We start from the raw sequence: 57,357 nt of genomic DNA on the forward strand, positions 1-57,357 counted from the left end.
CGCTCGGTGAAAGGCGAGCGACCAGGACATCTCTGCGGCGCCGGCCGGGCACGGCGGCAATTCGGGAACCCGGTGTTGTCGCACCCCTCTTCCGATGGTTTTCCGGCGGGCGCGTACGATCCATGACCAAGGGATACCACCAGGCTCCTACCGTTTCCGACAGCGATGCAACCCGTCGGGGCCGGAGGGTTTCGTTGACTCGGCAAAAACTCGGACCAAAGACAATTCGCCGCCGCTGAAGACGAGTTGCCGGTCGAGATACGGTGCTGTGTACTGGGAGTGGACCCGCGCAGTACGGGAGCGACGTCATCACCAAGGGCGTCCGGCACGACGCGCACCGTGCGCATGCCGGCCTGGAAACACATCACCGACTCCGCGGCCGCCACCCGGTCCTCTTTGTCGTGCTCCTGATCCGGCACGACCGGATCGAGCGATTCCGGCACGGAGCCCGGCCAGGGAAGCGGAGCCCTGGAACGGCCGGTGTCGCGGAGGCGCCGCGCGCCGCGGCAGTCCTCTCACTCGCGCGCGGCGAGGGCCCGGGAGCCCGGGGCTCCGGTGGACAGCGAACGGTCCCGCACCGGATTCCGGCGTCCCGCCGTGGTCCGGGACACACGACGTCACGAGCAGGAGGCTCACCATGGCGCACGAACCGAGCAGCGGCCGGGAGTACGCGGCACAGGACGCCGCTGTGGCTCAGGTCGGCCCGGCGCAGTCGCTCTCCGATCAGCGGGCGGCACCCCGGTCCGATGTCGATCCCGAGCGGCGGCAGCGGATGCTGGACGAACGTGAGGAGCGGTTCACCCGGGCGCGCAAGCCGATGGGTCCCACCTCCGACCAGGTCCCCGAAACCGTCCCGGAGGACGTCACGCCGCCCTCCGACGGCCAGTCGAGCACCACACCCGAACCCAACGAGCCGTGAGCGGCGGCAGGACGTAAGTCCCGGAAGGACGGCAGTCATGGCTACAGTCCGCCTCGTCCAGAACATCGGCCTGGACGACCATGCGACCAGTACCCAGACGAGCACCATCAACGAGACCACCGCTGCGGCGTCGAACACCAATGCCTTCGTCACGGGTAACTGGTTCGCCAGCCGCACCACCACGGCCGGCAAGGAATGGCAGCTGGTGGATCCCTTCACCGCGCTGCCCTCCGCGGCCGGCGGATTCTGCTGTGACCAGATCGCCCTGTACGAGCCGAGCCGCGACATCTGGATCTGGATACTGCAGTACATCACGCACGAGGACCCCCATCAGCCGGGTGTCCGCAACAACGTCTTCCGGGTGGCGGTCTCCCCCGGGACGGATCCCACCGCCTGGCACTGGTGGGATTTCGCCCCGACCGGTCTGAACGCCGACTGGCGGGACATGTGGTTCGACTATCCGGACGCCGCGACCAGCGCGAACCACCTCTATGTCACGTTCAACGCCTTCAACTCCGCCGACCGCTGGCAACGTGCCGTCGTCTTCAAGTTCCCCCTGGACACCCTGAGCGCGGGCACCTCACTGGGCTACCAGTGGTGGTCGACCACGGACAACGGCTCGCTGCGCCTCACGCAGGGCGCCGCGGAGAGCATGTTCTTCGCCAGCCACAACGGTGGCACGAGCCTGCGCGTGCACGGCTGGCCGGACAACTCCAACACCGTGGGGTGGTTCGACGTCCGCGTCAGCCCGTGGAGCGCCGGCCCCTACCAGTCCCAGGGACCCGACGGCGTGGACTGGCTCGCCCAGCGCATCGACTCCCGCATCACCGGCGCCTGGGTGAGCGGGACCCGTGCCGGCTTCCTGTGGACCGCCGCGGCCCGCGCCGGCCGCCCCGTGCCGTATGTCAAGGGCGCGGTCGTCGATGTCACCACGCAGGGCCTCGTGGAGGAGCCCGACATCTGGAACCAGCAGTCGGCCTTCGCCTACCCCGCGGCCTGCCCGAACAGCCAGGGCGTCATCGGCGTGAGTCTCTTCATGGGTGGCGGCTCCGTGCATCCGGGCCATGTCGTCGGCTTCCGTGACGGCCCGGAGTGGCGGCTGGCCTTCACCCGCCAGAGCACTCAGGGCCCGGACACCGGCACCTGGGGCGACTACCTCACCTGCCAGCGGTACCACCCGGAGACGTCCGAGTGGGTGGCGTCCGGGTACACGCTGCAAGGCGGCGGCGACCGGCGTTTCGTGGAACCGCAGTTCGTCCGCTTCGGCATCGGCTGACCCGCTCCGCGCACACCGCGCGACGGACCGCCGCCGCGCGGTGTGCGGACGCCCCCGGGAGAGGAGTCCCTCATGGCGACCGCGTTCTTCACCGAGGTCGTGGACGCCTCCCGTACGGCCCACGGCCAGGTGTCGCTGGCCGTCGACGCGGCGAACACCCCGTGGATCGCGTTCACGACGCCGTCCGGTGAGGTCGTGCTGGCCAGACGGTCCGAGACGGAGTGGGTGTGCGAACAACTGCCGGCGGAGCCGGCCGCGCACGACGACTACCGCATCGGCCTCGGCATCGACGCGTCGTTCCAGCCGCATGTCGCCTACCAGAGCCGGGCCACCGATCACCTGATCTACGGGGTCAGGGAGACCCAGTGGAGTTTCGAGGAGGTCCCCACGGCCGCGGGCCTGTTCCCCGAGCGGGTGCGCTTCCCGTCCATGACGGTCAATCAAGGCATCTTCAGCGAACCGCCGTTCAGGAACAGGCCCCACTTCGCCTATCAGGCCGGCCTCCGACTGTGGCATGCCACCAAGGCGCCCCCGAAGACGGACCCGGGGAAGCCCCCGACATGGAGGAAGAACGTCCATGTCGTCGATGACTCGAACCTCGCGGAGAAGGGCTGGTTCACGACTCTGGCCTTCGATTCCGACGAGACACTGCGGATCGCCTCCTTCGACGATCTCTCCCCCTCCGGACAGTCCGTCCGCAGGCTGCGCGTCGCGACCATGATCCCGGGAACCGACTTCGTGGGGCAGCCCGACAGCTGGCAGGTGCAGGTCCTGAACGGGGACCAGGTGCTGGGGGAACACCCCTCGATGGCGCACTCCATCACCGGGGAGAGCGTGATCTCGTACATCGAGCGGCGAGGGCTCACGCTCAACGTCTGCATGTTCGGCGACTTCCCGGAGTCGCCGGCGGTCGAGGTGGTGACCGACGACGTGGACAACGACCACGTGTACCCGGCCTCCGGCGTGAGCCATGCGTCACGGTTCTGCGTCGCCTACGGCTCCGGCGGCCGGCTGAGGTTCGCGACGCGCACCGGCATCGGGGCGTTCCTCATCGAGGACGTCGAGGCCGGTGGCGCCTGGAGCGACATGCGGTTCGACGGGGAGGGAAGCGCTCATGTCGCGCACATCGCGGCCGGAACGCTCCGGTACGGCGTGACGGCGTGAGGCCGGTGATGGTTCGTGGCTGAACACACCTTCCTGCTCGTGCGGAGCGACGACCTCGTGGTCCTCGCCGTACGGTGGTCCGGGTTCGAGATCCGCGACCAGGGGCCCTCCGCGCTCCCCCTCCTGGAGGCCACGGACGAGCGGGCGACCGTGACCCTTGCCTTCCCGCCGCAGGCGATCCTGGAGCAGACCACGGCCTCCGCCTTCCACACGGCCGGTCTGGTGCACAGCGACTCACGCCTGGCCGGCTCCGGTGAGCTGCCCTTCCGGGTCGCCGCCGGAACGGTCATCGAGTCGAGCGCACAGGGCATCCTCGGGGCGCTGGCCGACGGACGCGCGCGTCTGGAGCCGGCCTCGGGCATCGAGATGCCGTGGGGGCTCGACGTGGACCCGCTGGCCCGGACGCCGGGCGCCTCGGTGGTGTCCGAGCACACCGACCGGCCCGTGGTGGCGGCGGGTTCGGGCGCGGTGGGGCTGTGGTCCATGCGGCTCAGGGCGAGCGACGGGTCGCCGCAGGACGCGGGTCTGTTCATCCGGCCCACCTTCGTCGCGGACAGCGGCATCCCCGCCCAGGGCCTGTTCCAGCGCCCGCCGTTGGAGGGCGTACGAAGCATCATCGTCACGTCCAGCCACGACATCTCGCTGCCGCGGGCGACCCGACTGGAGCTGACCGCGCTCGGCGGTTCCCTTTCCGCCGCGGCGAAGTGGCCCTCCGACTCGTGGACCCACGACATGGTGCTCGGGCGCGACCAGAAGGTGGACTTCACCGCGCAGGGCACGCTCTGGCCGTTCGGGTTCCGGGCGGTCTACCAGGACTTCACCACGCGGGAGTTCCTTCCCGTGCACAACCCCCAGTCGCTCGGCTGTGTCGCGGGGCTCCTGAGGAAGCGGACTCTGGTGATCACGCTGCCGCTCCTCTCCGGGACACGCACCCCGACGTTCCCGTTCGACGAGGTGGAGATCCTGGGACGGCAATTCGCCCTCGACGGCTCGGCCGAGCCCCCGAATCCGCACCTGTTCATCCCGGGCGGCGCCCTCACCCCCGTCCGGTTCCCGCTCCGTTGTCGCGCCGGGACCACGGACGTCGAGTGCGCCCTCCCGCTGATCTTCGTCAGCGACACGCTCCTGGGCCCTTCACCGGACTTGCTGGCCCAATGGCGGCCCCATGCCACCGCCCGTATCCCCGGCACCCGGATCGACATGGTGGGCGCCGGGGGCCTGCCCGGAGACGTCCTGGAGGTGCACGCGCTGACGTTCTCCGGCGCGGAGGACGGCACGGGCCACCGTCCGGACGTGGAGACGTTCGACGCCGTGGTGCCGGCCCTGCGCTCCCTGCTCCCCGGATCGCCGCACGAACAGGCGCACACCCTGCGCTACGCACCGCAGCTGCGCTCCCTCGCCGGCCGTGCCCCGCACAGCGGGCGAGGCGCCGTCCCCGACGTCCCGCTCCTCTTCGAGGCACCGTCCGGCCTCCCGGTCAGCTTCACCCGCAACGCCGACCGTTCGGGCGGCCTGGTGGCACCGAGGTTCAGCGCCGACGGGATCTCACGCGAACTCGGCCCGGTGGCGACCAGCACACTGCCGGGCGCCCCCGACCTGGAGGCCGCGCTGCTCGGCGCGTTCGACGGGGCCACCCTGTTCGGCTTCCCCCTCGCCTCCCTCATCGACACCGCGGTCGATCCGAGGCCGGGCCCGCCCGCGATCGTGCAGAGGCGGGTGGACGACGCGTTCGTGACGGAGATGCGGTGGGAGAGGCTGAGGCTGAAGGCCCACAGCGCCTTCCAGCCGCGAGCGACGGCGGCGCCTCCCCGGCTCGACCTGTTCGTCGGAGGCACGACGGCACCGTCCGGGGCGGTGGAACCCACCACCACCTGCGCCCTGAAGGACTTCACCCTCGTGCTGCCCCCGCCGCCGGCGGCTCCTCTGCTGAAGCTGTCGTTCGACTCGGTGACGTTCACGCAGGGCCCCTGCCGGGCACCGGCCGTCTCCCTCGACGGGATGGGAATCGAGTTCGCGGGTCCGCTCCAACTGCTGCGGGAGCTGCAGTCGCAGCTGGAGTCGCTGATCGGCGCACGGGGGCCGACCACCAGTGTGTCGACCTCGGGCGTCACCGTCGGCTACGAGGTCGGCATACCGAAGGCCGCGGCCGGCATGTTCCTGCTGCAGAACGTGACCGGGCGGGTGAGGGTGACCGTTCCCTTCGTCGAGGAACCGGTGTCCGTGGCGCTGGGGCTCGCGGGCCGCGAGCATCCGTTCGCCCTCACCGTCAGCGCGTTCGGCGGCGGCGGATACGCCGACGTCGAGATCGCCGGCACGAGGGAACCCAAGGTGGAGATGTCCCTGGAGTTCGGCGCGATGCTGGCCGTCGACTTCGTGATCGCCAGGGCCGAGGTGCATGCCCTGGGAGGCGCCCGCTTCCTGCGGCACCCGGACGGCCGGGTGGAACTGGAGGCGTTCCTGCGGATCGGCGGCAGCGTGGAACTGCTCGGACTGGTCTCCGTCTCCATCGAGTTGCGGGTGTCCCTCACCTACCTGGACGGCCCGCCGCGGCTGTTCGGCCGCGCGACCCTGGTGATCGAACTGGACCTGACGCTGTACTCGGAGACGGTGACCGTCGACAGCGGAACGATCGAACTGATCGGTGGCGGCGCCCCCACCCGGCACCTCGAAGAAGCGTCCACGCCGGCCGAACGCTCGGCATCGGGTTTCGAGGCGTGGCAACGGTACCGAAGGGCGTTCGCACCATGAGCGACCTGCTGTGGATCCCGGTGCCCGGAGGCATCGACGGCGGCAGCCCGTTGCTGCGCGTACTCGTCGTGCCGAGACTCGACGGCGGGACCCCGGCCGGGCACGGGATGGCCGAGTGGCCGCCGCCCGCCCTGACCGGGGGCACCGTCCGGGCCGAGCTGTTCGTCCCGGGCTCGGGCCCGCCGCGACCGCCGGACCGTCAGGTCGACATCGTGCCCGGCCTGCACGTCCAGCCCGGTGTGTGGCAGCGGGTGGTCGCGGGGCTGTCCGTGGAGAGCGCCCCGGGCGGGCAGGGCGGGCCGGCCCGGGACCCGCTCACCGTGCACGCCACCTCCGTGGAAGCGGAAGAGGTGGCCCGCACCTTCCAGGAGGCGTCCAGGGCCGAGGTCACCGCACAACTCGGCTCACGCTCCCCCGACTTCGCCGACAAGGTGCGTGGAGCGCTCGGCAGCGACCACTGGCTCCACCCGGGTCCGCCGGCCCCCGGTGCCGCCGCCCCGCAGCCGCCCCCGGGCCCGCCGGGCTTCAACCGGGCCCTGTCGCTGCTGCGCGAACACCCCGCCGTGCTGCGGGCACTGGGGCTGATCTTCGAGCTCCGGCTCGCTGCGGACACGGCCGTTCCGGCCGGCGGAACGGTGCGGGTGGTGTGGCCGGACCGCCCCGCCTCACTGCCCGGGATCGTGTCTCCCCGGACGGCGTTCGGGGCCGGTTTCCGGCCGGCGTCCACGCAGGGGGTGGACGCCGGGATGGTCACCCTGGACCGGAGGGACCAGGACGGGAAGCCGCGCTGGCAGGTCGCCACCGTCGACGTCGACGTGGCCGCTCAGCGGATGCGCGAAGCCGCCCGTGCCCTCGCCGCGCGCCCGGGTGAGCCGCCGACGCTGCCCGCCCTGCGCTCGGACGGCCTGCAACTGGTTCTCCGGGGCCGGGGGGAGGAGATGGCGGAACGGCGCGACCGAGGGGTGCGGCTGCACGGGGCCGAGCCGGACGTGCTCACGGCCGACGACCTGGTGCTCGGTTACCGCATCGACGTCCTGCCCGAACTCGGGGGCGACGACTGGTTCTCGCTGCACCGGCGCAGGGCCACCTACCGGGTCCACGAGCGGCGCCCCGACGGCGGCCTGGAGGACGAGGCCACCGTCGTCGGCCAGGAAGAGGCGCCGGAGGAGAACCACCTCAAGACCAACGCCGCGGTCCACGACGGGACCGGGCTGCACGCCGACGAGATCGTGGCCGGCTGGCGCGGCTGGAGCCTCGCCGTGCCCCGGCCCGCGCTCGACGGCGCACCGCGGCCGGCCCCGCCGCCGGTTCCCGGCATGAACCTCGGCATGTCCTTCGAGGCGTCGGAGGGATCGCTGCCCCGGCTGCGCTTCGGACGGCACTACTCCCTCCGTGCGCGGGTGGCGGACATCGCCGGTGGCGGACTCGCGCCCGACGACCCGGCGGCGGACCGGCACACGACACCGCCGGAGTTCTACGGGCGTTACGAGCCGTTGTGCTCCCCGGACGTCGCGTTCCCGGAGGGGACGGACCCCACCCAGGTGGGTCCCGGAGAGTCCGAGGAGCACGTGGTCGTGCGGAGCGACCCGTTGTTGGGGCTGGGCATCGAGGAGTTCGCCGAGCGTGCCGCTCACCGCCCGGCCGGTGAGCGGGTGCTGCGTCCCCCCGGCAGCACCCTGGCCGTCGTCGAGCAGCACGGCATGCTCGACCTCGACGGGGACGCGGGCGACGCGGACCGCGTGACCTGGGAATGGGTCGGTCGCGTCCTCGCCGCCGCCGACCCCCGGGCGCCCGAAGGGGCCCGGCTGCTGCCCGATCCGGCCGCGGGCGGCATCGTGGCCGCCCGCGCCGATCCCGACGCCCCCAGGCCGACGCGCGCGTGGGAGGAACGGTGGCCCGATCTCGCGGCCAAGACGCTCCGGCTGACGGCCCCGGCGCCCGGACGCCCCGCGGTGGGCTGGGAGGGCGAGCAGCTCGTGGTCCGCCTCGCACCGGCGGAACAGCTCACCGTGGATCTCTCGACCTTCCCCCGCGAGGGGATCGTCGACGACTTCGCCCTGCACGCGGCCGATCCTCCGGAGAACTCGGTGAAGGCCCTCCGGCAGGGCCGCCACCCCCTGGTCACACCCGCCCGCCGCGTCACCCTCGTGCACGCGGTGCAGCACCCGCTGCGGGCTCCCGACACCACCCTGACCGTCTCCCGTGACCCGGACACCACGTACGCCCTGTTCCAGCCGGAGTCCGACGTGCTCGACCCGAGGAGCACGGCCCAACTGGACATCACCGCCCGCTGGCGGGACCAGGTGGACGACGTGCCGCACGAGGTCACCGACGTGCCCGTCGACGTCGTCACCCTCGCCCCGGACGGACCGTCCCGCCCGGCGACGCTGTTCCGCCAGGAGTTCGGCGACACCCGGCACCGCACGGTGACCCACACGCTGCGGGCCACCGGCCGGTTCCGCCCGTACTTCCACGACTCCGGCCGGCCGGACGACTTCACCGTGACCCGGGAACTGCCGCCGGTGGTCGTGCCCAGCACGGCCCGCCCGGCACCCCCGGTGGTGGTCTCCGCCCACCCCGCCTTCCGGTGGCAGGAGACCGGCGACCTTCGGGCACCGTCCCACACGCTCGTGCGGGAACGTCTCGGCAACCGCGTGCGGGTCGCCCTCCAGCGACCGTGGAACAGCACGGGCGCCGGTGAACTGCTGGCCGTGGTGGTGCGCCCCGACGACGAAGCCACGTCGGACCGGCTCTCCCCGTTCGTCTCGCAGGCCGGTCATGATCCGCTCTATCCCTCCAAGGGCATCCCCATGGGCGCGCCGTTCGCCCGCCACCTCTCCGGCGCCGCCGGGCCGCCGACTCGGCTGCGGCTCGACGAAGCCGACGCGGACGTGGTCGTCGTACCGCACCAGCCGGAGTTCCACGCGGGCAGGCAGTGCTGGCTGGGCGACGTGACCTTCGCCGGAGCGGACAACACCTCCTTCAACTGCGGCCTGGTGCGGCTCGCGGTCGCCCGCTACCAGCCGAACAGCCTCGACGGTCTCCGGCTGTCCCCGGTGGTGCGCACCGACCTGGTGCCCCTCCTCCCCGACCGGTCGCTCCGCGTGACGCGCCTGGCCGACAGGTACGAGGTCGCCCTGACCGGGTCGGTGTCCCCCGCTGCCGCCGTCAACCGGGTGGACGTGATCCTCGAACGGTGCACCCGGCCGGGCGGCCTGCCGGCCGACGAGGTGGATCTGATCGGGTTCGATCCGGACACCGGCGTGCCGGCCTGGCGGAGCACCGCCGTGCACAGTCCGGCGCCCAAGCGGGCCGGTCTCTCCCCCGTCCTCAAGGAGTGGACGACGGAGTTCTTCCTGCCACCGGATCCCGGCCCGTTCCGGCTGCGGGTCCGCGAAGTGGAGCTCATCCCGAACAAGGAGCCCCGTCCCGGCGCGTCCCTGCGGACGGCCACGCCGGGCGAGGTCACCGAGCGCACGGTGTTCACGGACACGGTGCCGCTGCCGGAGTCGTGATCACGTCCCCGTCCCCGCGCGCGGGGACGGACATCGTCGCGCACGCGGACATGCCGACGTCCAGGGCTTCCGAGACGTTCGATGCGTCCGGGGCAGACTGCCGGACATGAACGAGATCGTGCCGCCCGCCGGCAGCTCCCAGGACGGCCGGCGCTGGCTCACCCCGGGTGTCCGGGGCATCGGCTGCGCCAGCCTGTTCGCCGATGTCGGCCACGAGATCCCCACCGCCCTGCTCCCCGCCCTGCTGACCTCCCTCGGTGCCCCGGCGGCGGCCCTGGGGACGATCGAGGGGGTCTCCGACGCCCTGGCCGGCGCGGCCCGGTTCGGCGGGGGTGCCCTGGCGGACGATCCGTCACGGCGCCGCAAGGTCGCCGTGGGCGGCTACACGGCCACCGCCGTGCTCGGCGCCGCGACCGCCGGGGCGAGCGCGGTCTGGCAGGTCGGTGTGCTGCGGGCCGCCGCCTGGACGGCCCGGGGTCTGCGTGTCCCCGCTCGCAACGCCCTCCTGGCCGACATCGTGCCCGCCGGAACGTACGGACGCGCCTACGGCTTCGAACGGATGATGGACAATCTGGGCGCGATCTTCGGCCCCCTGCTGGCCCTCGGACTCGTCGGCTGGCTCGGCGTCTCCTGGGCCATCGGCCTCTCCGTCGTCCCCGGTCTGCTGGCAGCGGCCGCGATCGTCTACGCGATCCGGCACACGCCGCGCCCCACCGGCCGCCCGAGGGTGCGCCTGCGGATCCGGGTCAGGCCGGTGCTCAAGGGCGACCTCGGCCGGCTGACGGCCGCGGTGGCGGCCTTCGAGGTGGGCAACGCCGCCGTGACCCTGCTGATCCTGCGGGCGTCCGAGCTGCTCGAGCCGCGGCACGGCGCGAAGGCCGCGACGACGATCGCGCTCGGCCTCTACACGGCGTACAACCTGGCCGCCACCCTCACCGCCGTACCCGCTGGCAGGCTCGCCGATCGGCTCGGCCGTCGTGGCCCGGTCCTGGTCCTGGCCTGCGGGGTGGCCGCCTTCGCCCTCGCGTACGGCCTGTTGGCCTTCGACGTCGCCGCGGTCGCGTTCCTCGCCGTGCCGTTCGTCCTCGCGGGGACCGGTATCGGCGCCGTAGAGACGGGTCAGCACGCGGCGGTCGCCACCCTCGCCCCGGAGGACCTGCGCGGTTCCGCCTTCGGGATGCTCGCCACCGTCCAGTCCTTCGGCAACCTGGCCGCTTCCACCCTCGCCGGTGTCCTCTGGACGGCCTTCTCGCCGTCCGTCGCGTTCGCCTATCTGACGGTCTGGGTGAGCCTGGCCCTGGTGTGCCTGGCCGTCGTCCTCCGCGGGATGCGGTACGGCGGTGCGCCCGGCCGGGGGGCGGTCAGTGGAGGGCGGGGCGGTAGATGAGCTCCTGGATGTGGCCGTCGAGCGTCCGGTTCTCCACCAGCTCCAGGTCGAAGTCGGCCGCTCCCCGGAAGACCGGATCCAGTCCAGACCGACCGGTGATGACGGGGAAGAGCGTCACCTGCAGGCGGTCGACCAGGCCGGCGGCCATCAGCGCCCGGTTCAGCGACAGGCTGCCGTGCGAGCGCAGCGGCACCTCGGACTCCTCCTTGAGCCGGGCGACGACGTCGACGGCGTCGCCGCTCACGAGCGTCGCGTCCGGCCAGTCGAGGGGGCCTTCGAGGGTCGTCGACACCACCGTGGTCGGCAGGTTCCTCATCCGGGTGACCCAGGGGTCACGCACGTCGGAGCCCTCGGTGCTCTCGGCCAGCATCCGCGCGAACGCCCGATAGGTGTGGGCCCCGAAGACCATCCGCTGCTCGGTGTCGTACAGGGCGAGGCGGTGGGCGAGCAGTTCGGGGCCCTGCTTGCCCCAGTAGCCGGTCCAGTCGGCGCCGGCGGCGCCGTAGCCGTCGAGGCTGGAGAAGACGTCGAAGGTGTAGGTGGCGGTCATGTCGTTCACCTCGCGTGCGGTCGATCGGTGTGTGTACGGAGAGCCCGTCTGCCAAGAGGGTGCCTGGGTGGGCCTCGGGGCGGGCGTTGGGGGCGTTGGGGGCGTTGGGGCTTCGGGGGCCGTCGCACATGGAGACCTGGGACGCTTCCGGAAGTCATCGGTGTACGGGGCCACGGATCGCGCCCACGGGCCTCGGGACAGGTCCGGAAGTAGTGGCCGACGACGTCGTCAGGGCGGTGGAGGCCGCAGGGCGAGGAGAGCGAGGTCGTCGTGCCCGTCGCTCGGGTGCCCGTCGGCCAGCACGCGGCACAGCTCGTCGAGCGGCAAGCCGTTGTGGGCGGAGGCGAGGGCGGCGAGTTCGTCCAGGCAGGCGCCCAGAGGACGCCGAGGGTGTTCGACCAGGCCGTCCGTGAACATCAGCACCGTGTCCCCCGTCATCAGCGGGTGGGTGTGATCGGGTCTCGGCAGCGTGTCGTCGACACCGAGGGGCAGGCCCGGCTCGGCGTGCAGATAGCGGGTGTTCCCGTCGGCGGCGACGACCAGGGGCGGCAGGTGACCGGCGGAGGACCAGTGCAGGCGCCAGCCGTCGCCCTCGGCTTCGATGCGGGCGAGGCAGGCGGTGGTGACCGGCGCCTCGGTGACGGCGAGCAGGGTGTGGTCCAGGCGGTGCAGGATCAGGCTGGGCGGCGTACGGCGGTCGTAGAGGAGGGCGCGCAGCATGTTGCGGATCTGCGCCATGGCCGCGGCGGCCCTCAGGTCGTGGCCGAGCACGTCCCCGATGATGGCCGCGCAGCTGCCGTCCGGCAGCGGCAGGGCGTCGTACCAGTCGCCGCCCAGGTGGTGGCCGGGGGCGGTGGCGGGCCGGTAGACAGCGGCCGCCGAGAAGCGTTCGAGGTCGGGCAGTGCGGGCAGCAGCAGCCGTTGGAAGTACTCGGCGGAAGCGCGCGTCTGCTCGAACAGGCGGGCGTTCTCGATGGCGATGCCCGCCGCACCGGCCAGCGCGGTCACCACGGCCTCGTCCTCGTCGTCGAACGGCCTGCGGTCGCGCCGGTCGCACAGGTACAGGTTTCCGTAGATCCGTCCGCGGACGCTGATCGCCACCCCGAGCAGGGTCCGCATCGGAGGGTGGCCCGCGGGGAAGCCGACGGAGTCCGGGTGGCGCGGCAGGTCCCGTACGCGCAGCGGCTCGGGATGGTGGATGAGGTGCCCGAGCAGGCCCCGGCCGTGCGGGAACTCGGAGCCGGCCAGGTCGTCGTACTCCTCGGCGCTCAGGCCGAGGGGGATGAACTCCTCCAGGGCCGTACCGTCGTGGTTCAGGACGCCCAGGGCGCCGTAGCGGGCGTCGACGAGTTCCATCGCGGTGCTGACGATCCGCCGCAGGACGACAGGCAGTTCGAGTTCCCGGCTGACGGAGAGGACCGCGCTCAGCAGGCCCCGCATGCGCCACTGGGCCCGGGCCGGGCGGTCGGCGTCAGCGGTGGCCTGTTCCGGGTGCTCTCCGCCGAGGGGCGGGAACTCCGGGAGTCGCCAGCCGTCGTCCCGGGCCACGGCCATCCACCTCTCTTCGCCCACGGGGCGCGGTGCCTGTGCCACGCTCCCTTGAACAGGGTGACCCGCCGTCGCGCCATCCGCATGCCGCTTCCGCCGCTCCCGCCGCTGCCCGCGCAGGGGCCGGCGCTCTGGCGAACGCCATGGCCTGGCACGTGAGGAAACTTCTAGGACTCGATGGGTGCGGCCGACCTGGCGGCCCGCTCGATCTTCGCCCGATGGGCCGCACGGGCTTCCTCGTCGATCCGCTGCTCGTATTCGGCGCGCAGCCCGGTCCGGCCGTCGAGACCCTCGCGCAGGATGTCGGCGTGCCCGGCATGCCGGATGGACTCGCCGAGGACATGGACCAGGACGGCGAACAGGTTGGTGCCGGCATGCGGCTCCGGCCACCACGGCACATGGCCGGGGGCGTCGAGCGGAAGCTCGTTGATCGTCGCGTCCGAGTGTTGCCATGTGCGCCGGTAGAACCCGATGATCTGCTCGCGGGTCTCGTCCTCGGTCGCCCACTGATCGCTGCCGTCGGAGTCCTGCCACCGGGGCAGCGGTTCCGGGGAAGGGCGGTCGAAGACCTCGCCGAAGTACCTGGCCTCGACGGTGGCCACGTGTTTGACCAGGCCGAGGAGGTTGGTCCCGGTCGCTGTCAGAGGTCGGCGGGCGTCGTAGTCGGACAAGCCGTCGAGTTTCCAGAGCAGCGCCTCGCGGTCCCGCCGCAGTCTCCCGTGCAGGGTGTCCTTCGCGAAGTCATCGATCATGCGGCATGAGCCTGCCACGCGCTGCTCGTGCTCTCAAGATCGCGCACACGGTCCGTGAGGGCCGGGACCTGCTCGGAGGCTGCCGCTCGCTCGTGGGGCACGCCCTCGCAGGCCCGCCGTCGGGAGGGACGGGGGGCCTGCGGGGTGGAGCGCCGGCCACGACTTGAACGTGGTCCTGACCCCAGGAAGGGGTCCGTGCGACGGTTACACCTCCGGCGCCTGCCCGCCGTACCGCTGCGCGGAAGAGCGGGACATACAGTGACGCTACCTCACCCTCTGCGATGCCGCGCGTTGTGACGGCGGGCCGTGTCCGGCTCATACGCGCCCTGGGCAGCCGCCGCGCGCCGACGAGGACCGACTCGGCGCACGGGCCTCCCGTGAAGTGGTGGGCGTTCAGCGCGGTGGTGCTCCGTCCGCGTTCGTCTCAGCCGGCACGTTGATCGAGGGCGGGTGCGCCGTCGCCGTGCGGGGCTGTGTCACTGGTCCGTCGTCGGGGGTCGTGGTCGGGCAGTGTGAGGGCCGTGTGGGCCGGGCGCCCGGTCTTCGGCGGCAGGGTGGTGAGGCCGCGGAGTCTGTTGTTGCGCTTCTCGAGGGCTTCGGCGGTGGTGGGGAAGAGCGCCGCGTCGCCCGCACCGACCTGGGACTGGTTCAGTTCGACGAATCCGCGGATGTCGCGTTCGTAGGCGGCGAAGGCCGCGGTGTGGTCGCGGTGGGTGGCCAGCGAGCCGGCGAGCATGTACGCACCGACGAGGGCGAGGCTGGAGCCTTGCCCGGTCAGGAACGACGGGGCGTAGGCGGCATCGCCGACGAGCGCGACCCGGCCGTGGGACCAGCGGGGCATGTGGACTTGGCTCACCGTGTCGAAGAAGGGGTCGCCGGCGTGGTGCATGGCGGTGACCATGGCCGGTATCTCCCATCCGTCGTGGGCGAAGGTGCTCGCGACGAGGTCACATTGGGCTTCGGGGTCGCGGAGGACCTCGTAGGGCGGTTCGGGGTGGGCGAAGTTGAGGAAGGCGTGCAGTTCGGCGCCGTCTCCGACCGCGTAGAGCGCCGCGGCCCTTCCGGGCGTGTTCCAGATGAGCGCCTCGTGGGAGAGACCGAAGGTGTTGGGCATGGTGAAGAGGGTGAAGCAGTACCCCAGATAGCGGTGGAACAGCCGCTCGGGGCCGAAGACGAGTCGCCGGGTGTGCGAGTGAAGGCCGTCCGCGCCCAGGACCAGGTCGAAGCCGCGCTGGACGCCGCTGCGGAAGGTGACGTCGACACCGTGCTCGTGTTCCGTGAGCGTACGGATGGAGTCGTCGAACACGAACTCCACGTCGTCACGGACGGCGTCGTACAGGGCTTCCGTCAGCTCACCGCGGGGCACCTCGATGTCCCGTCCCTCGATCCCGCCGGTCACCGCCTGCGGATGCACCACCGCCACCTCACCGCCATCGGCGTCGAGGAAGGTCATCCGGCGTGACTCGACGTGTGCTTCCCCGAGTCGCGGCAGGATGCCCATCCGGCGGACCACCTCCACGGCGGTGCCCCGCACGTCGACCGGGTATCCCCCGCCCCGTAGCGCGCCCGCCTTCTCCACCACAGTCACCGCGAATCCGTGCCGGTGCAGCCAGAACGCCACGGCGGGACCGGCGATGCTCGCGCCGGAGATCAGGACCGTACCTCGGGCTGCGGTTCTTGTGTTCATTTCTCGACTCCTGTGTGCAACTGGGTGGGAGGGGGACGCCGTCGCGGATGCAGCGCGCGGCGAAGGGGCTGAAGGGGCTGACGGCCTTGCCGACCTCCGTGGAGGTCCGTCACACCGCCTGCCGCTCGGGGGCGGGCGGTGACGCGCTGCGGCTGGGGCGTGTGGTGCGCGCGAGGTGGACGGCCGGCAGCGCGGCGAGCGCGAAGGCGCCGGCAGCGACGGCGATGTAACTGAACACGCCCGTGGCCGAGTTCGTGCTGTCGCCGTCGACGACCACGGAGGTCGACTTGAGTACGGCCGCGCCCACGAAGTCCAGGACCACCGAACCGATCGAGACCATGACCATGACCAGGCTGGACGCGATGCCCTGCCGTTCGGCGGGCGCCAAGTCACCCGCCATGTTGAAGCCGGCCGTCCCGAGCGCTCCCACGGTGACGCCCAGGAGGAATCCGCAGCAGAGCGCGACGGGGAGGAGGGAAACTCCGAGGAACATACCCAGGGTCACGACCGTGCCGAGCACGACCGCCCCGGCCAGGGTCGAGGCCGGTCCGATGCGGGCGGCAAGCCAACCGGCCGCCGGACCCCCGAGCGTGACGCCCAGCCCGGGTGCCGCGAGCAGCAGTGCCACCGACCCCTGGTCGGCCAGTCCGTAACCGAGGTGCTGGTCCGCGGAGACGTCACCGATGAGCGGGATCAGCTGGAGCATGCTCTGGTACGAACCGGCGGCGAGGAAGACGACGAGGAGCGTGAGCATCAAGGGCCGGCCGAGGTCCCGTATGTCGATGAGGGGTTCGGGCTTCCGGCTCGACACCAGGAACCACCTGGCCAGAGCCGCGACGCCGCCGGCGAGGAGAGCCAGCGGGCCGACGGCGGCCCAGCCGAGCTCCGGGCCCAGACTGACGTAACCGAGCACACCGGCGAGACCTCCACCGAGCAGCAGGGCACCGCCGATGTCGATCCTGCCCTGGGTCCTGACCAGGGATTCGGGGAGGACACCGCGCACGCAGACCGCCATCACGGCCGCGACGAAGGCCGACACGAGGAACAGGACCTGGAAGCCGAACGCCACGGCCAGCTTCTCGATGAGGAAACGCGCCCCGATGTTGAGCACGGCGGAGCCGGAGGTCACGATGCCCACGATGATCATCGCGATGCGGGGTGCGCAGACGTCCCGGACGATGGCGACGGAGAGGAACACGGCGGCCAGGGACGCTCCTTGCAGCACGCGCCCCGCGACGAAGAGCCAGATGCCGGGGGCCACGGCGCATAAGAGGGCGCCCGCGCAGCTGAGGAGCAACGTCAGTACGAGCACCCTGCGCTTGCCGTGGATGTCGGCGCTCCTCCCGAGCAGGGGCGCCCACATCACTCCCGCCAGCATCGCGGTGGCGTTGAGCCACGCCGGCTGGTCGGTACCGAAGTGGTCGAGCATCTCCGGGAGGACGAGCAGCGGCGCGGTGATGGCCGAGTCGACCACGAAGTTCACCATGGCCAGGAGAGCCACCAGGCCGATGAGCCGCCCGGTCCATCGCGTGTGCGGTCCGGTGTCCGGGGTGTCGGTCCTGCTCTGATGCATCAGGGACTCCTCACGACGGGCTCGCGGCGGCGTACACCGCCCGCCCCATTTAAGATACGTTTTAGTTTCTTATCTGGAGAGTAGAGTACGCCCATAAGAAACGTCAAAGTATCTAAGGAGTGTTGTGGGACGACGGCGCGGCGAAGCGCTCGAGGCGGCGATCCTCGAAGCGGCGTGGGACGAGCTGAGCGAGCGGGGATACGCGAACCTGACCTTCGACTCCGTCGCCTGCCGGGCCGGCACCAGCAAGCCGGTGCTCTACCGGCGTTGGGCGGACAAGCAGAAGCTGGTCGAGGCGGCCGTGGTGCGCCGCAACGTCGTTCAGTCGACCGCCCCGGCCGACACCGGCTCCCTGCGCGGTGACCTGATCGCCACCCTCACCGAACTGAGCGAGAAGCAGGGGCCGTTCCTCACCCAGCTCAGCCTGCTGCTCGCCGACTACTTCACCGAGGCCGGCTCCAGCTTCGCCGAGCTGCGCGAGACGATCGTCGCCGGACGCCGCTCCGGGCGCGACGAGATCATGGAGCGCGCCGTCGCGCGCGGCGAGCTCGATCCGGCCAGGCTCACGCCCCGGATCGCCTCGCTCCCCTTCGATCTGCTCCGAGCGGAGACCATGATGACACTGCGTCCGGTCGCGCCCGAGGTCATCGAGGAGATCGTCGACACGATCTTCCTGCCGCTGGTCCGCCGGAAGGACACCGCGCCGCACTGAACCGTTCAGCGTCCCCGTCTCCCGCCCGCCCCGGCCGGGCCCGCGCGTCTCCCTCTCCTGATGGGGCGTCATGAGCGTGCGAGGGAAGGCGGATTGTCACTCCAGCGCGCCTCGCCGGGGCGCCGCGCGCCGATGCGGGGACGGACGTCGTCCGTCGGGTCCACGGCGGCACACCGAGGCCCCCGGCATGAACGAGGTGCGGGGCCGCTCATCCAGGCGCACCATCTGAGGTAGGGGGCGACGGGCCGCAGGGGTGAGCCGCGGCCACGGCACTGTGCGGAACACTCGCCGTTGAACACGCAAGGAGTCGTCATGCCCATGCTGCTCATCAAGGGCTTCTACGACATCAAGGGCTCCCAGCCCGACGGGGACACGGTCCACTTCACGGCCGACGACCCCTCGGAGTGGGGGCTGGTCGGCGGCGGGCTGGGCCGCGCCGTCGAGCACAGCGCGGTGGGCCGCGCGAAACTGCGACTGGACGCGATCGACGCGCTGGAGACGCACTACGGCGCGCACCGCGTCCACCAGCCGCTCCGGTTCGCTCACGCCGCACGCGACGAACTGCTGCGCCGACTCGGCTTCACCGATGTCCAGCACCGCCCGGACGAGACGGTGACCGACACCACCCCGGACACCGTTCCCGGGTTCGTCCTCACCCGCGGCGCCGATGTGCACGGGCGCTGCATCGCCCTGGCGGGGCACGGGGAGCCGCCGGGGACCAGCGGCCGCGAGATCGACGTCGACGTCCCGGTGCTGAGGACGACGGTCAACCACCACCTGCTGACGACCGGCTTGGCGTACCCGACGTTCTACCGCAGCCTGTTCACCAGTCTGCGCGCGGAGATGGCCACCGCCGCCCGGGAGGCGCGCGACGCGGGACGGGGCCTGTGGCCCAGCGATGTCACCACGACCGGGGCGAAGATCACCGGACTGGCCTCGCTGACCGACGACGTCGTGATCCTCCCGAAGCTGTTCCGCCGGCTGGTCGACTACCTGAATCTCGGCATGCCGCTCACCTGCTTCCCGGCCTTCCTGGCCGGCGTCGGGGACCGCTTCTCCATCCTGTCCACGGGCGAGCGCTGCGTGGGCCTGCACCGTGTCATGGAGGCCGTGGACGGTCAGACCGTGAGGATGACGCACGACCCCGAGGACCTGCTCTTCGAGGACGCCTGACACCGGCCGTCCTCGCCGCCGTCCGCCGTGGCGGCAGAGGCCGCCCGCGGGTGTGTGCCGAGCGATGATCCGGCCGATATGCCATCACGACACGTCGGGCGTAGTGTCCGCGTATGGGCGATTTTCGGTACGGCTGGTGTGCTGCGGCCCTGCCGGAGTCGGCCGGGTACGGCGGCTGTCACCGCCGCCCGGCGCACCGGCGGGCGACGTGGCGGGCACAGCACGGCCGCCCGGCCGCCGGAGGTGCGCGGCCCGCGTCGCCCCCTGGCGCATGCCACCGTGCGGCGGTGGCCGACGGCCGGCAGCCGGCCTCCCCGGGCGGGACGAGCCGGACGTGGCCCGGCCCCGGTGGTGAGGCGGCCGGAGCCCGCTCGCGGTGGCCGAGGAGCCTTCGAGGGCTGCCGCTCGATACGACCGGACGGGACCGGACGGGACCGGTCCGTCCACCGCTGCGGTGTCACGTGGACGGCTGATGGACACCGCGATGGCCGCCGTGGTGCGGGAGACCGGTGCGTTCGGCGGACTGCTGTACGTGCTGCCGCCGGGCGACGACGCGTTGTGGCTGATCCTCGTGGCGGGGGTGCCGCGCGAGTTCGTCGTCCCGTGGCGCAGGGTCGCCCTGACCGACCCGATGCCGGTGGCCGACGCCGTACGCGAGCGGCGCCTGGTGTGGGTTCCCGGGCAGGAGTCGATGGCGCGCCACTACCCGCGGCCGGCGCTCGTGCTGCCGTACGACTTCGCGCTGTCGGCCGCTCCGGTCACGTCGAGCGCCGAGGTGCGGGGCGGGCTGGTGCTGTTGTGGTCCGGGGCCCGTTCACCCGAGCCGAGCCCCGGTGTACGGGACGCCATCGAGAGGGGCTGCCATCGTCTGGGCACCCTGCTGCAGCAGGCCGTGGACCGCGGCGACCCGCTGCCGCCGCCCGGCCGGCCGCGGACCCTGTCCCCGGCGGCCCGGCGCGCCGTCTCCCCCGGCGAGGCGGAGGTGGTCGCGTCCTTCGTCGACCGCCTGCCCGGAGGGTCCTGCGCGCTGGACACCAACGGACGCATCACGTTCGCCACACCGACCGCCGCCGACCTCCTGGGCGCCGACCCGGCCGACCTGGTGGGCGCCCTGCCCTGGGAGGCGCTGCCGTGGATGGACGTCCCCCAGGTCGAGGACCGCTACCGGGCCGCGATGGTCAGCCGCAAGCCCCAGTCCTTCGTCGTCCTGCGCCCACCGGACGTCTGGCTGTCGTTCGAGCTGTACCCGGACGCCTCCGGCATCAGCGTCCGCATCACCGGCACCGATCCGTCCGAGAGGGCTCCCGCGCCGTCGTCCGAACCGGCCGCGGGGCCCAGCCGCGCCACCCTGCTGTACCACCTGATGCAGCTGGCCGCCACGCTCACCGAGGCCGTCGGTGTGCAGGACGTGGTCGACCAGACCGCCGACCAGCTCATGCCCGCCCTCGGCGCGCAGGGCATGGTGCTGATGACCTCCGAGGACGGCCGTCTGAAGATCCTCGGCTACCGCGGTTACCGCGCCGACGTCATGAGCCGCTTCGACGGCGTCCCCCTGAGCCTGGACATTCCCGGCACCAAGGTGCTGACCTCCGGTGTGCCGAGCTTCTTCGCGTCCTTCGACGACCTCAACCGCGCCTACCCGTCCACCGTGCACGAGGACGGGATGGCCGCCTGGGCGTTCATGCCGCTGATCGCCTCCGGCCGCCCCATCGGCTCCCTGCTGTTGTCGTACCGCCGGCCCCATGCCTTCCCGCCCGGGGAACGCGCCGTGCTCACCTCGCTGGCCGGTCTGGTCGGCCAGGCCCTGGACCGCGCCCGCCTCTACGACAGCAAGAACAATCTCGCCCATCGTCTGCAGTCCGCCCTGCTGCCCCACAGCCTGCCCCACCTCCCCGGGCTGAGGGTCACCGCCCGCTACCTGCCCGCCGCCCGCGGCCTGGGCATCGGCGGTGACTTCTACGACCTGATCCGTCTCGACCGGCACACCGTGGCCGCGACGATCGGTGACGTGCAGGGCCACAACGTGGACGCGGCCGTCCTCATGGGGCAGGTGCGCACCGCCGTCCACGCCCACGCCACCGTCGGCGCGCCCCCCGACCACGTCCTGGCCGGCACCAACCGCCTCCTCACCGATCTCGACCCCGGCCTGTTCACGAGCTGTCTCTACGTCCATCTCGACCTCGCCCGCCGGCGCGCCTGCCTGGCCACCGCCGGGCATCCGCCGCCCCTGCTGCGCCATGCGGACGGACGCACCGAGCTACTGCGGGTCACCCCCGGTCTCCTCCTCGGCATCGACCCGGACGTGCGGTACCCGACGCTGGAGTTCGCCCTGCCCCGCGGCTGTGTGCTCGTGCTCTACACCGACGGACTCGTCGAGGCCCCCGGGGTGGACCTCGACGACGCCACCGCCGCCCTGGCCGGCCTGGTGGAGCACGCCGATCCGACCGACCTCGACGCCATGGCCGACACCCTCATCCGGCACGCCCCCACCCCGGGCGACGACATCGCCCTGCTGCTCATCGGTCCCGGTGCGTGACGCCCGGGGCCGCGCGCTCGGCCGGGTCGGCGGGCTCACGGGTGCGCGGGGCGGGCCGGCCCCCGCCCCGTCCCCCGGTCAGGGCGCCGGCCGCGGTCCGCTCCCGGGTGCCGGGGGCACGGCGGGGGCCGTGAGGGCGGCGAGCAGGCGGTCGGCCGGAAGGGCCGGCACCGTCCGGCCGTCGAAGCCAGTGGTGGTCGTCGCGGCGAGCAGGGAGTTGAGCACCGCCTCCTCGACCCCGTCGAGGACCGCCTCGAACAGCGGCCCGAGTGCGGCGTCGGCCACCGGTGCGCCGGCGTCCGGCCGGGTGCCGAAGGCCACGGCGTAGTCGCCGCTGCCGTGGCTGTAGGCCGCGCCCGAGCGGGCCAGGGCGAACACCGCACGCCGCGCCACGCGGGTGAGCTGCCGGGCGTCGAGCGGGGCGTCCGTGGCCACCACGATCATGCAGGAGCCGGTCTCCGCTCGCGGTGCCGGGTCGCGGGCTCGCAGGCCCAGGGCGCCGGGAGTGACGGTGCGGCCGAGGACCCGCAGGGTGCCGCCGAAGTTCGCCTGCACCAGGACGCCCACGGTGCACCGGCGCCCCTCCAGCTCCGGCGTGCGCGACGCGGTCCCGATCCCGGCCTTGAATCCCAGGGCGACCGTGCCCGTTCCGGCTCCGACGCAGCCCTCGGCGACCGGTCCGCCGGACGCTGTGTCGAGGGCGGCCCGCACGTGCTCCTCGTGGACGGGCCGGGCCCTGATGTCGGACAGGAAGCCGTCGTTGCACTCCCCCACGACGGGATTGAGGCTCAGCACCTGCTCGCAGCCGGGCCGTTCGAGCATCCAGCCGACGAGGGCGTCGGCGACGCGGAAGGCCGACAGCGTGGAGGTGAGCAGGACCGGCGTCTCCAGCGTGCCGAGTTCGGCGAGCTGGGTCGTGCCGATGAGCTTGCCGTAGCCGTTGCCGGTGAAGACGCCCGCGGGCAGGGGGGTGTGAGGGGCCACGGCGGCGGGCACGACGGCGGTGACCCCGCTGTGCACGCCGGTGGGCCGGCGGACGGTGGTGTGGCCGACGCGGACGCCGGGCACGTCGGTGATCGCGTCGAGGGGCCCGGGGGCGGTGGTTCCGATGACGATGCCGAGGTCACGGGCCCGGGGCCGGGTGCCCGGTGCGGTCTGTGGATGAGCCGGTCGTTCCATGGGGCAGGAGGTTACGCGGCCCCGTCCGGGGGCCGGCGGGGTGCTGCGGCCGGACGCGGCAACTCGTCCGGCCGCGGCGCGCATAGGGGCTTGAGGGGCGGGCCGGACCGCTGTGCGTCCGGCGTCAGGCCTCCTCGCCGGCGCGGCCCTCTCCGGCCATGTACCGCCAGACGAGGGCGTGGGCCAGGATGATCAGGACGATCAGCAGGAGTGCCTCGGTCTGGATGGGGCGCAGATCGACGTGGCGGGCGAGGTCGGGGAAGGCCCCGACGACGGCGATCAGGGCGTAGAGCAGTGCGGCGGCGGCCTGTTGCCAGATGAGGAAGTGGTGGCCGCGGGCGCGGGCCAGCAGCCGCAGGGTGGACGCGCAGCCGATCACGGAGAGGGCGATGAAGGCCCCGCGCCAGATGCTCGGCTGTTCGGTGCCGCCGACCTGGGCGAACAGACCCATGACGGCGGGCAGCAGAAAGGACAGGTAGATCCCGCCGACGACGCGGCGCAGCCGGCGGTCGCGCATCCAGTCGGCGTGGCTCTGGACGACGTTCCACCACAGGCCGACCAGGGTGAAGCAGGTGGTGGAGAAGAGCGCGTAGAAGGTGCTGACATCCATGAACGACGAGAGTGGCAGCGCCCCCGCCGCCGCGAGGGCTCACACGCCCGGCAGCCGTCGAGCGCCGCCGGTACGGGCTAGGGTCGGTCGCTTGGACCAGGTCGGCTGAGGGAGACCGCGCCTCTCGGCCCACCCGAGCGGGATGCGCGTGCCACGCCCCGCGACGCCGACATCCCAAGGACAGGCCCCGAGGGCCGGCCCTCTCCGGCGGAACCCGAGCCGGCCGCTCACGGGGGTCCCGCCGGACGTCCGGCGCGTCGCGGGCCGGGCGGGGTCGTCACGGCTACCAGGTGGGTGACACGTCGGTTCCGAAGCCGCCGCCCGCCGGGCGCTTCTCGAAGTGGAGATGGGGGCCGGTGGCGTTGCCGGTGGAGCCGACCTCTCCGATCTTCTGTCCGGCCTTGACCGACCCCCGTTTCACGGTCTGTTCGGAGAGGTGGCAGTACCAGTAGTCGAACCCTCCGGCGCGCAGCACGAGGAAGTCACCGAAACTGCGGTCGAACCCGCTGCGGACGAGGGAACCGGCGAGCACCGCGACACAGGGTGTGCCGTTCGGAGCGGCGTAGTCGGCGCCGGTGTGGTAGCCCAGGCTCCAGTGCGGCCCCTTCACCCGGTAGGCGGTCGTGACACGGTGTCCGGGTACGGGAGAGGCGACACGGCCACCGGCAGCGGGCGGCGGTGCCGGGACGCGGAGCCGGTCCCAGGAGGTCTTGCCCGGGATGCCGTTGGCGTCGGCCCCCTCGAATCCGATCTTGCGCTGCCAGGCGGCGTACGACTGCTGGTCGGCTTCCGTCCACTCGGGTCCGGGGCCCGTACGGTACTTCCCGCACCCTTCCGCCACCAGACGCTTGCCCATCGAGGCGATCATGGGACTGCGTTGTCCCTCGTGGAAAAATCTCGCTCCTGGGAACTGCGCCAACGCGGGCATGGCCCTGCTCCTTTCACCGAAGGGCCGGATGACTTCTCGCCGAGGGGCCGGACCGCGCTGCGGACGGACTGCGGGGAGGCACGACGCGAGGGTGCCTCGGCCGGGCCGTGCGTCCGCCGGCCGGTCACCGTCGTCCTACCTCCACCATGCGCCCGGGGCGCAGCACGCGCAATCCCGGAAACCCGCTGGCCACCGGGTCTCTGACGGTACGTCCGTCCACGCCGCGGGCCGCGTGGGAACTCCCCGCCGGGGTCACGCACGGGGGACCTCCAGCCTGTCCCAGCTGACCTGTCCGGGCACGCCGTCGGCGGCGTCCCCCTCGAAGCCCAGCTTCTGCTGCCAGGCGGCGTACGACCTCACGTCGCCCGCTCCCCACACGTCGGCGGGGGCGCCGGCGGTGTAGCGGTCGCAGTCCTCGGCGACGAGCCGGCCGTGCAGGGCCGCGATGACGGGCGACCTGCGTCCCGCCTGGAAGAACGACGCACCGGGGAACGGCTCGAACCGGGGGCGGGCGGACACGAAGGCGGGCCAGGAACCCGGGTCGACGTGGTCGTTCTCCGGGACGTGCGCATGGGCGTACCAGCCGCCCCGCGACCTCCATGTGGCCGCCGGAGCGGTGTTGCGGGTCAGGGAGGTCGGGCGGCCCATGGGCCAGACGTCCGGTACGCCCCAGGACCCGGCCCATGCCTGGAGGTCGGCCCAGCCCTCGCAGGGAGTGTCGACCAGCCTGGCGAACACCTTGCCGCCGAGGCGGCAGTGCGGGAAGAACAGGGCCTCGATCTGGATGACGACCTGGCCGGCCCGGTTGGTCCGGGTGCCGCCCGCCGCGTCGAACAGGGCCTTGCTGCGGGAAGTGGCGGGGAAGAACTGGGCGAACGCTCCGGTGAAGGGATCCCAGAGGATGTGCGGGGCCCGGCCTTGTCCGCTGCCGGTGAAGAAGCCCTTGAGGCGGGCGAAGGGGACCAGATCGGCAGGAGCCGTGGCGGTGGCGGACCGGTCCGCGGTGATGTGCGCGATCGCCTTCGCCGGGAAGCCGGTGTCACAGGGCGCGTGGTCCCCGAGGTCCGCCTTGATGGCTTGGGGCATCCATGGGTGGGGCATGGTGAGTCCTTCCCTCTGCGCCCCGCACATGGTCTCGGGGTGCGGCGCGAGAGAAACGGGAAGCGGGCGCCGGACGGACCACGGGCCGTGCGGGAGACCCTCCCGCACTTCCTACGATGCGACCGGCCGGGGGCTGCGGCAACCATTGAAACCCGGACCAAGTGGTGTGCCGGTACGCCCTTTGCCGCCGCGGTCGTTGGGCGGTGACGGGCGGCACGGGCCGCTGTTCACCGGGCGCACCGCGGAAGCGTCACGCGTTCCGCGGGACGGTCCGCGGGACGGGACCGACGACGACGTCCGGCGAGCGCGCGACGAAGGCGTGCGTGCGGGTGCGCGCGGTGCCGGGCCCCGGAACAACGGCTGGACAGCGGCCCGGTGGTCCCGTTGCGGGATGCGGCGGACAGGAGAAGAGTGGAGGCATACGGGCTCTGCATCCTTCGAGCTCCACGTCTTCCGGAGCCGCCGTCAGCGGGAAGGATCCGCGGCGGACGAAGCAGCACAGCGCCGACCGTATCCGGAACCATCATGACCAGAATCTCCCGGCGACACCTCCTCCACGCGTCCAGCGCATCCCTTCTGGCCGCAGCGCTCGCGTTGCCGGCAGGTCTGTCGATGGCCGCCGCACAGCCTCAGAGCGCGAACGGGAGCCTTGCCGGACTGCCGGCCCAGACCACCGAACCTCCGTCGTCCCCCGTTGCTCCGCCGCCCTCTCCGCCGCCTTCCCCACCGCCCTCCCCGCCGGGCGATCCGACGGAGCCGACGGAGCCGACGGAGCCCACGGAGCCCACGACGGCCCCCACCTCCCCACCGGACTCCGAACCGACGTCCGGGACGGCGGAGCCGACGCCCTCCACGACCGATCCCTCCACCACGCCGAGCGACCCCTCCGACACCTCGCCGCCGCCGGGCACGGGTGACACGGACGCGGAGACGTCCGAACCGCCGCCGGAGCAGACGGCGAAGATCGAGGAGACGGTGGCGACCCTGAGCGAGGAGAAGGAACGCGTCCCCGAAACGCTCACGGCGACCGTGGACAAACTGATCGACATCGTCGACACGGTCGAGGACCCGGCGGAGATGCCGCAGGACCGGGAGGGAGTCACCGAGAGCGCGGAGAACCTGACCACCGCGCTGGCCGCCATCAACGACCCGGAAACCCCTCCCCAGCTGCAGAAGGAACTGACCACGATCGTGAAGCAGGTCACGACGACGCTCGAGGTGGTCAACGTGGCCGAGGTGCCGCCCGAAGACCGGTCGCTGCTCCTGCTGGTGGTCAAACGGACCACCGCCACGCTGGACGTCATCTGTGATCCCAAGACACCGCCGGAGACACGGGACCGGATGATCGCCATCATGAAGGACTCGGTCTACGTCGCGAAGATGACTCCGAACGGGGCGGGGGCCGATTCGCCGGACCGGAGCCAGAGCCCTCCCGGGACCAGGATTCCCCGGGAGTCCACGGTGAACACGCTGCTGCTGGTGAGCTCCTCCGAGGACATCATGGGCGACCGGCGGACGCCCGCGAGGGAACGGGACCGGCTGGCGGACATCACCCATCAGGTCAGCGCGCTGCTGAGGAAGGCCAGTGACCCCGGGACGTCGCAGAAGGAACGCTCCGAGGTGGCGGAGGAACTGGAGAAGAAGACCGCGCGCATGAAGGACCAGCAGGAGCAGTCCGCGTCCGCCCGCAAGGGCGCGGAGGTGTCGCTGGGCAAGGCCGCGGCGTTCTGCACCAGCGCCATCTTCGAGTCCACCCGTGAGTCCGCTCTCGTGCAGGGGCTGAGGAAGCTGATTCCCCCGAAGTGGGAGGCAGAAGGGGTCAAGGACTTCTGGAAGGCGAAGGAGATGAACGACGAGACGCTCGACGTCCTCGCCCAGCTGCGGAACAACGAGCACACCCACGGCCCGTTCGAGGTCGTGGAGATCGTCACCGAACTCGCCGAGATCGTCCCGTACGACAGGCTGTTCGGGAGTCTGGGAGGCTCCGCCCTGTCCTGCAAGCAGACCGCCTCCTACCTGGACGAGAGGTTCGGGATCACGGTCGGCACCTGGCTCACCAGGAGCGGGTGACCGGGTCACACCCCGGCGGATTTCAGCAGTTCGGCCGCGGAGATCTCCGAATCGGCGCGGGCCCGCGCGGTTCCGTATCGCTCCAGCTCCCGCCGTTCCTCCCGGTAGTCGGCCGACCCGACGAAATTGAAGGGGAAGGACGATATCGAGGATATGATGCCACCCCCCGGGGACCAGACGGACGTCACATAACGCGGTTTGCGCGTGACGTTGATCAGGTTGTTGTTGTGCCGAACCCTTCCGCGGAATATGAGCTGCCCACCGCACACCACCGGGTCGCAGTAGTAGCGCCTGTCGCGTTCGTTCCACGAGAGGTGGGGGAACCTGAACTGTTCCACATCAAGTTTCCCCCGGTCTTTTCTCATGTACGAGATCTGCAGTTCGGCACTCAGCGTGTCGTATCCGATGTCCTCGGGAATCTGGAACACCCTTCGCATGGCGTACTCCTGCCCGACGTCGAGCGAGTTGCCCAGGTCGTAGAAGCGTCCGCTGCTAATCGTGGTGTAGCGGAGCTGGTCGACGAAGACCTCGCCCTCACCCTCGCCCACCCCCCGCCTTTCCACGCTCTCCCGCCACTCCGTCAGCAGGTCCCCCTCGCTCTTGGAATAAAGGGCGACCCTGCCGCGGACCGTGTAGATGTTGTTGATGATGTACACCGGAATTCCTCCGGTGTTCTTCATGTGAATCGTCAGCGGAACGTGGACGAAGGGGAGGTTGACGTCTTTCCACGCCTTGCCGAATTCCACCTTCAGGGAGAAGTGCATGGGGGCGGCCGCGGGCTGGTACATGGTGGAATAGGCGAGGCTCACCGCCGTCAGCAGCGCCGTGGCGACCACTCCGGCGGCGAATCTCTTGGGCTGCGGCACCCCCTTCCACGATTTGTGGCGCACCAGCAGGAGGAGCGCCCACAGGGACCAGCACAGGGCGGGGACGTACACCAGCAGATGGCGTGTGTACTCCTTCTCCTCGAACCAGAGGAGAAGGAGGAGGCTGTCGGTGGCCAGCACCATCATGACCCCCAGCAGAGCGACGGCTCCGGAGGCCCTGAACTGGTGTCTGCCCCAGTAGTCCAGTGCCGCGACGGCGGCGATCCCCAGCACCGCCCCCGAGAGGACGAACAGCACGCCGGTCATGCGCTGCGCGAAGGTCAGGGCCCCCGAGGCGTCCGGCCACCCGATGACCGTGTTGTACACCATGGAGACGAGCAGCCCCACCGCCATCAGGAACATGATCGCGCGTCTTCGCCAGGGGTGGTCGGGCCAGGTCCCGCTGTCACCGCCGCGCCAGAATATGGATGCCGGATCGTCCAGGTCCATGGTCGCCGGATAGCCGCGGCGGCCGAGTATCCTGCGCAGCTCCGCCGGCGACCAGGCGCTGCCGGCCTGCTGGCCGCCGATGACGACGCGGCGCAGACCACGGCTGTCCGGCGGCTCCACGACGACCCATGGGCGGATGCTCATGACCACAGGCTCGGACCCGCGCCGGCATCGTGCACGCGGGGCTACCCCGTTTGCCGTCGTCCGCCCGCCCGTGACGCGGGCGTCCGGCGCGGCCCGTTGCGTACTCTTGCGGCATGCGCATGCGCCCCACCCTGAGCTGGACGCCCGAGGGAGACCTGCCGCCGGGCACCACGGATCCGGCTCCGGTCGCCGACGCCCTGAGTGCCGGCGGTGTGCTGGTGCTCAGCGGGGCGGGCATCTCCACGGAGTCGGGCATCCCGGACTACCGGGGTGAGGGCGGCAGCCTGAGCCGGCACACCCCGATGACATACCAGGACTTCACGGCCGCCGCCGAGGCCCGGCGCCGGTACTGGGCGCGCAGCCATCTCGGCTGGCGCACCTTCGGCCGGGCCCTGCCCAACGCCGGGCACCGGGCGGTGGCCGCGTTCGGACGGCACGGACTGCTCTCCGGTGTGATCACGCAGAACGTCGACGGTCTGCACCAGGCCGCCGGCAGCGAGGGCGTCGTGGAGCTCCACGGGAGCCTGGACCGGGTGGTGTGCCTGTCCTGCGGCGCCCGCAGCGCGCGCCGGGAACTCGCCCGGCGGCTGGAGGAGGCCAACCCGGACTTCCGGCCGGTGGCCGCGGGCATCAACCCGGACGGTGACGCCGACCTCACCGACGACCAGGTGGGGGACTTCCGTGTGGTGCCCTGCGCGGTCTGCGGCGGCGTCCTCAAGCCGGACGTGGTGTTCTTCGGCGAGGCCGTCCCGCCGGCGCGGGTCGAGCACTGCCGTGAGCTGGTCCGCGCGGCGACCGCGCTGCTGGTCCTGGGCTCCTCGCTGACGGTGATGTCCGGGCTGCGGTTCGTACGGCAGGCGGCCCAGGCCGGCAAGCCGGTGCTGATCGTCAACCGGGACGTGACACGGGGCGACCGGCACGCGCTCACCCGGGTCGCGCTGCCCCTGGGCGCGACCCTCACCGCCGTCGCCGGGCGGCTGGGCATCCCCGTCGACGACCAGGCACCGGCCTGACCACCGCGGCACGCCCACCGACGACCGGACGGCACGGCGTCCCCTCCTCCTGACGGGCCCTGATCGTTCCGGCCCCGCGTCCGTCCCTCAGGTCGGTGCGGGGAGGCCGTCGTGCTCCACTCTTGACAGGGTCACGTCGATCGCTTGTATGGTCCAGTCCAACAGAACTCGCCGCTCCACTTCGGGAGTTGATCCCTCGCGGGCCCCGACCACATCCCCGCGGGGACGGTGAGTGCGCGCTGCCTTCGCGCCTCTTGGCCCCACCCACGAGCGGTCGTCCTGACACGTGCGGTCCCCCCACTCACGGCCACGCGGGTCCCGCGGACGATCCGAAGTGAAGGAGTTCCTCATGCGTACCAGCAAGAAGACGGCCGTGCTGATCGGCGCGGCTCTCGCCCCCGTCGTCGCCGTCTGTCTCCCCGCCTCCTCGGCGAGCGCCCACGGCTACATCTCCGATCCGCCCAGCCGCCAGGCCCAGTGCGCCGCGGGCACCGTCTCCTGCGGGGACATCACCTACGAACCGCAGAGCGTCGAAGGGCCCAAGGGGCTGACCAGTTGCAGCGGCGGCAACAGCCGCTTCGCCGAACTGGACGACGACGGCAAGGGCTGGGCCGTCACACCGGTCCCGAAGAACGCCACGTTCTCGTGGAAGCTCACCGCACGGCACGCGACCACCACCTGGGAGTACTACGCCGGCGGTCAGCGGATCGCGCTGTTCGACGACGGAGGGGCCCAGCCCGGCGAAGTGGTGAACCACCAGGTCGACTTCGGCGGTCTCACCGGGCAGCAGAAGGTGCTCGCCGTGTGGAACGTGGCCGACACCGACAACGCCTTCTACGCCTGCATCGACGTCAACGTCGGCGGCTGACCTCCGGCCGGAGCCACTGCGCGCCTCGGTTTTGGTGCCGGCTGCACCTACCGGCGCCTCGCACAGCCCCTGGGCGTGGAGCCCGGCGGCAACCCCAGCCGCCGGGAACCGCCCGGCCGCCCGGTCCGCCGGGCAGCCGGGCAGCCGGGCGTCCCCGGTCAGGAGGCCTGGGCCCGGTCGTACAGGGAATTGGCCACGTCACCGAAGTACGGGCCGAACATCCGGTCCGGCAGGAACGTGTAGCCGAAACTGTTCACGGAGACCTGGAGGCCGGTGCCGGTCGCCTCGTCGAAGCCGCTGAACCAGGGACCGCCACTGGAGCCGCCCGTCATGTCGCAGGCGAGGCTGTGGTCCTGCGAGAACAGGAAGTCCTTCGAGCTGTTGCCGCCGCAGTGGATGAGCCTGCTGCCGTCGTACGGCGAGGCGGCCGGGTATCCGAAGGCGTACATGATCTGGTTGTAGCCACCGTTGAAGCGGAGGCCCTGCGCGCCGACGACCGAGGTGAGCTTCCGCCCGTCCAGCGGGGCGACGACCGCGGCGCCGATGTCATGGTTGATGTCCTCGCTCGCCTCCCACTGCGGGGTGGTGAGCGTCTTGGTGGCGGTCCACTGGCCGTACGGGGCGCTGCCGTTGTCGTACGCCGGCACGAAGACCCAGTTCGTGTGCCAGCTGCCCTGGTACTTCACGCAGTGCCCGGCCGTGATGACGGTGCTGGCGTTGGCGCTGGTGACGGCGTTGCCGGAGCACGAGGCGGTGCGCCCCTCGAAGGTGAAGAACACCCGGCCGGCCGTGGACACCACCGCTCCCCCGCCGGTCCATGGGCCGCCGGGCCGCAGGAAGGCGGCCGGTACGGCGCCCGGTACGACGGTCGCCGCCCGCCCGACGGGCCCGGAGGCCCGCAGAGAGGAACGGTGCGGACAGACGTGCGTGAGGCAGCGTGCCACGGACATCCCGTCTTGTCAGGGTCGCATCAAATTATTCCTGGTCCGCCCGTCGCCGCCGGTGCGGGACGTTCACCAGAGGCCGTCCCGCCCGAGTGGTCACCGGACTGGGAACACGCCACCTCTTGCTATACAGTGCGTCAGCAAGCCAGGATGGTTACCCGTGGTAATAGCGCCCGGACTCGACTCGAGGAGCCCTCAGCATGGCCATCAGCACCTCAAAGCCGCAGGCCAGGAACCAGTCCTCGGACGACGGTGTGGCCCGACGGCTACTGGACTCGTCCGCGCAGCTCTCCTACGACCCGCTCACCGAGGTCGACTGGGAGACGCCGCTCGACACGAACTACCACGGCGCCAGCCCGGAGTGGAGCACGCTCTACGGGACGGCGTACTGGGACGAGATGACCGACGCGCAGCGCAAGGCGCTGACGCGCCAGGAGGCCGCGTCCGTCGCCAGCACCGGCATCTGGTTCGAGATGATCCTGCAGCAGATGGTGCTGCGGGACATCTACGCCAAGGACCCGACGGACGACACCGTCCAGTGGGCGCTCACCGAGATCGCCGACGAGTGCCGGCACTCGATCATGTTCGCCCGCGGCGCGAAGAAGCTCGGGGCCCCGGCCTACCGCCCGCACCGGATCGCCGTCGAACTGGGCCGTTTCTTCAAGACCGTCGCCTTCGGCGAGGCCGCGTACGCGGCGATCCTGGTCGCCGAGGAGGTCCTCGACGTCATGCAGCGCGACTGGATGCGCGACGAGCGGGTCGTGCCCTTCGTCCGCACCATCAACAACATCCACGTCGTGGAGGAGTCGCGGCACATGAAGTTCGCCCGCGACGAGACGCGCAAGCACCTCGCACGCGCGGGCCGGCTGCGCCGCCGCGTCCACGCCCTGCTGATCGCCGTCGCGGCCTACGTCATCGTGACGAGCATGGTGAACCGCGAGGTCTACGCGAACGCCGGTCTGGACGAACGACGCGCACTGCGCGAGGCGAAGGCCAACGAGCACCACAAGTCCATGATGCGGGCCAGCTGTTCGGGCCTGATGGAGTTCCTGGCCTCGGTGGGGCTGCTCACCCGGCCCGCCCTCTTCTTCTACCAGCGCGCCCACCTCATCTGACGACCTTCAGCTGCACCCCATCACGGACCCCGGCGGAGCGGACGACCATGGCCTTCGCGATCACCCAGACCTGCTGCAGCGACGCCACGTGCGTGTCCGTCTGCCCGGTCAACTGCATTCACCCCACGCCCGAGGAACGGGCCTTCGGCAGCACGGAGATGCTGCACATCGACCCCAAGGCCTGCATCGACTGCGGCGCCTGCGCCGACGCCTGCCCGGTGGACGCCGTCTTCCCCGTGGACCGGCTCCCCGACGAACTGCGGGAGTACGAGCGGATCAACGCCGCCTACTTCGAGGAGGCCGGGACGGCCGCCCCCGGCGACGCGGAGGCGCCGGCGGGGCGGGCGGAGGGTACGGGCCCCACGTTCCACGACTGGAGCGAACCGTCCTTCGACCGGGTGCTGCCCGCGGACTTCGGGCCGCTGCGGGTCGCCGTCGTCGGCACCGGGCCGGCCGGCATGTACGCCGCCAGGGATCTGCTGCTGCACACGCCCGCCGAGGTGACGCTGATCGACCGGCTTCCGGTCGCCGGTGGCCTCGTCCGCTACGGCGTCGCTCCGGACCACCCGGCCACCCGGAAGGTGGGCGAGTCCTTCGCCCGCTTCCACACGCATCCGCGGGTGCGGACGTACCTGGGCCTCGACGTGGGCACCCACATCACGGCGGAGGAACTCGCCGCCCATCACGACGCGGTGGTCTACGCGGTCGGCGCCAGCGCGGACCGCCGGCTCGGCGTCCCGGGCGAGGACCGGCCGGGCAGCATCTCCGCGACCACCTTCGTCGCCTGGTACAACGCGCACCCCGAGGTCGCACCGGACGCCGTCGACCTGTCGGCCGAACGGGTCGTCGTGGTCGGCAACGGCAATGTCGCGCTCGACGTCGCCCGCATCCTGGTGTCCGACCCGGAGACGCTGGCCGGCACCGAGATCGCCGGCCACGCGCTGGCGGAGCTGCGCCGCAGCAAGGTGCGCGAGGTGGTGCTGCTCGGGCGCCGGGGGCCGCGGGACGCGGCCTGCACCCGGTCCGAACTGCTCGCCCTGAGACACCTCCCGGGGGTCGACCTGCTCATCGACGACCACGATCCGCGTATCGGCGCGGCGATCGATGCCGCCGCGGCGGAGGACACGGCCGCGGTCCTGCGGGGCCTTGCCCGGGAGACCGTCGACTGGTCCCTGTCGCCGGGCGCGGACGGACAGCCGCGGCGCATCGTCTTCCGCTTCCTCTCGGCGCCGGTGGCGGTGTGCGGGAGCGAGGAGACCGGCGCCGTCCGCGTCACCGGCGGCGCGGGTGAGCTGGAGATCCCGGCCGGGCTGGTCCTGCGGGCGGTCGGCTCGCGCGGGGTGCCCCAGGCGGGGCTGCCGTTCGACGAGGCCACCGGGACCGTTCCGCACGAGCACGGGAGGGTGACCGGGAGGCCGGGGACGTACGTCGTCGGCTGGATCAAGCGCGGACCCTCGGGCGGCATCGGCGCGAACCGCACCTGCGCGGCCGAGACCGTCGGTTCCCTGCTGGCCGATGCGGTGGCGGGCGCCCTGCCCGCGCCGAGCGGCGGGCCGAAGGCGTTCCGCCGCCTGGTGCGCCGTCGGCGTCGCTGAGCGCCGCCGCGGCCCACGCATCGTCGCGCCGCCTGCACGGACGGGGTGAGGGGCGGTGTGTCCGCTCCCCCACTCCGTCCCCCGTGCGGGCGTCAGCCGAGGAGCCGGGTGAACCGCTGGGTGTCGATGTTGCCGCCGGAGACGATGACACCGATACGGCGCGGCAGCGGGGTGACGCGGCCCGCCAGCAGGGCTGCCAGCGCCGTGGCGCCGCTCGGCTCGACGACCGTCTTCATCCGCTCGAAGGCCGTGCGCATCGCGTGACGGATCTCGTCGTCGGTGACGAGCGCGATGTCGTCCACGAGCTTCTGGTTCAGGGAGAAGGTGAGTTCTCCCGGGATGTCGGCGGCCTGCCCGTCGGCGATGGTCCGGGGCACGGGAATGGAGACCCGCCGGCCCGCCTCCAGCGACCGTTTGGTGTCGTCGCCCGCCTCCGGTTCCACGCCGACGACCCGGATGCCGGGCAGCAGCCCCTTGGCGGCCGTGCCGCTGCCCGCGATGAGCCCTCCGCCGCCGACCGGCACCACCAGGGCGTCGAGGTCGCCGACCTCCTCGATCAGTTCGAGCGCGGCGGTGCCCTGACCCGCGATGACGTGGGGGTGTTCGTAGGGCGGTATCAGCGTGAGTCCGCGCTCGGCGGCGAGTGCCTCGCCGATGGCGACCCTGTCGCCGGTGTAGCGGTCGTAGGTCACGACCTCGGCGCCGTAGCCCCGCGTGGCCTCCACCTTGGACCCCGGGGTGTCCTCCGGCATGAGGATCACCGCCGTGCTGCCCAGCTCCCGGGCGGCCAGCGCCACGGCCTGGGCGTGGTTGCCGGAGGAGTACGCGGCGATGCCCCGGGCGAGCTGGGCGGGCGTGAGGCGTGATGCCGCGTTGTACGCACCGCGGAACTTGAAGGCGCCGACGCGCTGCAGGTTCTCGCACTTGACGAACACCTCGGCGCCCACGAGGGCGTTCAGGGTGCGGGAGCGCAGTACGGGCGTGCGGTGGGCGACTCCCTCGATCCGTGCCGCCGCGTCGCGCACGTCGTCCAGGGTGAGCGTCATGTCCGTTCTCCGTTCGGGTCGTTGGGCTCCTGCGCGGCGCCGTCCGGTGCGGGGCCGGGTGGCGCGCTCCGGGCCTGGGCGAGGTAGTTGTAGGCGGAGGCCCGGGAGATGCCGAGCCGTTCCGCGACCCGCTGCGGCGCGCCGCGGACCGCGAAGACGCCGTCGGCGTCCAGCCGCGCGAAGAGGCGCAGACGCTCGTCCCGGTCGAGCGCGTTCCACGGTTTGGTGTGGCGCAGTTGATGGGTGTCGACGAGTGCGTCCACGACGGAGTCGATGTCGTTGCCGAACGTCGTCGTGGGTACGGCGACCGGGTCCTGCACACCGGCGAGTTGGCCGATCAGCGAGCCGACCTGGTGCACCGCGGTGATGTCGAGGTTGACGCACAGGGCCCCGAAGACGGTGCCGGCGGAGTCACGGAGCACCATCGTGGAGGACTTGACGAGCTTTCCCCCGGGCGTGCGGGTGATGTAGTTGAGCTGGTCCTCGGCCGCGTCGCCCCGGGCGAGGATGCCCATGCCGATCTCGCTCATCGACCCGCCCACGGTGCGTCCGGTGACCGATCCGGCGATGGCGACGACGGAGTGCTGCGGGCGGCGGAAGTCGTGGACGACGACCTCGCAGAAGGATCCCAGCGTCGCGGCGATGCCGTCGGCCACGGGCTTCAGCGCCGCGATGACGGCGTCCTGTTCGCGTGCCCGCCCCGGCCCCGGTTCCTCAGGCGGCGTCCGCGTCCTCCCGTCGGATCCGTCCGGTTCTGTGTTCAGCACGGTGCGCCCTCCTGCCGGTGCCGTCACTGCGACGAGCGGGCCGTTGGACCTATGATCCAGCACTTGGACGGAAATTCCAAGAGGGTCGGGTGCCCGTGTGCGGGATCGCTGTCCACGCGCGGCCCGTCGGCCGGCATCCCCGGGCGCGTCGGGCAGCGGCAGGGCGTGGAGGTGTCCCGGCGCGGCTCACCCGATCAGTCGCGGGTACTCCACGCGTCCGGGCCGCCGCCCCTCCATTCGACCGAGGGGGACTGGCGCACCCAGTCGTCGTCGGCGCTCTCCAGCCCGGCGAGGCGCAGGAACTCCACGACGTCCAGCAGCCCGTACGCCATGCCCAGGAACCGCCCGTCCGCACGGACGCGCCGGCCGCCGTCCTCGCCGGGCGGGTAGATCACGATGGGCTGGTCGCTCGCCATGGGACCAGCCTGCAATGAGGCGCATCCGCGCGCATGCGGTGGCCGCGTGGACCCGGTGGCCACGGGGCCGTTCGCCGTACGGCTCCCGGGCTCGCGGCCACGGCTCCTCATGACGGCGTCGAGGCCGTCATGTCCTGGGTGCCGATCACGGAGAGCAGGCGCAGCTGTGCCGCACCCTCGGTGCCGGGCGGGGCGCTGAACCACAGCAGGCGCTGGCGGCCGTCCTCGCTGAACAGGCTGTGGCAGTCCAGCTCGATGACGCCCAGGACGGGGTGGACGATGCGCTTGTGGTCGGTGCGTCTGAGGGCGACGTCGTGGGTGTCCCAGAGGGCGGCGAACTCCTCGCTGCGGCGCCGGAGCCCGGCCACCATCCGGGTGACCTCGCGGTCGCTGCCGCGCCGGGCCGCGACCGCCTGGAGGTCGGCGACGAAGACCCGGGAGTGGTGGGGGTGGTCCTCCGCCGGGTAGAGGCTCCGCGCCGCGGGATCGGTGAACCAGCGGTGGACGAAACTCGCCTCGGGGCCGTGCGCGGCCGGGGGCGGTCCGACGAGCGCGACGGCCAGCGGGTTCTGCACGAGGGTTTCGTGCAGGTCGGTGATGATCTGGGCGGGGGTGGTGGTGAGCTGGTCCAGCAGACCGAGCAGACCCGGCTGGACGTGCGCGGTGGTACTCCGGGCGACGGGCGGGAGCGGCCGGTCCGCGAGGTGGAACAGGTGGTCGCGTTCGTCGCCGTTCAGCCGGAGGGCCCGGGCGAGGGCGGCCAGGACCTGGGCCGAGGGCTGGGCGCCGCGTCCGCGTTCCAGCTCGGTGTAGTAGTCCGCGGACAGCCCCGCCAGATGGGCGACCTCCTCGCGCCGCAGTCCGGGCACCCGCCGGCGCGGGCCGGTGGGCAGGCCGACGTCGGACGGGCGGATCCGGTCACGGCGGGACTTGAGGAACGCGGCAAGGGCGGCATGGTTCACGTCTCCATGGTCGCGCGCGCGGTGACCGCCAGCCAGGGGCTCGCAACCCCTGGGTGGGGACAGCCCTGGCTGGGCCGGGCGCACCGGGCCACGCTGGAACCACGACGGGCGGCGCACCACGGCCCCCGGGCCCGCCCCGCCCGTCGTGGCACCCCTTGTCCGGCACGTCAGCAGGAGTCCTCATGTCCGCCCAGGAGACCGCGCCCCGTCACGCCGCGTCCGCACACCACACCGGCCGCCCCCGCGTCGCCGTCGTCACCGGAGGCTCGCGCGGAATCGGCCGCCGCACGGTGAGCCGGCTGGCGGCCGACGGGTTCGCCCTCGTGGTCGGCTACGCGGGCCGTCGCGAGGCGGCCGAGGACGCCGTCGAGGAGGTCACCGGCGCCGGCGGCCGGGCGATCGCCGTCCGGGCCGACGTCGCCGACGAGCAGCAGGTCGCCGCGCTGTTCGCCGCCACGGAGGACCGGTTCGGGGGCGTCGACGTCGTCGTCCACGCGGCCGGCCGGATGTCCCTGGCGCCCGTCGCCGAACTGGACCTGTCGGAACTGGACGCGCTGTACCGCACCAACATCCGTGGCACCTTCGCCGTCGCCCAGCAGGCGGCGCGCAGGCTCCGCGGCGGCGGCTCGTTCATCGCCTTCTCCACCTCCGTGGTGGGCCTGGCCTTTCCCGGTTACGGCGCCTACAGCGCCGGCAAGGGCGCCGTCGAAGCGCTCACGCCGATCCTCGCGCGGGAGCTGCGCGGCCGGGACATCACCGTGAACGCCGTGGCACCCGGTCCCACCGCCACCGACCTGTTCCTCGAGGGCAAGGACGAACAGACCATCGCCCGGCTGGCCGCCCAGCCCCCGCTGGAACGCCTCGGCACCCCCGCCGACATCGCCGAAGTCGTCGCCTTCCTCGCCTCCCCGGCGGGCCACTGGGTGAACGGCCAGGTCATCCGGGCCAACGGCGGCATCATCTGACGCCCGCTCCTCCGCGTACCCGGCCGGTGCGCGCCCACGGCCCCCGCCCCCGACAGCCGCTGCGCCGAGAAGTGCCGTCGGCACTTCGCCGGGCCGGACTCCCCTCTCACCGCGGGCGGACGCCCGCGACCCCGTATCAAAGGAGACCCACCATGCCGTTCGCGAACTTCAAGGTCCCTGCCGGAAGCCTCGACGAGAAGCAGAAGGAGCTGATCGTCACCCGCACCACCGAGCTGTATGTGGAGGTGTACGGCGAACGGGCCCGGAACAGCACCATGGTCCTGGTCGAGGAGGTCACCGACGGCGGCTGGGGCATCGGCGGCGACGTCCTGACCCTCGCCATGCTCCAACAGCCCGCGCAGGACTGACGTTCCGCAGCGGGGCGGGGTCTTCGGCTCGCTCAGCGCCGGCCGCGTCCGGAACGCCGCCCCGCGGCCGCACGTCCGCCGAGGACCAGCCGGCCCGCCGTCGCACCGACCGCGTACCAGAACAGGTCCGGCGCGTTGAAGGTGGAGCCGAGGACCAGGCGGGCGGCGGTGCTGTGCCGGGACAGTTCCGCGGGCAGTCCGGTGAGTTGCAGGAACTCGACGCCCCAGCTGACGGCCAGCGCGATCGCCGCTGCTCGCGGCGGGGTCAGTCGCGGGGCCGCCACGAGGACCAGGGCGAGGATGAGCAGGGTGTACAGGGCGTCCCCGCCGTACTTGGCCACGTCCCCCGCCGCCACGGTCCTCAGCCCCAGTCCCGCGCCGACGATCAACGGCACGGCAACGGCCGCCGCACGGCGCGTCCTTGCCGGGCCGCCGTCGCCACCGGTGCGGGTGGCGACGGCGGTGCGGTCATGGAGGGGGGATTCCACCGGGTCGTCCTCGGGTTCTCGTGACGGTCACGCCGAGCCCTCGCGGCTCGGCGGTGCGGTGCGCGGTGCTCAGTGCTCCACGCCGCAGCGTCGCGCGATCGCCTTGAGGCGTTCGAGTTCTCGCCGGGCGGCGGCCGGGTGGGCGAGGTCGAGGGCCATGCCGGCACGGGCCGTGACGTAGAGGATGTCCTCGCGGAGGGCCGCGTCGATTCCGGGGGCGGCCGCGAGACGGCGGCCGGTGACGGACAGGAAGAGGGCGACCTGGTCCAGACGGTCCCTCAGGCTCAGGGGCAGCACCTGGGGCAGGGCGTCCTTGGCGTAGTCACGCGCCAGCCGGTCCGCCTCGCACGGCCGGGGCGCCGGGGGCGCCCAGGCGAGCCCGGCTTCGCGGGCCTCGTCGTACAGGTCCCCCACCAGGGCGCGCGCGGTGCCCGGATCGCCGTCGGCAGCGGCCGTGCGCGCCGACTCCAGTACGGCGCGCAACCGGGCCCGTACGCCGGGTTCCTCGCCCGTGCGGGCGTCCAGATAGCCGGACCACACATCGAACGCCTTCCTCAACTCGGCGTCCTCCAGGACCTCGTACGCGTCCGGCACTCCCCCGCCTCTCCCGTCGGGCCGCCCGGTGCGGACGGCAGCGGTTCACGATAGGACAGGCGGCGGGGCACGGCGCGTGAATATCCGCGGCGTCCTCCTCGGCCGGTGCGGCGCCCCGCCCGCACGCGCCCCTCCCCTTGTGCGTCCCGTCGCGGCCCGGGCGGTCACCGGGCCGCCGGCGTGAGGGCCCCGGCCGGCACGTCGGCCGGGGCGGCTCCCCAGGCGCTCGCGCACAGTGCCCGTTCGACGGTGTCGGTGTAGACGGCCGCGGCCAGCCAGGCCCGGGCGAAGTGGGCGGTGTCGGCCGGGAGCAGGCGGCCGAAGGTGTCACGGGAGCGGTCCGCCGCGGCCGCGTGCAGGTCGTCGAGGAGGTCTCCCGCGGTGGTGAGGCCGAGGCGGCGCAGGCGGGCGCGGTCGCCCGCCTGGTCTCCGGCGAGGGCGAGGACACCGCGGCCTCCCGACACCGTCTGGTGGACCCGGCGGCGCAGCAGGTGCAGGGGTGCCTCGTCCCCGGTGGGCACGGTCGGGGCCGGTGGCGCCGCCGCCCCGGTGGGCAGGTCCGCGCGCCGGAGGCGGTCGAGACCGAGGTCCACCCGGGCACCGGCGTCGCTGGGATGCTCGGCGGCGAGCAGCAGGGCACGGGGAAGCGGTCCCGGCGCCAGACGCGCCACGATCCGCAGCCGGCTGCCCCCGGCGGCGGCGAGCAGACGGAGGTTGTCGCGGTACGGGAGCGCGGGGTCGTCGTGGGCCGTGGACAACCGCAGGGCCAGGCCCGCGCAGTCGGCCAGGAGGGCGTCGTCCGCCGTCCCGCGCACCGTGCCCAGGACGGTCGCCTCGAGGAACAGCAGGTCCGGTCCGCCGTTCAGGGCCCGGGCGACCTGCTCGGCGGCGGGCACCTCCCACAGCCGGTCCAGCGGCTCGGAGCGCCAGGAGACACCGGGCGCGCGGACCGCCCGCACGCCCGCCCCCGCGCCGAGGCGGCCCGTGGGAGAGACGGTCGCGCCGGACACCGCCAGCCCGGCGCGGGACAGTTCACGGTGGGTCAGGGAGGTGTCGCCGATCCGGACGGCCCGGTCCGCGGCGCCGGTCGCCCGGGCCGGCCCGCCCGGTGCCACGTCCGACACCGTGTACAGGCGGCCGTGGGCGTCGGCGGTCCAGGTGACCGCGCCGGCGTAGCCGGTCGCCGTGAGGACGGGTTCGGAGAAGAGCCCGTACAGACGCAGCGAGCCGTCCGGGCGGTACGGCTGCCGGACCGTGCCGCGCAGTGCGGTCAGGTCCGGGCCGGTGGCGTGCGGGAGGCGGTGGGCGACGCCCAGGGCGTCGGCCAGTGCGCCGGCGAGGTCGGTGAGGCGGTACCCGGGGTCGGCCGTGCGGGCCGCGCGCACCCCGGTGACGACGGAGACCGCCGCGGCGGCGGCCCGCGGGAGGCCGGCGAGGCGGGCGGTGTGGGCGGCGTGCAGCAGCTCGGCCTGGAGCACGGCGCCGGCGCCGTCCGCACCGGCCTCCAGTACGGCGGCTGCCGCGTCGAACACCGCCCGGGCGGCGGTGCGTTGGGCCTCGGTGGCGGTCTCCGCCACCGCCGCCCCTCCCGCGCCACCGGCCGACGCCGGTTCCGATGCGCGCGGCGCCGTCCCTTCCCCGCCGCCCGTCGGCGCCGGTTCCGCTGTCCGCGCCGCCGCCTCGCCCGTACGACCCGTCGGCGGCACTTCCGTATCCCGCGCCGCCGACTCTCCCGCGCCGTCGGCCGGCGTCGCTGACGATTCCGCAGCCGTCGTCTCTTCCGCGCCACCCGTCGGCGGCGCTTCCGACGCGGGCGCCGCGTCGGGGTCCGCGACCGGTGCGGCCGAGGCGGCCGCCGCGCGGTGCAGGCAGTCGGGGGCCAGCAGGCATCCGCAGTGGATCGCGTCCGCGCTGGTCACCGTCCCGCCGGGCGCGTTCAGGACGACGTCGGTGTCGTCGTCGACGGCGATCCGTACGGTGTCGCCGTCGCGGGCGGCCGGACGCGCCAGGAGCTTGGTGACGCCGGCGTCGAGCCGTTTGCGCAGCCGCGGCGAGAGCGCGGCGACGAGTTCCGCGGTGACGGACGGGACGACCGGAGGCAGGCCCGGGCTCATGTGATCTTCTCCCCTACCCAGCGGGCGAGTTCGAGCGGACTGAGGGCGGCGACCGGCATGCCCGCGGCGACGAGCTGACCGGCGACGCCCGTGGAGTAGCGGGGCCGGCCCGTGTCGTCGAGGCTCGCGCAGCCCAGGACGTGGCAGCCGGCCGCGACCAGGGCGCGGACCTCGGCGAGCAGACCGCCCAGCGGATACCCCTCCTCGAAGTCGCTGACGACCACGACGAGGGTGCGCGACGGAACGGTGACGAGTTCGCGCGCCTGCCGCAGGCCCGCGGCGATGTGGGTGCCGCCGCCGACGCTGACCTCCAGCAGCAGCGACAGCGGGTCGTCCACGTGCCCGGTGAGGTCGATGACCTCCGTGGAGAACGCCAGGAAGTGGGTGGAGAGCGTCGGCACGCCCGCCAGCACCGAAGCGGTCAGCGCGGCCCACACGGTGGACGCCTCCATGGATCCCGAGACGTCCGTGACCAGGATCAGCCGCCAGTCGGCGGCCCGGCGCGCCCGGGTGCGGAAGACCGGACGCTCGGGGATCACCCGCACCGTGCCGTCGGGGGCGCGGCGCGCGGTCGCCAGGTTGGCCCGCAGGGTGCGGGGCAGGTCCAGGCCGCCGCCGGGCCGTCTGCTGGGGCGTGGCAGGGTCGTGCCGTGCAGGGCCGGGCGCAGCCGGGTGGCCAGGTGGCGGGTCAGCTCGTCCACGAGCCGCCGCACGAGGGGGCGCAGCGCGGCCAGACGTGCCTCGGGCAGTCCGCCCGCGTGCCGCAGCACGGTGCGCAGCAGGTCCACCGAGGGCCGCACCCGGTCCGCGTCCAGCTCGGTGAGGACGTCCTTGCGGCCCGACTCCGCGGCCGCGGCCAGCACTTCCTCCCGGATGCCCGGCCCGAAGAGCGCGGCCAGTTCCTCGGACCACTCCCGCACGCCGGGGTACGGCGCCTCGCGTCCGGCCCGGGTTCCGGAGCGGCGCGAGAGGTCGCCCCGGCTGCCTTCACCGCGTCCGCTGCCGTACAGCTCGTCCAGTGCGGTCGCCAGCCGGGCGGCGGACGGCGGCAGTCGGTCCGTGCGGCGGCCGAGGAGCAGGCGCCAGCGGTCGGCGGGCGCGATGTGACGGTCGTCGGTCCGGGGCTCGGCCGCCTCGGCGGGACCGCTCGTCGCCGTAGTGGGCGGCCCCGGCTCCGGGGCGGCCTCCTCCCGCTGCCCGCCGGCCGGCGCGGGCAGCAGGCCCAGTGAGCGCAGCACCTCGCGGGCGGCGAAGTCCGCCCCGGTCCAGGTGGCGAGCGCGGCCGGGTCGACGCCGTCCGTGTCGGTGACGTGCGCGGCGCCGAGGCGCTCCTCGACGGTGGCGAAGAGACGGTCCCGGGCCGCGGGGCTCAGGGTGTCGAAGCCGCCGCGCAGCGCGGGGAGCCGTTCGAGGAACGCCCTGTCGGGCAGTTCGGACACGCGGGTGAGCAGGGGCTCCAGCGCGGGCGGCGCCGCCTCCAGCAGCGGGCCCGCGGCGGTCAGCAGTCCGCTGAGCCGGTCGGTGAGCGCGGCGCGGGAGCCGGGTTCGGTGGCCCCGTCGACCCAGGAGGCCACGCGGTCGCCGAGGGCCCGCGCGTCCTCGTGTCCGAGCAGGACGCGTACGGCCCCGGCGGCACCGCGCATCAGCGGGGAGCCGTCGGCGGACAGGCGGGCCAGGGCGTCGGCGAGCCGGATGCCGCCCAACAGGTCGGCGCGGTGGGACAGTTCGAGCAGGGCATGGGCGTCGGCGAGGTCGTCGGACCCGGTCAGGCCGTCCACCTGCCGCACCGCCGCCGCGGTGAGCAGTTCCGCGGCGGCGGCCGTCCGGACGTCACGGTCCTTGTCGGTGCCGAGCCCCGGGACGTGCCCGGCCCGCAGCCGGTCCAGCAGGGCCAGACCGGCGAGGAGTTCCGGCAGGGTGCCGGCCGGGGGCAGGACGTCGGCGACGTCGCCGAGCCGTTCGTCCGCGAGCCCTGGCAGGCCGCACTCCGCCGCCCGTTCGAGCCCTTCGAGGGCCTGTGCGGCCGTCGGCCCGCCCTCGTCGCGCTCGACGCGCCGCCGTTCGCGCAGGACGCCTTCGGCGGCCTGGGCGGGGGTGACTCCGCGCATGCCGGCGGCGGTCAGCATGGCCGCGGTGGCCGGTGTCCAGCGCACCTCCCAACGCGAGGTGAGTGCCTCGGCGCCGCCCGCGCCGACGACCTCCCTGGCCTCCGCGTAGGGCACCCCGCACACCGTCAGCCGGCGCAGCAGCAGTTCGCGCCGGCGGTCCAGGTCGGACCGCAGCGGGTCCAGCCGCAGGTCCCGCGCCGGGGCGGGGCCGTCCTCCCGCGGGCCGGGCAGGCCGAGCCGCGCCACCTCGTCCTCGACCGCGGGGGCGAGGCCGCTGCGCGGCGCCCGCGGGGCGGGGCGGCCGCCGCGCGTCCCGACGAGCACGCGCTCCATCGCCCGCGCCACGGCCCTGCCCCGCCCGAGCGGCTCCCCCTGGGCGAGCACCGTCTGCACGGCTTCGACCAGTTCGCCGCGTCCCGCCGCGGGCAGGCCGCGCAGCCGGGCGAGGTCGGCGGCGAGCCGGCTGATCTCGCGCGCGTCGGCGGGCCCCGAGGGGTGGCCCAGTGCGCGCAGTGCGGCGCAGATGCTCACGGCCGCCCGGGTCAGCGCCTCCTCCAGCGCCGCCGGGTCGCCCGCCGCGCGCAGGACCATGTCCTGCCACTCCGGGTCCCGGATGCCCGCCGGATAGCCGGACCGCTCGTCGAGGAGGGCGTACGTGTACGGGATGAGGGAGGTCGTCCAGGCCGTCTGCCGCGCGTCGGCGCCGGCGGCCGTCGGGTCCTCCTCCTCGCCGGTGCCGGGCGCCACGAGCGCACCGGTGCCGGGCGCCACCGACTCGCCGGTGCCCGGCCCCACGAGGGCGGGGGCGTGGAACGCGCCGACGACGACGGCGGCCCGTTCACCCTGCGCGGTGGCCTCCGCCAGCCGGGCGCGCATCCAGCGCTCGCGCCGCAGGTCCAGTTCCGGTACGCCGCCGGAGGCTGCCGCGTCCTCGCGCAGGGCCCACCCGGTGAGCAGGGCGGCCCGGCGCAGGGCCTCGGGCGGGGAGCCGGGGGCGGTCGCCTCGACGAGCCGGTCCCAGAGGTCGTCCCCGGGGCGGCCCGTGAGGCGGGCCCGCAGGGCGGTGGCGACGCCGGGGCCGGCGGCCGGCGTCCCCGGGGACCGCCGTCCCGCGGTCCACGCGCGGTCGGCGAGCGGCAGGTCGCAGGCGACCACCGGCACGCCGTGCCGGGCGGCCCAGCGCACGGCGGCCAGTTCCGGTGAGAAGTCGGCGAACGGGTAGAAGGCCGGTCCCGCGCCGCTCCCGTCACCGGGAGCGGCGGCGAGCGCCACCGGGGCCCGCGTCTCCTCGTGGCCGAGCCAGGGCAGCCACTGCTGCATCTCGGCGGGCAGTTCGACGAGCAGCACCTGCGGCTTCGCCCCGTCCAGCAGCGCGGGCACCGCGGCGGCCAGGGAGGGCGCGTGGTGCCGTACGCCGACGAGGAAGGGCGCGGACGGTCCAGTGAGGACGGCGAGCGCCTCCTCGGGCGGGACGGGCGGGCCGCCGGGAGCGGGGAGGGCGGGGACGGCCCGGTGGGAGTGGGACACGGCCGTCAGCCCTCCAGGACCGTACGCAGGTCCCACAGGGTGCGCCAGGTCGCGGAACCCTGTTCGGCGCGGCGCCGGACGGGACCGTCCCAGTAGCCGCGCAGCCGGGCGGCGTCGGCGGGGTCGTCCTTGCGGACCACGCCGAGCAGGTGGCCGGGCAGCAGTCCGAGCACATCGCGGTCGCCGGGGAAGTAGGCCGCGGCGAGAGCGAGCGCGCCGGCGACGGAGACGGCCTCCGCGGTGCTCATCACCGTGGACGGCCGCTCCACCTCCCAGCCCTCGGCCGAGCGGCCCTCGCGCAGGTCGCGGAACGCGGTGACCAGGGCCTCCAGTACGGCGTCGTCGACCTGGAAGGGTGCCCCGGCCCGTTCCACGGACGCCCGGGCCTGGCCGCGCACCAGCGCGGTCTCGGCGTCGAGGTCGCCGATGGGGCCGACCGTCTCGAAGTTGAAGCGGCGCTTGAGGGCCGCGGACATCTCGGAGACGCCCTTGTCGCGGAGGTTGGCGGTGGCGATGAGGGTGAAGCCGGGCGCCGCGTGGGCCAGGGCGTCGTCGGTGCCGGCCAGTTCGGGCACGGCGATGCGCCGTTCGGAGAGCAGCGACACCAGCGCGTCCTGCACTTCGGGCAGGCAGCGGGTGACCTCCTCGACGCGGGCGACGGCCCCCTGGGACATGGCGGTCAGGACGGGCGACGGCACCAGCGCCTGCCGGCTGGGGCCCTGGGCCAGCAGCAGCGCGTAGTTCCAGCCGTACTTGAGCTGGTCCTCGGTGGTGCCGGCGGTGCCCTGGACCACCAGGCCGCTGGTGCCGCACACGGCGGCGGAGAGCAGTTCCGACAGCATCGACTTGGCGGTACCGGGCTCGCCGACGAGGAGCAGTCCGCGCTCCCCGGCGAGGGTGACCACGCACCGTTCGACCAGGGCACGGTCGCCGACGAACTTGCCCTGGATCACCAGGCGGCGCGGCACCCCGTCGGGCACGTCGGCGTCGTCGGGCAGCTTCAGGGCCGCGCCGTCGCTGCCCATGACGAACGTGACGACCGCGCGCGGGGTGAGCCGCCACGCGGGCGGGCGCGGTCCGTCGTCGTGGGCGGCGAGGAAGGCCAGTTCGGTGGCGTACCGGTCCTCGGGCGGGACGATCTGGCGGGCGGGCGGGGCGGGGGACACGGTGGTGGTCATCGGGGCGGTTTCTTCCGGGTGCGGGTGGACGGTGGTCATCGGCGGCGGCCCTTGCGGGTGGCGCGAGTGGTGAGTTCCTCGTAGGCCGGGGCGTCCCCGGCGCGTACGCGGTCCCACGCGCGCGCGAACAGTTCGGGAACCGGCATCAGGGGCAGCGCGCGGGAGTGCTCCGGGACCGGGTAGAGGCCCTTCTTCCACAGCTCCACCGGCAGTGCGGGGGACTTCAGGTCGAGCCAGCCGCACGGCAGGAAGAGGGTGCGTCCGGCGCGCGCCCGCTTCGCCTCGACGACCAGGCCGGTGGCCGCCAGTTCGGTGCGTGCCTTCTTCATGCGGGCGGGCTTCCATCCCGTCCAGCGGGCGCAGTTGCGGTCCGTCGGGTCGGGCAGGGCCAGCAGTTGCAGGTAGAGCGCCGCCGCGTCGGGTCCCAGACCGTGGGTGCCGGCGACCTCGGCCACCAGGTCCGGCACGCTGACGGCGGGGTCCTGGGCGTAGCCCGTCGGTCCGTCGGGTTCGGTGCCGGCCACGAGGGCGCGGGCGAGGGCGTCGTCCAGCACCGTGCGCAGCGCCAGCATGCCCTCGTCCCGTCCGGGGCCGACGATTCCCTCGACCAGGCCGAACACGGGGTCGTCCGCGCCGGTGAGGGCGCAGGTGCGGACCAGGACGGCCTCCTGGTCGCCGTACCAGGGGCGCAGGACCAGTGCCTCGCCGACGGGTGTCAGGCCGTGTGCGTCGGCGCCGCCGGTGGCGGGCAGTCCGTAGGCCTTGCGCAGTTCGACGGCGGTCGACGAGCCCTTCTCGGTCCACGCCAGGTCGAGGTCGAGCAGCAGTTCCGGGTCCGCCGCGCGGCGGCGCAGGGCGGCCAGCCCTTCCGGCAGGCCGGCGCGCAGGGGGTGGCCGTACGGCAGGGAGTAGGCGAGCCCGGCGAGGGCGGCGACGGCGCGCGTCAGGTCGTACCGTCCGGGCAGGGCCCGGGGGTCCTCGGGTACGAGGTTGCCGTCCTTGTCGGGCCGCAGCACGGTGGTGCGGCTGATCCAGGGGGTGCGGCGCGGGTTGAGCACCTGCTCGACCACGGCGGCGGGCAGGCCGGCCAGGGCGAGGTCCCCGGCGAGGTCCTCGGGCAGGCGGACGAACCCGTCCAGGCGTTCGGCCCACACCCGGCCCGCGGCGTCCGTGTCCGGTCCGGCCGTCCACAGGTCGCCCGGATCCTCCGGCAGCAGGGCGCCGACGAGCGCCGTCTGGTCGGCGAACTCCAGTGAGGACAGCAGGGCGTCACCGAGCTGCTTCTGCCGCGGCTTCAGGCCGGTGGCGGCGATGACCTCGTCGGTGAGCTGCACCGGCTTCCCGGCGAGCAGCAGCGCCGCCTGCACCGGCCCGAGGCCGTCGCGTGTCGCGGCGGCCAGGGCGGCGGGCGCCTCCGGCTGCCAGGGTGCGGCGCCCTTGTCGCGGATCAGCCCGGTCACCGCGGCCAGCGCGTCGGCCGGGAAGACCGGCGGGTGGGCGGTCTCGCGGTCCAGGGTGAAGTGGGCGACCGCGCCGAACGCGCCGGCCGGGTCGTGGTCGAGGGCCAGCCAGGTCACGCGTCCGGTGCGGCGGTCGGAGGTGTGGCGGCCGAGGACGACGACGGTGCGGCCGTCGCGGCGCAGCACCTGGCCGGCGCGCTCCAGCCCGCCGTCCGGCTCGCTCAGCGCGATCTCGCGCAGCGCGCCGCCGGGCGCGGCCAGCGGGCCTTCGGTGACCGCCTCGAACAGCAGCAGCAGGGCCTGCCGGTGCGCGGGCGTCAGGGCCGGTGAGGCGGCGCGGTAGGCGAGCGGGCGCAGGGCGTCCAGCACGGACGGCCACACCGCGCCGACGGCGGGGATCGTGAACTCGTCGCTGTGCCACCCGTCGGCGGCCCCGGTGGACCGCGCGGCGTCGGGCAGGGCCCTGCCGTCGGCGGGCTTCCCGGACAGGACGTGGTTGACGGCGCGGATCTGGCGCAGCACGCTCCAGCGTTCCCCGCCGCCCCACCAGCCCTGCTGCACGGCGAGTCCGGCGGTCGCCTCGCGCAGCGTCTGGTCGTCGCCGTCCTCGGGACTGTAGTCGGCGAACATGCCCTCGACGCGCCGCCGTTCGGCCCTGGGCCGTTCCACCGGTGGGGTCACGAAGGTGGCGACGGACTCCGCCAGGCGCAGCACCGCGCGCACGAGGGAGGTGACGCCGGTGAGCAGGTGGGGTTCGGTGAGGCCGGGCAGGCAGCCGGCGACGACGTCCCGCAGGACCTCGTCGGCGGACGGGACGGCGGGCCGGGTGGTGGTGGCCGCCGTGCCCGTCCCGGTGCCCGGGTCACCGGCCGTCTTCGCCTGTGCGGCGGCCGCCGCGGCCTTCGCCTGCCGTTCCGCCAGGGCCCGGGCGCCGGCCCGCAGCACCTCGTCGGCCCGCTCGTCGCCCAGGGCGCGCAGGAGTGCCGAGGCGTCCTCGTCGCGGGGCCGCAGGGCGTGCCAGAAGTCGGCCGGCGGTACGAGCCGGGTGCCGGCGGCGAACTCACCGCCGCGTTCCAGCACGGTGACCCGGCCCAGCTCCCGCGCGGCCGTGCCGTCGTCACCGGTGCACAGGGCGATCTGCCGGTGCAGGGCGACGGCGACGGGCGCGGCGCCGCCGGGCAGGCGCAGTGCGCCGAGCGGCACGCCCGGCCGGTGGCCGGGTGCCGCGGGGAGGCTGACGGTGCGTCCGTCCGGTGTGCCGGCGACGGTGCGGGACGCGTCGCCGTCGTTCTCGGTGCGCACCCAGCGGCCGAGGACGGTGCCGTCCGTGCCGAACGGGCTGTGTTCCAGGCCGGGCTGGAGCGGCAGCACCGCGCAGTGCTGCTGGAGCAGGCGCGCGTCCTCGCGGATGCCGGACCGCAGGAACGCGGGCAGCGAGGCGCGCCCGTGGGTGCCGGTGGCCGGGTCGTACTCGAGCCACACCTGCTGCCGTCCCTGCCGGCCCTGGCGCCAGTACGAGGTGCCGTCGCCGAGGACGGGGCGGCCGGGCGGGACGACGGTGTCGCCCGCGTGCAGGGCGCGTCCGCCGGTGGCGCGGCCGCCGTCCGGCAGCGGGATCGAGGTCTCGCCGGCGTCGCCGCCGCCGTACCAGTGCGGGAGCTTCTCGCCGCCGAGCGGGAACACCTCGGCCGGGCGGGCCGACCAGTAGCCGTACTGCTTGGTGTCCTGGCGCCACATCACCAGCAGTTCGCCGTCCGTGTAGCGGAACGACGGACGCTGCCAGCGGCCCAGCTCCACGGGGAGCCGCAGGTCGTGCTCGAGCAGGATGTCCTCGGGTCCCACGACGATGGCCTTGTGCCCGCGGGAGAGGATCAGGGCCGGCCAGGCCTCGTCGACGGTGAGGGTGTCGTCGCGGTCGCGCCGGGTCTCCGCGTCCAGGCGGCGCAGCGCCTCGTCGAGGGCGGGCCAGCCGAGTTCGTCGGGGATGCCGGCGCGCAGGGTGCGGCCCAGCAGCGGCGCGACGTCGAGGGCGGCGGCGCGGGCGACGGCCTGCGGGCTGACGCGGGCGGCGACGGCACGGAACGGACGCAGCCGTTCCAGCGCGGCGCGTGCGTCGGGCAGGCCTGCCGCGCCGTCGAGTTCGGCGGCGGCGTCGTCCAGCCATGCGCGCAGTACGTCCGCGAGCACGGGGTGCCCGGCCAGTTCGTCCAGCACCCCGGCTCCGAGGCGGTGGCCGCTCAGGGTGCCGACGGAGCGGTACAGCAGGCGCCGGCAGCGCGGGTCCGCCGCGACGGCCGTCAGGTCGCGCCGTCCGGGCCGGGTCTCGTGCAGCCACTGGGCGACGGGCAGGGAGACGTCCTCGTCGGCGCCGGGCAGGGTCAGCGGTATGTCCTCGGCCGCGCACAGGTCCAGCAGGTCGAGGTCGGCGGCGGCGTGCCAGCGGCCCGTGAAGAGGTCCACGGGACGGCCCTGGGCGCGCAGGCGCGGGGCCATGCGCTCCACGAGCGCGAGGGTGGCCGGTGAGCGGCCGCTGACCGAGGAGCCGTGCTTGCGGTGCAGGGCCCAGCGGCTGAGCCAGTCCGCCGCGTCGGTCCCGTCCGCCTCGGCCTCGCCCGTGAGCAGCCGGTCGGCGCCGGTCTCGGCGAGCAGCGCCAGCCAGAACTCGTCGTCCTCGGTGGAGCGGCCGAGCCCGGCCGGCATGATCTCCAGCAGCCGGGTCCGTACGGCGGGCCGCTGTCCGGCCAGGACGACGAGCGTCGCCCGGTAGGTGTTCCAGAAGGAGGCGGGGGCGCGGACCGCCGCGGGCGACGCGAGCAGGTCGGCGACCAGGGCGCACTCCTCGGTGGCCCGGTCCAGCCCCGCCGCCTTGATCAGGGCGCGCGCGTCCTGGGGCAGCGACGCGTACGGCGGCATGCCGGCGGCGCAGCGCTCCACGGTCAGCTGCCTGTACTGCGCCCAGGCCTCGGCCGGGGTGAGCCGCGCCGCCAGGGCCTTCACGTGCTCCTTGAGCGCCTTGACGGTGAGCGCACCGGCGAAGGCGAACTCCAGGAACACGGCCCGCTGCCGCTCCTCGTCGACGGTCAGCGCGTGCACCCGCTCCGCCTCGCGGGCCTTGCCGAAGAAGGCCGACGCGTAGGTGGTGTTCTCGTGCTGGAGGAAGACGCGGGCGGCCTGCTCGTAGAAGGTGGGCAGGAAGTGCGGTACGGCGCGGCCGAGCCGCTCCCCGAGCGCCTCGAAGCCCTCCTTGGCGTGGCCGGGGCGGGACTTGGCCTGCCGGGCGAGCCGTTCGATGTCCCGGACGAGGGCCAGCGCGTGGTGTCCGTTCGCCGGGTCGTTGACCAGGGCCCACGCGGGGAAGCCGAGGGTTTCCCGGCGCACCTGTCCGACCTCGCGGGTCTCCGGCTCCCGGGCCAGTCCGAGGAAGTCCAGGGCGAGGTCCTCCGCCTCGCCGAGCATGCCCGGCACCAGCCGGACGATCTTCCGCTCGTCCAGTGCGGGGTGCGTGTACGTGCGGACGGTGAGGACGTCGGCGTCCTCCCGGTCGGTGGTGCCCGAGGGCAGGACGGCGCCGGCGTCGAGCAGCGCGGCGGAGGTGGTCTCGTCGTAGGTGATGCCGTCGTACGTCGTCATGCCGCACGCTCCTCGTCCTCGATGTCGCGTCCGGCGTACAGTGCGGCTGCCATGCGCATGCCTTCCGACCAGGCCACCGGCCCGATCCGGCCGAGCTTCAGGACCCGGCCCGCGGTGTCGGTGAAGACCAGGGGGCCGGTCTCCGTCTCCTCGTAGCCCTCGTAGTCGCCGACCCACACCCGGGCCTCGACGCCGCGGCCGTCCTCCAGGACGGAACAGACGGCGTGGCCCGCGCGCACGCGGTACCCGAGTTGTGTGGCGCGGCCGTGCAGGAACCGCAGTTCCTTGAAGGCGCCGCCCGCGTGGTCCTCCACGGAGGTGGCCTCGGCGTCGAGGGCGGCGGGCCGGTGCCACACCTCGCGGAAGAGCTGCTGGGCGCGCTGCTCGATGCCTATCTCGACGGCGAACTCGCGCAGGTCCTCGAGGTCGTCGAGCAGCACCGGGTGCGGCAGGCGGACCAGGTCGGGGGTGAGGCGGACGGTGTCGCCGTCGAGATCGACCACGCCGAGGCCGCGCTCGGGGTCGGCGTCGCGCAGGAATCCGGCCACCGCGCCGTCCGCGCCGGTGACCACCACGTCGCGCAGGGCCGCCTGCCAGGCCGGGTCCGGCCAGACCCGCGCCAGCACCTCGAACGGCACCGGCAGCGAGCGCACCATCCACCGCTCCACGTCGGCCAGGCACTGCCGTTCGTGCCGCTCCAGCCATTCCACGAGCTGACGCAGTCCCACCACAGCGGGATCGTCGGCGATCTTGGGCGGTACGGACTTCAGCCGCCGCCCCGCCGCATTGCGGCACACCACCTTGCCGTCGTCCAGGGCGACCTCGTAGCCGCCCGCCGACACCCACCCCATGCGTGCCTCCCGCATCCACATTTGATCAAGTGACCGGAACTGTAGAGGAGGCCGCTGACAACGGGGGTCGGGGTGCCGCCGGGCGGGCGGGGGCGGGGGCGGCCGCTTCGCCCTCCGGTCCGGCCGGGGCGGCGGCCGGACCGGAGGGCGAAGCGGCCATCAGGGTGGTCGCGGGCCGTGTCGGGCGGCCGTCCCCGGCGCGGCTGGCCATGCTGGAGCGAAGGCTTCCCCTCTCCGAGCGACAAGGAGCACCGCATGCCCACGGACCCGGTCGGACGATTCCTGGCGGCGTTGGACCCGGCCCACCGGGAGACCGTCGGCGCCGCACCGCGCGAGGAACAGGAACGGCTCGCGGCCGCCTGGGAGCGGGAGCTGGAGGCCGACACCGAGCTCGACTCCCTCGACGAGCTGTCCCCGTCGGCGGCGGAGGCCGAGGCGGCCCGCCGCGTCCTGGAGCGCGAGCACGGCTAGGGGTTGCCGGCACGGCGGATGCGCGTGCCACGCCCCGCGGCGCCGGCACGATCCGAACGACGGACCCTCTAGCGCTTCACGCGATGGCGAAGGTGGACGACCCCCGAGCCGAAGGTGCGGGTCTCGACGAGGTCCAGATCCACCCGGCGCTCGCGGCGGGGGAAGAACGGGGTGCCGCCGCCGACCAGCAGCGGGTAGACCCTGGTCCGGTACTCGTCGATCAGACCCGACGCGGCCGCCTCGGCGGCGAGCGTCGCGCCGCCGATCGCGATGTCGCCCTCCCCCGGCTCGGCGCGCAGCCGCTCGATCTCCCGCGCCGGGCTGCCGGAGGCCAGGCGGGCGTTGCCCCGCACCGCCGACAGGGTGGTGGAGAACACCACCTTGGGCAGCCGCTTCCAGAGCGCGGCCCACTCCTGCCGGGACTCGTCGAGGGAGGGGTCCTGGTCGGCGGTCTCCCAGTACAGCATCGTCTCGTACAGCCGTCGGCCCAGCAGGTAGACGCCGACCTCCCGGGTCTCGTCGGTGACGAAGCGGAAGAGCTCCTCGTCGGGCCCCGTCCAGTCGAGGCCGCCGTCGGGTCCGACGATGTAGCCGTCGAGTGAGACGCCCATCGAATAGATCACGCTGCGCATCGGTGGTCCTCCTCGGTCACGGTCCGACGGTACGACCGCCGGACGCCGCAGGCCCCGTTCGGCGCGCGGGACCGGCCGGGCCGCTCCCGCGCGATCTCCGTCCGTGGGCCTCCGATTGCACCGGAGGACCGCCTCCAGTAAAGTGGAGGAGATCCTCCGCATGATGGGGAACCCTCAGACGTTCCCGCGCCGCGGAGGACGGAGAAGGGACGGATGGACACCATCGGAACACGCGTTCACCTGCGACGCATTCGCCTGCCCGGAACCGTGCCGGTCGGCGGCCGGCCCCGCACGGGCTGCGCACGCACCCCCGACGGCGACGGACAGCCCGGCGGCCCCGACGTGCGGCCGGGCCGGCCGAACCCGGGGGCACCGCTCACCGGGACCTCCCCCGACGGCGACGGCGGCCCCTGAGGCATCCGGCCACGGCCCCGCGAGGACCTCCGTCCCTCAGTTCCCCACACCGAGGCCGGCCATGAACACGGGCGGGTACCGGTCGCCGCGCGCCGAGCCCGCCGGCACCGCCTTCTCGATCTCGGCGAGGTCGTCGGCGGTGAGGTCCAGGTCGATCGCGGGCAGCGCCTCGGCCAGCCGCTCGCGGGTGCGGGCGCCGACCAGCGGCACGATGTCCTGGCCCTGGGCGGCCACCCAGGCGATGGCCAGCTGCGCGACGGTGCATCCCTTCGCCTCGGCGACCCGGCGCAGCGCCTCCACCAGGGCGAGGTTGTGCTCCACGTTCCCGGGCGTGAACCGGGGGCTCGCGGCGCGGTGGTCGCCGGTGCCGGCGCGGCCGGGTGACCAGTGACCGGAGATGAGGCCGCGCCCGAGGACGCCGTACGCGGTCAGGCCGATGCCGAGTTCCCGCAGCGTCGGCAGCACCTCCCCCTCCACGGCACGGGAGATCAGCGAGTACTCGATCTGCAGGTCGCTGACCGGGTGCACGGCGTGCGCCCGGCGGACCGTCGCCGCGTCGACCTCCGACAGACCGAGGTGGCGCACATGGCCGGCTTCGATCATCTCCTTGACGGCGCCCACCGTCTCCTCGATCGGCACCGCCGGGTCCAGCCGGGCGGGGCGGTAGATGTCGATGTGGTCGGTGCCGAGGCGGGTCAGTGAGTAGGCGAGGAAGTTCTTCACCGCCTCGGGCCGGCCGTCGTGGCCGCCGTAGCGCGGAGTGGGGCCGCTCAGCATGCCGAACTTGACGCTCAGCCGGTAACTGTCCCGGTCCCGGCCGCGCAACGCCTCGGCGAGCAGCAGCTCGTTGTGGCCCATGGCGTAGAAGTCGGCGGTGTCGATCAGTGTGACACCCGCGTCCAGCGCGGCGTGCACGGTGGCGATGCTCTCCGTGCGGTCGGCCGTTCCGTAGGCGCCCGACATGGCCATCCCGCCCAGGCCCAGCGCGGAAACGGCCGGGCCGGTGCTGCCCAGGGTTCGTGTCTGCATGGCGTTCTCCTTCGTCGTCGGTCTGCGGCCACCCTGCTCCGGCGCCGCCGTGTGCGGGAGCGGAGCGTTCTTCATGGGAGCGGCGCTCCCTGGCTCGGCCCGCCGGCCGGGAGGGACCATGGGGCCATGGAACGTGACCAGCTCGCCGACTTCCTGCGCCGTCGCCGCGAGGCGATCCGCCCGGCCGAGGTCGGCATCACCGACGGCCCCCGCCGCCGCACCACGGGGCTGCGCCGGGAGGAAGTGGCCATGCTCGCGGGCATGTCGGTGGACTACGTCGTCCGTCTCGAGCAGGGCCGCAGCAGTCAGCCCTCGGCCCAGCTGCTCGGCGCGCTGGCCCGGGCGCTGCGCCTGTCCGACGACGAGCGCGACCACCTGTTCCACCTGGCCGGCCACCGGCCACCGCCCGCCGAAGGGGCGGCCCGCCTGGCCCGCGCGGGCCTGATACGCCTGCTCGACCTGCTCGGCGACACCCCCGCCACGGTGATGTCCGACCTGGGCGAGGTCCTCGCCCAGAACCGGGCGGCCGTCCTGCTGGCGGGCGACCACACCGGCCACCGCGGGGACCGGCGCTCCATCGTGTACCGCTGGTTCACCGACCCCGCGGCCCGCGCGCTCTGCCCGCCGGAGGAGCGCGAGCACCACGCCCGGCAGATCGTGGCCGATCTGCGGGCGGCGGTCGGCCGCCGGTCCGGTGACCCCGCGGTCACCGGTCTCGTCGACCGGCTGCGGGCCGCGAGCGCCGACTTCGCCCGGCTGTGGGAGGAGCACGAGGTGGCGGTCCGGCGCGCCGACCGCAAGACGTTCCTGCACCCCCGCGTGGGCCGCCTGGTGATGGACTGCGAAACCCTGGTCACCCCGGACCAGCGGCAGCAGTTGGTGGTCCTCACCCCGGCGGACGCCGAGGCCCGTGAGCGGATGGAACTGCTGAAAGTGCTCGGCACCGAGGAGTTCCCCGCGGGGTCAGCGGGCGGGACCGTGGGGTGAGGCGGACGACGGGGACCCGCCGCGGGCCCTGTCGTGGAGGCAGGAGGCGACGACCACGAACGGCCAGAGCGACTGAAGCGCCGTCACCACGCGCTCCGCGACACCGGCGGCACCGTTGCGGTGCATCTCGACGAGGAACCACACCGCGCCGGCCACCATCACCGCGGTCGCGAGGATCGACGGAGCGGGGCGGAGGGCCCAGGGAGCGGCGCGCCCTCCGTCGACGGCCAGGAGCGGCCACACGGCCAGCAGCACGAAGCCGACCACGGCCACCGACCCGTGCCGCAGGGACCCTCCGCTGCTCGGCGCCGGGACCAGAGCCACCACCAGGGCAGACACTCCCCCACCGGCCAGCGCCACACGGCCGGCCGTCGCCGCCGCCCGCAGCCCCCAGGCGGTGAGCAGATGACAGGCGCCCAGGGCGAGGAACGCCCCGGTCATCACCCAGGACCCCGAGGCCCCGTACGCGGCCAGGACGCTGATCGTCTGCGTGGTGGGGTCGTACGCGGGTCCCTCGAGCGACGCCGCGACCGCCCAGCCTCCGATCAGCAGGACCGGGGCGCACCCCGACGAGAACAAGGCCCACCTGGGAACAAGCAGCATCGAACCACCTCAGAACGGGTGATATGGGTCCCGTGGGACGCGGGGGCGGGGTGACCGCCGCTCATCCGGCCGCGGCTCCACTGCCCGGACGCGGCCGGTCCCCGGGCGCCGGCCGCACTCGCCATCTCACGAACTGGTGTGGATCGCGCACTGGCGGGCCCTCGGCCGCCTGGACGCCCCCGCCTGTCAAGAACTGATCAACACGCCCTCATGAATCGCCCATGGGCAGGCCATGGTTCGGCAGCACGGCGGAAGCCACCGCGCCCCGGTCATACGTTCGCCCGGTGAACACTGATTCCCCTGCGGCGTCCCCGCAGCCCGTCC

At 73.5% G+C, this 57,357-nt stretch carries 46 protein-coding genes and 1 pseudogene (1 of these 47 cut by a window edge); 20 read left to right on the forward strand and 27 right to left on the reverse strand.

Annotated features, from left to right (window positions below; all coding sequences use genetic code 11):
- Positions 1-637 precede the first annotated feature (637 nt).
- The 6 genes from FHX78_RS00215 (at position 638) to FHX78_RS00240 (ending at position 11,009) form a co-directional block, all read left to right on the forward strand.
- Positions 638-919, forward strand: a complete 282-nt coding sequence (locus FHX78_RS00215; RefSeq protein WP_145865422.1) for a hypothetical protein — start codon at positions 638-640, stop codon at positions 917-919.
- Between the two features lie 37 nt (positions 920-956).
- Positions 957-2,195: a hypothetical protein gene (locus tag FHX78_RS00220; protein WP_145865423.1), complete on the forward strand. Its 1,239-nt coding sequence runs from the start codon at positions 957-959 to the stop codon at positions 2,193-2,195.
- 72 nt (positions 2,196-2,267) lie between these two features.
- Positions 2,268-3,359 (forward strand): hypothetical protein, encoded by a 1,092-nt coding sequence (locus tag FHX78_RS00225; RefSeq protein WP_145865424.1) that lies wholly within the window; start codon positions 2,268-2,270, stop codon positions 3,357-3,359.
- A gap of 15 nt (positions 3,360-3,374) precedes the next feature.
- Positions 3,375-6,107, forward strand: a complete 2,733-nt coding sequence (locus tag FHX78_RS00230; protein WP_145865425.1) for a hypothetical protein — start codon at positions 3,375-3,377, stop codon at positions 6,105-6,107.
- A complete protein-coding gene (locus FHX78_RS00235) occupies positions 6,104-9,622 on the forward strand; it encodes a hypothetical protein (protein ID WP_145865426.1) in 3,519 nt (1,172 codons plus the stop codon). Before FHX78_RS00230 ends, FHX78_RS00235 begins: the two co-directional genes overlap by 4 nt.
- Before the next feature lie 106 nt (positions 9,623-9,728).
- Positions 9,729-11,009: an MFS transporter gene (locus FHX78_RS00240; RefSeq protein WP_145865427.1), complete on the forward strand. Its 1,281-nt coding sequence runs from the start codon at positions 9,729-9,731 to the stop codon at positions 11,007-11,009.
- Here the strand turns inward: FHX78_RS00240 and FHX78_RS00245 are convergent.
- The 6 genes and pseudogenes from FHX78_RS00245 to FHX78_RS00270 form a co-directional block, all read right to left on the reverse strand.
- Positions 10,984-11,559 (reverse strand): dihydrofolate reductase family protein, encoded by a 576-nt coding sequence (locus FHX78_RS00245; protein WP_145865428.1) that lies wholly within the window; start codon positions 11,557-11,559, stop codon positions 10,984-10,986. The genes FHX78_RS00240 and FHX78_RS00245 overlap by 26 nt on opposite strands.
- A gap of 228 nt (positions 11,560-11,787) precedes the next feature.
- Positions 11,788-12,999, reverse strand: a complete 1,212-nt coding sequence (locus FHX78_RS00250) for a PP2C family protein-serine/threonine phosphatase (RefSeq protein WP_229924091.1) — start codon at positions 12,997-12,999, stop codon at positions 11,788-11,790.
- Positions 13,000-13,274: 275 nt separating this feature from the next.
- Positions 13,275-13,859, reverse strand: coding sequence for a DinB family protein (locus FHX78_RS00255; RefSeq protein ID WP_145865430.1), 585 nt, complete (start codon positions 13,857-13,859; stop codon positions 13,275-13,277).
- 305 nt (positions 13,860-14,164) lie between these two features.
- Positions 14,165-14,274: pseudogene (locus FHX78_RS37255) on the reverse strand (cytidine deaminase); the annotation flags it as partial.
- A 9-nt stretch (positions 14,275-14,283) separates the two neighbouring features.
- Positions 14,284-15,546, reverse strand: a complete 1,263-nt coding sequence (locus FHX78_RS00265; protein ID WP_145865431.1) for an FAD-dependent monooxygenase — start codon at positions 15,544-15,546, stop codon at positions 14,284-14,286.
- Between the two features lie 109 nt (positions 15,547-15,655).
- Positions 15,656-17,119 carry an MFS transporter gene (locus FHX78_RS00270; RefSeq protein WP_145865432.1) on the reverse strand — a complete coding sequence of 488 codons (1,464 nt, stop codon included), beginning with the start codon at positions 17,117-17,119 and terminating at the stop codon, positions 15,656-15,658.
- 124 nt (positions 17,120-17,243) lie between these two features.
- Here FHX78_RS00270 and FHX78_RS00275 point away from each other — a divergent pair, with 124 nt between their 5' ends.
- The 3 genes from FHX78_RS00275 (at position 17,244) to FHX78_RS00285 (ending at position 21,540) form a co-directional block, all read left to right on the forward strand.
- Positions 17,244-17,831, forward strand: a complete 588-nt coding sequence (locus tag FHX78_RS00275; protein ID WP_145865433.1) for a TetR/AcrR family transcriptional regulator — start codon at positions 17,244-17,246, stop codon at positions 17,829-17,831.
- A 312-nt stretch (positions 17,832-18,143) separates the two neighbouring features.
- On the forward strand, positions 18,144-19,004 hold the full coding sequence (locus FHX78_RS00280; RefSeq protein WP_145865434.1) for a thermonuclease family protein: 861 nt from the start codon (positions 18,144-18,146) through the stop codon (positions 19,002-19,004).
- 472 nt (positions 19,005-19,476) lie between these two features.
- Complete coding sequence (locus FHX78_RS00285) at positions 19,477-21,540, forward strand: SpoIIE family protein phosphatase (protein WP_145865435.1); 2,064 nt, start codon at positions 19,477-19,479, stop codon at positions 21,538-21,540.
- Positions 21,541-21,618: 78 nt separating this feature from the next.
- Here FHX78_RS00285 and FHX78_RS00290 read toward each other — a convergent pair whose 3' ends face one another.
- The 5 genes from FHX78_RS00290 to FHX78_RS00310 form a co-directional block, all read right to left on the reverse strand.
- Positions 21,619-22,719 carry a P1 family peptidase gene (locus FHX78_RS00290; protein ID WP_145865436.1) on the reverse strand — a complete coding sequence of 367 codons (1,101 nt, stop codon included), beginning with the start codon at positions 22,717-22,719 and terminating at the stop codon, positions 21,619-21,621.
- Positions 22,720-22,843: 124 nt separating this feature from the next.
- Positions 22,844-23,329 carry a hypothetical protein gene (locus FHX78_RS00295; RefSeq protein ID WP_145865437.1) on the reverse strand — a complete coding sequence of 162 codons (486 nt, stop codon included), beginning with the start codon at positions 23,327-23,329 and terminating at the stop codon, positions 22,844-22,846.
- A 283-nt stretch (positions 23,330-23,612) separates the two neighbouring features.
- A complete protein-coding gene (locus FHX78_RS38125; protein ID WP_373313086.1) occupies positions 23,613-24,185 on the reverse strand; it encodes a peptidoglycan-binding protein in 573 nt (190 codons plus the stop codon).
- Positions 24,186-24,509: 324 nt separating this feature from the next.
- Positions 24,510-25,343 carry a peptidoglycan-binding protein gene (locus FHX78_RS00305; protein WP_229924083.1) on the reverse strand — a complete coding sequence of 278 codons (834 nt, stop codon included), beginning with the start codon at positions 25,341-25,343 and terminating at the stop codon, positions 24,510-24,512.
- A 644-nt stretch (positions 25,344-25,987) separates the two neighbouring features.
- Complete coding sequence (locus FHX78_RS00310) at positions 25,988-26,407, reverse strand: hypothetical protein (RefSeq protein WP_145865440.1); 420 nt, start codon at positions 26,405-26,407, stop codon at positions 25,988-25,990.
- On the opposite strand from FHX78_RS00310, the gene FHX78_RS00315 reads away from it, so the two are divergent.
- Positions 26,388-27,428: a hypothetical protein gene (locus tag FHX78_RS00315; RefSeq protein WP_145865441.1), complete on the forward strand. Its 1,041-nt coding sequence runs from the start codon at positions 26,388-26,390 to the stop codon at positions 27,426-27,428. The two genes, FHX78_RS00310 and FHX78_RS00315, sit on opposite strands and share 20 nt — an antisense overlap.
- 5 nt (positions 27,429-27,433) lie before the next feature.
- Here FHX78_RS00315 and FHX78_RS37120 read toward each other — a convergent pair whose 3' ends face one another.
- Positions 27,434-28,888, reverse strand: coding sequence for a hypothetical protein (locus FHX78_RS37120; RefSeq protein WP_189908688.1), 1,455 nt, complete (start codon positions 28,886-28,888; stop codon positions 27,434-27,436).
- 113 nt (positions 28,889-29,001) lie between these two features.
- On the opposite strand from FHX78_RS37120, the gene FHX78_RS00325 reads away from it, so the two are divergent.
- The gene (locus FHX78_RS00325; protein WP_145865442.1) at positions 29,002-29,901 is read left to right on the forward strand and encodes an NAD-dependent protein deacetylase; all 900 of its coding nucleotides are present in this window, start codon (positions 29,002-29,004) and stop codon (positions 29,899-29,901) included.
- Positions 29,902-30,250: 349 nt separating this feature from the next.
- Positions 30,251-30,769: a lytic polysaccharide monooxygenase auxiliary activity family 9 protein gene (locus FHX78_RS00330; RefSeq protein WP_145865443.1), complete on the forward strand. Its 519-nt coding sequence runs from the start codon at positions 30,251-30,253 to the stop codon at positions 30,767-30,769.
- A 158-nt stretch (positions 30,770-30,927) separates the two neighbouring features.
- On the opposite strand, the gene FHX78_RS00340 is transcribed toward FHX78_RS00330, so the two are convergent.
- Positions 30,928-31,671, reverse strand: coding sequence for a trypsin-like serine peptidase (locus FHX78_RS00340; protein ID WP_229924090.1), 744 nt, complete (start codon positions 31,669-31,671; stop codon positions 30,928-30,930).
- 242 nt (positions 31,672-31,913) lie between these two features.
- Between FHX78_RS00340 and FHX78_RS00345 the strand changes: the two genes are divergently transcribed.
- Together FHX78_RS00345 and FHX78_RS00350 are read left to right on the forward strand one after the other, a co-directional pair.
- Positions 31,914-32,828, forward strand: a complete 915-nt coding sequence (locus FHX78_RS00345) for an AurF N-oxygenase family protein (RefSeq protein ID WP_145865444.1) — start codon at positions 31,914-31,916, stop codon at positions 32,826-32,828.
- 47 nt (positions 32,829-32,875) lie between these two features.
- The gene (locus FHX78_RS00350) at positions 32,876-34,423 is read left to right on the forward strand and encodes an FAD-dependent oxidoreductase (protein ID WP_145865445.1); all 1,548 of its coding nucleotides are present in this window, start codon (positions 32,876-32,878) and stop codon (positions 34,421-34,423) included.
- Positions 34,424-34,515: 92 nt separating this feature from the next.
- Here the strand turns inward: FHX78_RS00350 and FHX78_RS00355 are convergent, their stop codons facing one another.
- The 4 genes from FHX78_RS00355 to FHX78_RS00370 all read right to left on the reverse strand — a co-directional run bounded on the left by FHX78_RS00355 (position 34,516) and on the right by FHX78_RS00370 (position 37,614).
- Entirely contained in the window at positions 34,516-35,469 is a 954-nt protein-coding gene (locus FHX78_RS00355) for a threo-3-hydroxy-L-aspartate ammonia-lyase (protein WP_145865446.1), read from the reverse strand.
- Complete coding sequence (locus FHX78_RS00360) at positions 35,466-36,143, reverse strand: helix-turn-helix transcriptional regulator (RefSeq protein WP_229924089.1); 678 nt, start codon at positions 36,141-36,143, stop codon at positions 35,466-35,468. The genes FHX78_RS00355 and FHX78_RS00360 overlap by 4 nt, the downstream gene beginning before the upstream one ends.
- A 287-nt stretch (positions 36,144-36,430) precedes the next feature.
- The gene (locus FHX78_RS00365) at positions 36,431-36,652 is read right to left on the reverse strand and encodes a hypothetical protein (protein WP_145865447.1); all 222 of its coding nucleotides are present in this window, start codon (positions 36,650-36,652) and stop codon (positions 36,431-36,433) included.
- A gap of 107 nt (positions 36,653-36,759) precedes the next feature.
- Entirely contained in the window at positions 36,760-37,614 is an 855-nt protein-coding gene (locus tag FHX78_RS00370) for a helix-turn-helix transcriptional regulator (protein WP_145865448.1), read from the reverse strand.
- Positions 37,615-37,796: 182 nt separating this feature from the next.
- Between FHX78_RS00370 and FHX78_RS00375 the strand changes: the two genes are divergently transcribed.
- Both FHX78_RS00375 and FHX78_RS00380 read left to right on the forward strand, forming a co-directional pair.
- The gene (locus FHX78_RS00375; protein WP_145865449.1) at positions 37,797-38,579 is read left to right on the forward strand and encodes an SDR family oxidoreductase; all 783 of its coding nucleotides are present in this window, start codon (positions 37,797-37,799) and stop codon (positions 38,577-38,579) included.
- 152 nt (positions 38,580-38,731) lie between these two features.
- Positions 38,732-38,947, forward strand: coding sequence for a tautomerase family protein (locus tag FHX78_RS00380; RefSeq protein ID WP_145865450.1), 216 nt, complete (start codon positions 38,732-38,734; stop codon positions 38,945-38,947).
- Between the two features lie 32 nt (positions 38,948-38,979).
- On the opposite strand, the gene FHX78_RS00385 is transcribed toward FHX78_RS00380, so the two are convergent.
- From FHX78_RS00385 to FHX78_RS00415, 7 genes are all read right to left on the reverse strand, one after another.
- Entirely contained in the window at positions 38,980-39,435 is a 456-nt protein-coding gene (locus FHX78_RS00385; RefSeq protein ID WP_145865451.1) for a ribosomal maturation YjgA family protein, read from the reverse strand.
- A gap of 69 nt (positions 39,436-39,504) precedes the next feature.
- Positions 39,505-40,029 carry a hypothetical protein gene (locus tag FHX78_RS00390; protein ID WP_145865452.1) on the reverse strand — a complete coding sequence of 175 codons (525 nt, stop codon included), beginning with the start codon at positions 40,027-40,029 and terminating at the stop codon, positions 39,505-39,507.
- Between the two features lie 164 nt (positions 40,030-40,193).
- Positions 40,194-42,143 (reverse strand): hypothetical protein, encoded by a 1,950-nt coding sequence (locus FHX78_RS00395; RefSeq protein WP_145865453.1) that lies wholly within the window; start codon positions 42,141-42,143, stop codon positions 40,194-40,196.
- Positions 42,140-45,778: a vWA domain-containing protein gene (locus FHX78_RS00400; protein ID WP_167531652.1), complete on the reverse strand. Its 3,639-nt coding sequence runs from the start codon at positions 45,776-45,778 to the stop codon at positions 42,140-42,142. The genes FHX78_RS00395 and FHX78_RS00400 overlap by 4 nt, the downstream gene beginning before the upstream one ends.
- Positions 45,779-45,783: 5 nt before the next feature.
- Positions 45,784-46,956, reverse strand: coding sequence for an ATP-binding protein (locus FHX78_RS00405; protein ID WP_145865454.1), 1,173 nt, complete (start codon positions 46,954-46,956; stop codon positions 45,784-45,786).
- Between the two features lie 35 nt (positions 46,957-46,991).
- Complete coding sequence (locus FHX78_RS00410) at positions 46,992-52,046, reverse strand: hypothetical protein (protein ID WP_145865455.1); 5,055 nt, start codon at positions 52,044-52,046, stop codon at positions 46,992-46,994.
- On the reverse strand, positions 52,043-52,897 hold the full coding sequence (locus FHX78_RS00415; RefSeq protein ID WP_145871529.1) for a DUF4132 domain-containing protein: 855 nt from the start codon (positions 52,895-52,897) through the stop codon (positions 52,043-52,045). Before FHX78_RS00415 ends, FHX78_RS00410 begins: the two co-directional genes overlap by 4 nt.
- 255 nt (positions 52,898-53,152) lie before the next feature.
- On the opposite strand from FHX78_RS00415, the gene FHX78_RS00420 reads away from it, so the two are divergent.
- A complete protein-coding gene (locus tag FHX78_RS00420; RefSeq protein WP_145865456.1) occupies positions 53,153-53,368 on the forward strand; it encodes a hypothetical protein in 216 nt (71 codons plus the stop codon).
- 68 nt (positions 53,369-53,436) lie between these two features.
- On the opposite strand, the gene FHX78_RS00425 is transcribed toward FHX78_RS00420, so the two are convergent.
- Positions 53,437-54,000, reverse strand: a complete 564-nt coding sequence (locus tag FHX78_RS00425; RefSeq protein ID WP_145865457.1) for a dihydrofolate reductase family protein — start codon at positions 53,998-54,000, stop codon at positions 53,437-53,439.
- A 213-nt stretch (positions 54,001-54,213) separates the two neighbouring features.
- On the opposite strand from FHX78_RS00425, the gene FHX78_RS37125 reads away from it, so the two are divergent.
- The gene (locus tag FHX78_RS37125; protein ID WP_145865458.1) at positions 54,214-54,414 is read left to right on the forward strand and encodes a hypothetical protein; all 201 of its coding nucleotides are present in this window, start codon (positions 54,214-54,216) and stop codon (positions 54,412-54,414) included.
- Positions 54,415-54,450: 36 nt separating this feature from the next.
- Here the strand turns inward: FHX78_RS37125 and FHX78_RS00435 are convergent, their stop codons facing one another.
- Positions 54,451-55,443 carry an aldo/keto reductase gene (locus tag FHX78_RS00435; protein WP_145865459.1) on the reverse strand — a complete coding sequence of 331 codons (993 nt, stop codon included), beginning with the start codon at positions 55,441-55,443 and terminating at the stop codon, positions 54,451-54,453.
- A gap of 126 nt (positions 55,444-55,569) precedes the next feature.
- Between FHX78_RS00435 and FHX78_RS00440 the strand changes: the two genes are divergently transcribed.
- On the forward strand, positions 55,570-56,430 hold the full coding sequence (locus FHX78_RS00440; protein WP_145865460.1) for a helix-turn-helix transcriptional regulator: 861 nt from the start codon (positions 55,570-55,572) through the stop codon (positions 56,428-56,430).
- On the opposite strand, the gene FHX78_RS00445 is transcribed toward FHX78_RS00440, so the two are convergent.
- Positions 56,407-57,033, reverse strand: a complete 627-nt coding sequence (locus FHX78_RS00445; protein ID WP_145865461.1) for a DUF998 domain-containing protein — start codon at positions 57,031-57,033, stop codon at positions 56,407-56,409. The genes FHX78_RS00440 and FHX78_RS00445 overlap by 24 nt on opposite strands.
- A 284-nt stretch (positions 57,034-57,317) precedes the next feature.
- Here FHX78_RS00445 and FHX78_RS00450 point away from each other — a divergent pair, with 284 nt between their 5' ends.
- A protein-coding gene (locus tag FHX78_RS00450; protein WP_229924082.1) for a carbonic anhydrase crosses the window boundary here: on the forward strand, positions 57,318-57,357 show its beginning. It continues 701 nt past the right edge of the window; the window shows 40 of its 741 coding nt (coding positions 1-40); the start codon lies at positions 57,318-57,320; its stop codon lies off the right edge, out of view.

Origin of the sequence: Streptomyces capillispiralis (genome assembly GCF_007829875.1) — a bacterium.
Taxonomy (GTDB): domain Bacteria; phylum Actinomycetota; class Actinomycetes; order Streptomycetales; family Streptomycetaceae; genus Streptomyces; species Streptomyces capillispiralis.

Bases quoted from the DNA above. Each gene is read 5' to 3' on its own strand.
- FHX78_RS00215 (WP_145865422.1), top strand. From the start codon at position 638: ATGGCGCACGAACCGAGCAGCGGCCGGGAGTACGCGGCACAGGACGCC.
- FHX78_RS00220 (WP_145865423.1), top strand. From the start codon at position 957: ATGGCTACAGTCCGCCTCGTCCAGAACATCGGCCTGGACGACCATGCG.
- FHX78_RS00225 (WP_145865424.1), top strand. From the start codon at position 2,268: ATGGCGACCGCGTTCTTCACCGAGGTCGTGGACGCCTCCCGTACGGCC.
- FHX78_RS00235 (WP_145865426.1), top strand. From the start codon at position 6,104: ATGAGCGACCTGCTGTGGATCCCGGTGCCCGGAGGCATCGACGGCGGC.
- FHX78_RS00240 (WP_145865427.1), top strand. From the start codon at position 9,729: ATGAACGAGATCGTGCCGCCCGCCGGCAGCTCCCAGGACGGCCGGCGC.
- FHX78_RS00245 (WP_145865428.1), bottom strand. From the start codon at position 11,559: ATGACCGCCACCTACACCTTCGACGTCTTCTCCAGCCTCGACGGCTAC.
- FHX78_RS00250 (WP_229924091.1), bottom strand. From the start codon at position 12,999: ATGCGGGGCCTGCTGAGCGCGGTCCTCTCCGTCAGCCGGGAACTCGAA.
- FHX78_RS00255 (WP_145865430.1), bottom strand. From the start codon at position 13,859: ATGATCGATGACTTCGCGAAGGACACCCTGCACGGGAGACTGCGGCGG.
- FHX78_RS00265 (WP_145865431.1), bottom strand. From the start codon at position 15,546: ATGAACACAAGAACCGCAGCCCGAGGTACGGTCCTGATCTCCGGCGCG.
- FHX78_RS00270 (WP_145865432.1), bottom strand. From the start codon at position 17,119: ATGCATCAGAGCAGGACCGACACCCCGGACACCGGACCGCACACGCGA.
- FHX78_RS00280 (WP_145865434.1), top strand. From the start codon at position 18,144: ATGCCCATGCTGCTCATCAAGGGCTTCTACGACATCAAGGGCTCCCAG.
- FHX78_RS00285 (WP_145865435.1), top strand. From the start codon at position 19,477: ATGGACACCGCGATGGCCGCCGTGGTGCGGGAGACCGGTGCGTTCGGC.
- FHX78_RS00290 (WP_145865436.1), bottom strand. From the start codon at position 22,719: ATGGAACGACCGGCTCATCCACAGACCGCACCGGGCACCCGGCCCCGG.
- FHX78_RS00295 (WP_145865437.1), bottom strand. From the start codon at position 23,329: ATGGATGTCAGCACCTTCTACGCGCTCTTCTCCACCACCTGCTTCACC.
- FHX78_RS38125 (WP_373313086.1), bottom strand. From the start codon at position 24,185: ATGGGCAAGCGTCTGGTGGCGGAAGGGTGCGGGAAGTACCGTACGGGC.
- FHX78_RS00305 (WP_229924083.1), bottom strand. From the start codon at position 25,343: ATGCCCCAAGCCATCAAGGCGGACCTCGGGGACCACGCGCCCTGTGAC.
- FHX78_RS00310 (WP_145865440.1), bottom strand. From the start codon at position 26,407: ATGTCGATCAGTTTGTCCACGGTCGCCGTGAGCGTTTCGGGGACGCGT.
- FHX78_RS37120 (WP_189908688.1), bottom strand. From the start codon at position 28,888: ATGAGCATCCGCCCATGGGTCGTCGTGGAGCCGCCGGACAGCCGTGGT.
- FHX78_RS00325 (WP_145865442.1), top strand. From the start codon at position 29,002: ATGCGCATGCGCCCCACCCTGAGCTGGACGCCCGAGGGAGACCTGCCG.
- FHX78_RS00330 (WP_145865443.1), top strand. From the start codon at position 30,251: ATGCGTACCAGCAAGAAGACGGCCGTGCTGATCGGCGCGGCTCTCGCC.
- FHX78_RS00345 (WP_145865444.1), top strand. From the start codon at position 31,914: ATGGCCATCAGCACCTCAAAGCCGCAGGCCAGGAACCAGTCCTCGGAC.
- FHX78_RS00350 (WP_145865445.1), top strand. From the start codon at position 32,876: ATGGCCTTCGCGATCACCCAGACCTGCTGCAGCGACGCCACGTGCGTG.
- FHX78_RS00355 (WP_145865446.1), bottom strand. From the start codon at position 35,469: ATGACGCTCACCCTGGACGACGTGCGCGACGCGGCGGCACGGATCGAG.
- FHX78_RS00365 (WP_145865447.1), bottom strand. From the start codon at position 36,652: ATGGCGAGCGACCAGCCCATCGTGATCTACCCGCCCGGCGAGGACGGC.
- FHX78_RS00375 (WP_145865449.1), top strand. From the start codon at position 37,797: ATGTCCGCCCAGGAGACCGCGCCCCGTCACGCCGCGTCCGCACACCAC.
- FHX78_RS00380 (WP_145865450.1), top strand. From the start codon at position 38,732: ATGCCGTTCGCGAACTTCAAGGTCCCTGCCGGAAGCCTCGACGAGAAG.
- FHX78_RS00395 (WP_145865453.1), bottom strand. From the start codon at position 42,143: ATGAGCCCGGGCCTGCCTCCGGTCGTCCCGTCCGTCACCGCGGAACTC.
- FHX78_RS00405 (WP_145865454.1), bottom strand. From the start codon at position 46,956: ATGACCACCACCGTGTCCCCCGCCCCGCCCGCCCGCCAGATCGTCCCG.
- FHX78_RS00410 (WP_145865455.1), bottom strand. From the start codon at position 52,046: ATGACGACGTACGACGGCATCACCTACGACGAGACCACCTCCGCCGCG.
- FHX78_RS00415 (WP_145871529.1), bottom strand. From the start codon at position 52,897: ATGGGGTGGGTGTCGGCGGGCGGCTACGAGGTCGCCCTGGACGACGGC.
- FHX78_RS00420 (WP_145865456.1), top strand. From the start codon at position 53,153: ATGCCCACGGACCCGGTCGGACGATTCCTGGCGGCGTTGGACCCGGCC.
- FHX78_RS00425 (WP_145865457.1), bottom strand. From the start codon at position 54,000: ATGCGCAGCGTGATCTATTCGATGGGCGTCTCACTCGACGGCTACATC.
- FHX78_RS37125 (WP_145865458.1), top strand. From the start codon at position 54,214: ATGGACACCATCGGAACACGCGTTCACCTGCGACGCATTCGCCTGCCC.
- FHX78_RS00435 (WP_145865459.1), bottom strand. From the start codon at position 55,443: ATGCAGACACGAACCCTGGGCAGCACCGGCCCGGCCGTTTCCGCGCTG.
- FHX78_RS00440 (WP_145865460.1), top strand. From the start codon at position 55,570: ATGGAACGTGACCAGCTCGCCGACTTCCTGCGCCGTCGCCGCGAGGCG.
- FHX78_RS00445 (WP_145865461.1), bottom strand. From the start codon at position 57,033: ATGCTGCTTGTTCCCAGGTGGGCCTTGTTCTCGTCGGGGTGCGCCCCG.